The organism is Polycladidibacter stylochi, assembly GCF_001562055.1.
In the GTDB taxonomy this organism is placed as follows: domain Bacteria; phylum Pseudomonadota; class Alphaproteobacteria; order Rhizobiales; family Stappiaceae; genus Pseudovibrio; species Pseudovibrio stylochi.
Genome location: NZ_LLWE01000029.1, coordinates 54,872 through 112,542 on the forward strand (window position 1 = coordinate 54,872; position 57,671 = coordinate 112,542).

General features: G+C 45.5%; 42 protein-coding genes (2 of these 42 running past the window's edge). 19 read left to right on the forward strand and 23 right to left on the reverse strand.

Going from position 1 to position 57,671, the window contains the following annotated elements; translation table 11 throughout:
- Positions 1–616: the 3' portion of a saccharopine dehydrogenase family protein gene (locus AYK67_RS12980; protein ID WP_068087541.1), read on the forward strand. It extends 500 nt beyond the left edge of the window; only the last 616 of its 1,116 coding nucleotides appear in the window; the start codon falls outside the window, past its left edge; the stop codon is at positions 614–616.
- Between the two features lie 83 nt (positions 617–699).
- Here the strand turns inward: AYK67_RS12980 and cydC are convergent, their stop codons facing one another.
- From cydC to AYK67_RS12995, 3 genes are all read right to left on the reverse strand, one after another.
- On the reverse strand, positions 700–2,424 hold the full coding sequence (gene cydC / locus AYK67_RS12985) for a thiol reductant ABC exporter subunit CydC (RefSeq protein ID WP_068087543.1): 1,725 nt from the start codon (positions 2,422–2,424) through the stop codon (positions 700–702).
- Positions 2,421–4,247 (reverse strand): thiol reductant ABC exporter subunit CydD, encoded by a 1,827-nt coding sequence (cydD, locus tag AYK67_RS12990; protein ID WP_068087545.1) that lies wholly within the window; start codon positions 4,245–4,247, stop codon positions 2,421–2,423. Before cydD ends, cydC begins: the two co-directional genes overlap by 4 nt.
- 353 nt (positions 4,248–4,600) lie before the next feature.
- Complete coding sequence (locus AYK67_RS12995) at positions 4,601–6,097, reverse strand: CoA-acylating methylmalonate-semialdehyde dehydrogenase (protein WP_068087548.1); 1,497 nt, start codon at positions 6,095–6,097, stop codon at positions 4,601–4,603.
- Positions 6,098–6,227: 130 nt separating this feature from the next.
- Here AYK67_RS12995 and AYK67_RS13000 point away from each other — a divergent pair, with 130 nt between their 5' ends.
- Positions 6,228–7,121, forward strand: a complete 894-nt coding sequence (locus tag AYK67_RS13000) for a LysR family transcriptional regulator (protein WP_068087550.1) — start codon at positions 6,228–6,230, stop codon at positions 7,119–7,121.
- Positions 7,122–7,152: 31 nt separating this feature from the next.
- On the opposite strand, the gene AYK67_RS13005 is transcribed toward AYK67_RS13000, so the two are convergent.
- From AYK67_RS13005 to AYK67_RS13015, 3 genes are all read right to left on the reverse strand, one after another.
- Positions 7,153–7,752, reverse strand: coding sequence for an NUDIX domain-containing protein (locus AYK67_RS13005; protein ID WP_208976298.1), 600 nt, complete (start codon positions 7,750–7,752; stop codon positions 7,153–7,155).
- Between the two features lie 125 nt (positions 7,753–7,877).
- The gene (locus AYK67_RS13010; RefSeq protein WP_068087556.1) at positions 7,878–9,377 is read right to left on the reverse strand and encodes a phosphomannomutase/phosphoglucomutase; all 1,500 of its coding nucleotides are present in this window, start codon (positions 9,375–9,377) and stop codon (positions 7,878–7,880) included.
- A gap of 43 nt (positions 9,378–9,420) precedes the next feature.
- Complete coding sequence (locus AYK67_RS13015; RefSeq protein WP_244266921.1) at positions 9,421–10,740, reverse strand: mannose-1-phosphate guanylyltransferase/mannose-6-phosphate isomerase; 1,320 nt, start codon at positions 10,738–10,740, stop codon at positions 9,421–9,423.
- On the opposite strand from AYK67_RS13015, the gene AYK67_RS17615 reads away from it, so the two are divergent.
- The 7 genes from AYK67_RS17615 to AYK67_RS13045 all read left to right on the forward strand — a co-directional run bounded on the left by AYK67_RS17615 (position 10,683) and on the right by AYK67_RS13045 (position 19,973).
- The gene (locus AYK67_RS17615) at positions 10,683–10,826 is read left to right on the forward strand and encodes a hypothetical protein (RefSeq protein WP_244266926.1); all 144 of its coding nucleotides are present in this window, start codon (positions 10,683–10,685) and stop codon (positions 10,824–10,826) included. The genes AYK67_RS13015 and AYK67_RS17615 overlap by 58 nt on opposite strands.
- A 394-nt stretch (positions 10,827–11,220) precedes the next feature.
- Positions 11,221–12,681, forward strand: a complete 1,461-nt coding sequence (locus tag AYK67_RS13020) for an ABC transporter substrate-binding protein (RefSeq protein WP_244266922.1) — start codon at positions 11,221–11,223, stop codon at positions 12,679–12,681.
- A 183-nt stretch (positions 12,682–12,864) separates the two neighbouring features.
- Positions 12,865–13,809: an ABC transporter permease gene (locus AYK67_RS13025; RefSeq protein ID WP_068087564.1), complete on the forward strand. Its 945-nt coding sequence runs from the start codon at positions 12,865–12,867 to the stop codon at positions 13,807–13,809.
- A complete protein-coding gene (locus AYK67_RS13030; RefSeq protein ID WP_082735810.1) occupies positions 13,809–14,720 on the forward strand; it encodes an ABC transporter permease in 912 nt (303 codons plus the stop codon). The genes AYK67_RS13025 and AYK67_RS13030 overlap by 1 nt, the downstream gene beginning before the upstream one ends.
- A complete protein-coding gene (locus tag AYK67_RS13035) occupies positions 14,721–16,361 on the forward strand; it encodes an ABC transporter ATP-binding protein (RefSeq protein WP_068087567.1) in 1,641 nt (546 codons plus the stop codon). It begins immediately after the preceding gene.
- A 41-nt stretch (positions 16,362–16,402) separates the two neighbouring features.
- Positions 16,403–17,569, forward strand: coding sequence for an acetylornithine deacetylase (gene argE, locus AYK67_RS13040; protein WP_068087569.1), 1,167 nt, complete (start codon positions 16,403–16,405; stop codon positions 17,567–17,569).
- Between the two features lie 235 nt (positions 17,570–17,804).
- The gene (locus AYK67_RS13045; RefSeq protein ID WP_068087572.1) at positions 17,805–19,973 is read left to right on the forward strand and encodes an anthranilate synthase component I; all 2,169 of its coding nucleotides are present in this window, start codon (positions 17,805–17,807) and stop codon (positions 19,971–19,973) included.
- Between the two features lie 175 nt (positions 19,974–20,148).
- On the opposite strand, the gene AYK67_RS13050 is transcribed toward AYK67_RS13045, so the two are convergent.
- The gene (locus AYK67_RS13050; RefSeq protein WP_068087574.1) at positions 20,149–21,408 is read right to left on the reverse strand and encodes an FAD-dependent oxidoreductase; all 1,260 of its coding nucleotides are present in this window, start codon (positions 21,406–21,408) and stop codon (positions 20,149–20,151) included.
- A 362-nt stretch (positions 21,409–21,770) separates the two neighbouring features.
- On the opposite strand from AYK67_RS13050, the gene AYK67_RS13055 reads away from it, so the two are divergent.
- The 3 genes from AYK67_RS13055 to AYK67_RS13065 all read left to right on the forward strand — a co-directional run bounded on the left by AYK67_RS13055 (position 21,771) and on the right by AYK67_RS13065 (position 24,505).
- A complete protein-coding gene (locus tag AYK67_RS13055) occupies positions 21,771–22,808 on the forward strand; it encodes an ABC transporter substrate-binding protein (RefSeq protein ID WP_068087577.1) in 1,038 nt (345 codons plus the stop codon).
- Between the two features lie 73 nt (positions 22,809–22,881).
- Positions 22,882–23,652, forward strand: a complete 771-nt coding sequence (locus AYK67_RS13060; protein WP_068087579.1) for an ABC transporter ATP-binding protein — start codon at positions 22,882–22,884, stop codon at positions 23,650–23,652.
- Complete coding sequence (locus AYK67_RS13065; RefSeq protein WP_082735811.1) at positions 23,642–24,505, forward strand: ABC transporter permease; 864 nt, start codon at positions 23,642–23,644, stop codon at positions 24,503–24,505. Before AYK67_RS13060 ends, AYK67_RS13065 begins: the two co-directional genes overlap by 11 nt.
- A 12-nt stretch (positions 24,506–24,517) precedes the next feature.
- Here AYK67_RS13065 and AYK67_RS13070 read toward each other — a convergent pair whose 3' ends face one another.
- From AYK67_RS13070 to AYK67_RS13110, 9 genes are all read right to left on the reverse strand, one after another.
- Entirely contained in the window at positions 24,518–25,345 is an 828-nt protein-coding gene (locus tag AYK67_RS13070) for a hypothetical protein (RefSeq protein ID WP_068087582.1), read from the reverse strand.
- 114 nt (positions 25,346–25,459) lie between these two features.
- Positions 25,460–25,645, reverse strand: a complete 186-nt coding sequence (locus tag AYK67_RS13075; protein WP_068087585.1) for a hypothetical protein — start codon at positions 25,643–25,645, stop codon at positions 25,460–25,462.
- A gap of 188 nt (positions 25,646–25,833) precedes the next feature.
- Positions 25,834–27,681, reverse strand: coding sequence for a dihydroxy-acid dehydratase (gene ilvD, locus AYK67_RS13080; protein WP_068087588.1), 1,848 nt, complete (start codon positions 27,679–27,681; stop codon positions 25,834–25,836).
- 362 nt (positions 27,682–28,043) lie between these two features.
- The gene (thiC, locus tag AYK67_RS13085; RefSeq protein ID WP_068087591.1) at positions 28,044–29,843 is read right to left on the reverse strand and encodes a phosphomethylpyrimidine synthase ThiC; all 1,800 of its coding nucleotides are present in this window, start codon (positions 29,841–29,843) and stop codon (positions 28,044–28,046) included.
- A gap of 331 nt (positions 29,844–30,174) precedes the next feature.
- Entirely contained in the window at positions 30,175–30,942 is a 768-nt protein-coding gene (locus AYK67_RS13090) for a 3-hydroxyacyl-CoA dehydrogenase (protein ID WP_068087594.1), read from the reverse strand.
- Between the two features lie 42 nt (positions 30,943–30,984).
- Positions 30,985–32,340, reverse strand: coding sequence for an adenylate/guanylate cyclase domain-containing protein (locus tag AYK67_RS13095; protein ID WP_068087597.1), 1,356 nt, complete (start codon positions 32,338–32,340; stop codon positions 30,985–30,987).
- A gap of 307 nt (positions 32,341–32,647) precedes the next feature.
- Positions 32,648–33,469, reverse strand: coding sequence for an MBL fold metallo-hydrolase (locus AYK67_RS13100; protein WP_068087601.1), 822 nt, complete (start codon positions 33,467–33,469; stop codon positions 32,648–32,650).
- A gap of 59 nt (positions 33,470–33,528) precedes the next feature.
- Positions 33,529–33,972 carry a cyclic nucleotide-binding domain-containing protein gene (locus AYK67_RS13105; protein WP_173645120.1) on the reverse strand — a complete coding sequence of 148 codons (444 nt, stop codon included), beginning with the start codon at positions 33,970–33,972 and terminating at the stop codon, positions 33,529–33,531.
- Complete coding sequence (locus tag AYK67_RS13110; protein ID WP_068087603.1) at positions 33,962–36,592, reverse strand: ABC transporter transmembrane domain-containing protein; 2,631 nt, start codon at positions 36,590–36,592, stop codon at positions 33,962–33,964. The genes AYK67_RS13105 and AYK67_RS13110 overlap by 11 nt, the downstream gene beginning before the upstream one ends.
- A gap of 283 nt (positions 36,593–36,875) precedes the next feature.
- Here AYK67_RS13110 and AYK67_RS13115 point away from each other — a divergent pair, with 283 nt between their 5' ends.
- Genes AYK67_RS13115 through AYK67_RS13135 form a run of 5 tightly spaced genes read left to right on the forward strand, consistent with a single transcriptional unit; the run spans position 36,876 to position 42,616 of the window.
- On the forward strand, positions 36,876–38,156 hold the full coding sequence (locus AYK67_RS13115) for a glycosyltransferase family protein (RefSeq protein ID WP_338012338.1): 1,281 nt from the start codon (positions 36,876–36,878) through the stop codon (positions 38,154–38,156).
- Between the two features lie 11 nt (positions 38,157–38,167).
- The gene (locus tag AYK67_RS13120; RefSeq protein ID WP_068087606.1) at positions 38,168–39,421 is read left to right on the forward strand and encodes a glycosyltransferase family 4 protein; all 1,254 of its coding nucleotides are present in this window, start codon (positions 38,168–38,170) and stop codon (positions 39,419–39,421) included.
- Positions 39,418–40,545, forward strand: a complete 1,128-nt coding sequence (locus tag AYK67_RS13125) for a glycosyltransferase family 4 protein (protein ID WP_068087609.1) — start codon at positions 39,418–39,420, stop codon at positions 40,543–40,545. Before AYK67_RS13120 ends, AYK67_RS13125 begins: the two co-directional genes overlap by 4 nt.
- Before the next feature lie 54 nt (positions 40,546–40,599).
- A complete protein-coding gene (locus tag AYK67_RS13130) occupies positions 40,600–41,760 on the forward strand; it encodes a glycosyltransferase family protein (protein ID WP_068087611.1) in 1,161 nt (386 codons plus the stop codon).
- Positions 41,761–41,782: 22 nt separating this feature from the next.
- Positions 41,783–42,616, forward strand: coding sequence for a DUF2334 domain-containing protein (locus AYK67_RS13135; RefSeq protein ID WP_068087614.1), 834 nt, complete (start codon positions 41,783–41,785; stop codon positions 42,614–42,616).
- Here the strand turns inward: AYK67_RS13135 and AYK67_RS13140 are convergent.
- The 6 genes from AYK67_RS13140 to AYK67_RS13165 all read right to left on the reverse strand — a co-directional run bounded on the left by AYK67_RS13140 (position 42,613) and on the right by AYK67_RS13165 (position 52,130).
- Positions 42,613–43,812: an ABC transporter permease gene (locus AYK67_RS13140; protein ID WP_068087617.1), complete on the reverse strand. Its 1,200-nt coding sequence runs from the start codon at positions 43,810–43,812 to the stop codon at positions 42,613–42,615. The two genes, AYK67_RS13135 and AYK67_RS13140, sit on opposite strands and share 4 nt — an antisense overlap.
- Positions 43,793–44,875: an ABC transporter permease gene (locus AYK67_RS13145; RefSeq protein ID WP_082735813.1), complete on the reverse strand. Its 1,083-nt coding sequence runs from the start codon at positions 44,873–44,875 to the stop codon at positions 43,793–43,795. The genes AYK67_RS13140 and AYK67_RS13145 overlap by 20 nt, the downstream gene beginning before the upstream one ends.
- 175 nt (positions 44,876–45,050) lie before the next feature.
- The gene (locus tag AYK67_RS13150) at positions 45,051–46,970 is read right to left on the reverse strand and encodes an ABC transporter substrate-binding protein (protein WP_208976299.1); all 1,920 of its coding nucleotides are present in this window, start codon (positions 46,968–46,970) and stop codon (positions 45,051–45,053) included.
- Positions 46,963–48,801, reverse strand: a complete 1,839-nt coding sequence (locus tag AYK67_RS13155; protein ID WP_082735814.1) for a dipeptide ABC transporter ATP-binding protein — start codon at positions 48,799–48,801, stop codon at positions 46,963–46,965. The genes AYK67_RS13150 and AYK67_RS13155 overlap by 8 nt, the downstream gene beginning before the upstream one ends.
- A 107-nt stretch (positions 48,802–48,908) precedes the next feature.
- Positions 48,909–50,777, reverse strand: a complete 1,869-nt coding sequence (locus tag AYK67_RS13160) for an adenylate/guanylate cyclase domain-containing protein (RefSeq protein WP_156453160.1) — start codon at positions 50,775–50,777, stop codon at positions 48,909–48,911.
- Positions 50,778–50,939: 162 nt separating this feature from the next.
- Complete coding sequence (locus AYK67_RS13165) at positions 50,940–52,130, reverse strand: CaiB/BaiF CoA transferase family protein (RefSeq protein ID WP_156453161.1); 1,191 nt, start codon at positions 52,128–52,130, stop codon at positions 50,940–50,942.
- A gap of 224 nt (positions 52,131–52,354) precedes the next feature.
- Here AYK67_RS13165 and pepN point away from each other — a divergent pair, with 224 nt between their 5' ends.
- Both pepN and AYK67_RS13175 read left to right on the forward strand, forming a co-directional pair.
- The gene (pepN, locus tag AYK67_RS13170; protein WP_068087628.1) at positions 52,355–54,988 is read left to right on the forward strand and encodes an aminopeptidase N; all 2,634 of its coding nucleotides are present in this window, start codon (positions 52,355–52,357) and stop codon (positions 54,986–54,988) included.
- Between the two features lie 172 nt (positions 54,989–55,160).
- On the forward strand, positions 55,161–57,536 hold the full coding sequence (locus AYK67_RS13175; protein ID WP_068087631.1) for a PAS domain-containing sensor histidine kinase: 2,376 nt from the start codon (positions 55,161–55,163) through the stop codon (positions 57,534–57,536).
- Between the two features lie 73 nt (positions 57,537–57,609).
- On the opposite strand, the gene AYK67_RS13180 is transcribed toward AYK67_RS13175, so the two are convergent.
- Positions 57,610–57,671, reverse strand: partial view of a bifunctional [glutamine synthetase] adenylyltransferase/[glutamine synthetase]-adenylyl-L-tyrosine phosphorylase gene (locus AYK67_RS13180; protein WP_068087633.1) — the end only. 2,932 nt of this gene lie beyond the right edge of the window; 62 of the gene's 2,994 nt are visible here — the last part of the coding sequence; its start codon lies beyond the right edge, outside the window; its stop codon occupies positions 57,610–57,612.

Here is a 57,671-nt window from a genome sequence, read left to right on the forward strand (position 1 = left end):
AACGGACGGACTGATAAATGAATATTGCAATCCGTGCATTGCAATTGATCATGGTAGCTTGCGCCATGTGGCACCGCTTGAGGGCTACGAGAGTTTTAGCCTTGAAGGCGCGGATTATGAAGCCTTTAATACCTCTGGCGGCTTAGGCTCACTGGCAAATTCACTATCGGGTAAGGTGCAGAACCTGCGCTATTTGAGTATTCGCTACCCTGGACACCGTGATGTTATGCGTTTGCTTTTGCATGACTTAGGCCTGGAGCGGCGGCGCGATTTATTAAAGCAAGTTATGGAAGAGGCTATTCCTGCCACCATACAAGACAGGGTACTGGTATTTATAACCGCTCGCGGCGAGATTGATGGTCGCTTTGAAGAGCGCTCTTATTTGAATAACATCAATGCCAGAAAGATTAATGGTGAGGCCTGGAGCGCTATTCAGATAACAACAGCTGCTGGTATTTGCGCTTGTGTTGATCTTATGCGAACTGGCGACTTGCCGCAAAGCGGATTTATACATCAAGAAGACATCTGCTTTGAGCAGTTTTTGCAAAACCGCTATGGTGCACTTTATACACCTGACACAAGCGATATTGCCCAGTTCAACCAGCTTGCGGCATAAAGCCATCACCTTGAACAGACAATGGTTGGCAAATGGGGCAGTTGCCTCCCCATTTGCTGGTCCATCTTACTGGAGCAATGCTATCAGTCTTGGCGTAATCCCGTTTGTACTTCAGGGGTTGCAGGTTTTCCCAGATCGTTGAGTACGCCATCTTGCAAACTATAAACTTTGTTTACGTTTTCCAACTCAAGCGCCCTATGGGAGATAAGAAGTACTGTTGACCCTTGGCTTAGTTGCCAAAATGCCTGCATTATTTGCGACGCCGTTTGCGCATCCAGGCCTTCTGTCATTTCGTCAGCGATCCATATGCGCGGCTGTCGTAAAAAAGCTCGCGCCATTGCCAGTCGGCGATTTTCACCTCCCGAAAGGCCTTGCCCTCCTTCACCCATCAATGTTTCCAGCTGCTCCGGCATTGCCTTGATGCGTGTTTGCAAGCCAGCGACCGTTAAGGCCTGCCACAACTCGGCATCACTTGCCTCCGGCTTTGCTATCCGTAAGTTGTCAGCAATAGAGGCATGGAAAACCTCCGTTTTTTGGCCAATAACAATTACTTGTTGGCGCAGCTCTGCTTCGGGTATTTGTGCAAGTGGCTTTCCGAAAATACTGATCTTGCCCGTATGATCTGGGAGTAAGCGCGCAATGATTGCTGCTAGTGTGGACTTTCCAGCTCCGCTTTGACCGATGATTGCCAGTGATTGCCCGGGGGATACAGTTAAATCTATCTGTTTTAGAGGTGCATAATTGCTCCCCGGATAGCTATAGGACAAGCCAGCAATAGCGATTGCAGGTGCATTGGCAATTGCTGATTGGTCTGAGCCGGTTAGCACGGGTTCATCTGCTGTTTGTTTGGTGTAGCTTATTACACGCTCAGCAGCCTTAGCCATTTTACTCCAGCTACCAGCGCCACTGGCTGTTGAAACCAAAAGCTCCGGTAGTGCCAGCGCTACAAACGCAAACAGCGCAACATGTTTAAATTCCATAGCGCCTTGATCGTAAGCCATTGCAGCAAGTAAAAAGGTCACGGCCAACAGCACTTGAGAAAGTGTTGAGACAAGTACCAGATTGCGCTGTTCATGGTGCTGCGAGGTAATCAGATCTTCTTCCAAGCGACTGGAAGCCTTTAAAACCTTTGTTTCTTGACGTTTAAGGCCACCGTATATCGCTAAGTCGCGGCGACCACGTACAAGGTCAGAAATGCGCACTCTTAAAGCATCGCGTGAGACATCAATGTGTTTTGCCCGATTGCGCTCGGCTTTTGTGGCGCTTAATGCAAGAATTGCAAGTGTTCCCGCTTGTAAGCAAGCAATTACCATAGCTGCAAGCGGTGCATAATGTGCAAGGATAAAGACTGTTAACGCCGTTATGGTCAGTGTGGTGAATAACGGAAGTGCAAGACGCAAATACAAACCGTCTAGCTGGTCGACATCACTTACAATACGGTTCAATGCCGTAGCAGAGCGCTGCATGTGATTTGGCTGCTTCATGCGTGCAACCATACCCTTAAAAACTTGCAGGCGTAAAAGGGCAAGAAAACGGAATGTGGCATCATGAGTGACAACGCGTTCTACATAGCGCCCGAAAATGCGCAATATGGCATAGGTACGGATACGTGAAGAAAAAAGCGCGTAATTGAAGAGTAGCCCCGCTCCTCCTGCAGCGGCCAATGCAGCAGAACTGATGAAGTAACCCGACACTGCGAGCAGAGCGATACCAGATGCGGCGGGAAGTAATGCCACAAACGCACCAACCCAAAAGGCTATTGGATGTTGCTTTTGCAAGCGGTTTAAGAGAATAAGAATGGCTTTCATTGTTCTTCTCCACCGCTTTTCGAGAGAAACTTCGTCTTTTTATTGGTTTGTTTTGTTATCAATTGCCCATCGATTAACTCATATAGGCGGTCTGCCCTTTCACAAACGCTTTTATCGTGCGTTGCAACCAACACTGGCTTTCGCTTTGATAGTTTAACAAGGCTGGATAGCACTTGCTGGGCTGTGTAGCCGTCCAAATCTGCGGTTGGCTCATCCGCTAGTATTATTAGTGCATCATCACGAATTGCTGCCCTTGCGATGGCGAAGCGACGGCGTTCACCCATAGATAGCCCAAGGCCTTCCTCGCCAATACCTCCGGAAAGCCCACCTTGAATTTTCTCAATTAGCTGTCCAGCATGAGCTTCTTTTAATGCAGCAATCATCTGCTCATCACTGGCAGCGCGGTTTGCTAAATGAAGATTCGAGCGCAACGTGCCATGAAACAGTTTTGGTGATTGAGAGACAACCGCTATGCTTTTTTGCCATAATGAGTGGTCAAGATGCTTTAAATCTTTCTCCGCATATTTAATCGTGCCGCTATCAGGTGTGATAAATTTTTGCAGTACGTCAAGTAAAGTGGATTTACCTGCGCCGCTTTCACCAGTAATTACAACGAGTTCCGGCCCATCCATTTGGAAGGATACTTTATCTAGAATAGTTTTGCTATCTCGGGAAAAGCCAAGATTTTCAATGATAAGCTTTCCTTGAACTGACAGGTCAATGTTGGATGGCGGCTGTAGCGGTTGCGCTTTCACAGTTGTTTGATTGTTTGGGGTATCATCAGCCTTTGCCAGTAGCTCTGCCGCCGCAATTGCAGCTGCTCTGTCATGATAGGCTTGGGCAAACAAGCGTAAGGGTGCAAAAAACTCTGGCACAAGCAGAAGAATAAACAGGCTCGTTCCCAAATTAAGTTCAACACCATAGCTGCCAAAACTCCAATAGCCCAGTAGCGAAAAACCGGCATATATTGCTGCAAGGGCCAAGCCCAAAGCACTGAACAATTCTAATGAAGTGCTTGAAAGGAATGCAATGCGCAGGACTTTCATTGTTGAAGCTCTGAACTGGTTCGCAAAACGGTCCATATCTGCTTCTGTGGTCTTTATGGCCCCAAAAATTTGCAGTGTTTCCAAACCACGCAGCCGATCAAGTAAGAAAGCGCTCATATCTGCCAGTATGCCCAATTGCTGCTCGCTTGCCCGTTTTGCTTTAATGCCAACAAGCGCCATAGCAAGTGGCACTAAAGGTGCTAATACAATCAGTAGCAGGGCTACGAACCAGCTAACACTTGCAATGGCGATTAGGAACCCCAGAGGCACCAAAATTAAACGACGCTCAATTGGTAGATACTTTGCAATGTAAGGCCCAATAGCCTGAATATGCTCCACTGCTAAGCTTGCAAACTTACCACTTGCTGGCAGTGGTGTTGCAGGAGAAACACCAGATATTCGAGAGAGTAGTTTTTCTTGCAGTGTTTGTCGTGTTCTGGCAGCAGCCACGATTGCAATGTGATCAGCCTTTAAGCGCAAGTACGCGCGTATCCCACTTATAACGATAATAACAAGCGTTGCCAGTATTGCGACCTTAAGCCCTTGGTGCTCGCTCATAAGCCAATTTATGGCATAGGCAAGAGCCGCAGCCTGAGCTACCCATAGTAACTCCGAGGCAGCATGTAGATAGGACGAATGAGAAATTGCTGTTTTTTCTGGGGCGATTGCAGTTTGCAGCCAGCTACTTCCAACGGATTGTTTTCGCTTCCTCTTTTTCTTTTTCGGCATGTTTTGATTATCGACAATTGTTTGTTGTTGTTTATTAATTGTAGTCATATGTCTGCATGCCTCGCTCCACCTTTTGGCAATCCATTCCTTAATAGAATTTTTTGCTTATCGGGATAATTGATAGGCAGCTTTCCCCTCATCAGCTCCAAATCAGTACCCACAATATTATGGGAATACTGCTAATGCGTGGCTATTCGCAAGTTATTCTTATTCGAAACCACGTAGGAGTACTGAGACAAAAGAGCGCATCTCTAATTATAAGCAGGATAAGGCTGTTTGCATTTTGAGTGAAACAAATTCACGAATAACCCATTGCAAGGCATTTAACAGGTTAAATTCAATTATTGGACATAAAACGCCACCCTAAAAAGTAGAGTGGCGCTTACCTTGTTTCCCAGGTATTAACCCATTGTAGGAATTGTCATTTCTGCACCTTCTTTAACACCCGACGGCCAGCGGGCTGTTACTGTTTTGGTGCGGGTGTAGAATTTAAAACCGTCTGGACCATGCTGGTTCAAATCGCCAAAGCCTGAACGCTTCCAGCCACCAAAACTGTGATAAGCCAGCGGCACAGGAATTGGCACATTAATCCCCACCATACCGATATTAATTCTTGCAGCAAAATCTCTTGCTGTATCACCATCACGGGTAAAAATGGCAGTTCCATTGCCGTATTCGTGGCTCATTGGCAGGTCGAGGGCTTCCTCATAGGATTCGGCCCTTACAACTGAGAGAACAGGTCCAAAGATTTCCTCTTTGTAGATTCGCATATCTTTCGTGACATTGTCAAAAAGGCAGCCCCCCATGAAGTTGCCATTCTCATAGCCTTGAAGTGTGAAGTCGCGACCATCGACAACCAGATTGGCACCTTCTTCAACACCACTGCTCACAAGGCCCTTGATACGTTCCATCGCCTCTTTGGAGATAAGCGGACCGAAGTCAACATCATTCCCTGCCGAGTATGGAGCGATTTTCAAAGCCTCAACCCTCGGTGCCAATTTAGCAATCAGTTTATCCGCGGTTTCTTTACCGACTGGAACAGCAACCGAAATAGCCATACAACGCTCACCAGCGGCACCATAACCAGCGCCCACCAAGGCGTCGACGGCCTGATCCATATCAGCATCCGGCATGATGATCATATGGTTTTTGGCTCCACCAAAACACTGAACCCGCTTACCACTTGCTGTTCCGCGGCTGTACACATATTCGGCAATTGGCGTTGAACCAACAAAACCGACAGCCTGAATGGTTTCATCGTCAAGTATAGCATCAACCACTTGCTTATCGCCATTAACGACGTTCAAAATACCAGCTGGTAAGCCCGCTTCAATCATCAGCTCTGCCAACATAATCGGCACAGTCGGGTTGCGCTCGGATGGCTTTAAGATAAACGCGTTGCCCGCAGCTATGGCAGTACAAAACTTCCACATGGGAATCATTGCGGGAAAGTTAAATGGGGTAATGCCTGCGACAACACCCAATGGCTGTCGCATAGAGTACATATCTATATCTGGTCCCGCGCCATCGGTATATTCTCCCTTCAACATTTGCGGTGCACCGATACAAAACTCGGCGACTTCCAGACCACGAATTACATCTCCTTTGGCATCAGGGATTGTTTTGCCATGCTCTTTGGAAAGCGCTTCAGCCAGTTTATCCATGTCGCGATTGAGTAGGTCAACGAACCGCATCATGACACGCGCACGGCGCTGTGGATTTGTCGCTGCCCATGCCGGTTGCGCGTGTGCGCTATTGGCTACGGCTGCCTTTAGCTCTTCTTCGTTTGCCATAGCAACATGGCCGATGACCTCACCGGTTGCCGGATTAAACACTTCTTTTGTACGCCCCGACGTTCCTGCAACACGCTTTGCGCCAATAAAGTGACCAAGTTCCATTTGTCCCTCCCGTTCTATCTTTTACACTCGCCTCACAGTTGATCATCAAATTTTTAAAGTTACAATGCTATATAAAGCGCATCTATTGTGCGTAAAATATAGATCAAAAAGTTAAGGTGATGGACTATCTATGAATTGGGATGATACACGGATTTTTTTAGCAATAGCCCGCAATGGGCAGATTTTGGCCGCTGCAAACAGGCTTGGCCTTAACCATGCAACCGTTGCACGTCGCTTAAATAACCTGGAAGACGCTTTGGGCGTTAAACTATTTAAGCGCCTACCCAGCGGAAGCAACCTCAGCGAGGCTGGAGAACGTTTTTTTGAATATGCAGAACGTATTGAAGCTGAAATGGAGCAAGCACAAAGTCACATTGGTTCTGGTAATTTAACCCTTGAAGGAACGGTACGCATTAGTGCCCCCGATGGCTTCGCGGTTGCTTTTTTAGCCAAACATCTTGGTTTCTTGAGCCAACAGCATGAACAATTGAATGTTCAGCTGGTTCCTATGCACCGCAGCTTATCCTTATCCAAACGTGAGGCAGATATTGCCATTACCGTTGGTGCTCCGGAGCAAGGGCGTGTGGTCGCCCGCCGTTTGGTAGATTATCACTTGGGTCTTTTTGCCAGTACACATTACCTTGACCGTTATGGCCCCCCCCTAACTGCACAGTCTTTAGCCAATCACCAACTGGTTGGCTATGTTGAAGACCTTGTTGTGTCCCCTGCCCTTGATTATGCGCAGGAATTTTGGCGGGGTTGGCGTGCCAGCTTTGAATGTGCCAGTGCGATGGCGCAATATGAAGCGGTACGCGCGGGGGCCGGCATAGGTATTTTACATGGGTTTATTGCAGCGGATGACCGTAACCTAACACCTGTTTTGCCAGAACTGGGCATAAATCGCAGCTACCACCTTGTTTACCACGAGAGTAGCCGCGAACAACGGCGCGTGCGTGTTGTTGCCGACTACATTATCGAGCTCGTGGATACGCACCGCGATCTGTTCAGACAGTATGAGCGATAAACGTAATTCTGTTGTGTTTTTCTTTTTACACTTAGGATGAGAGACGCAGCTGTAGGGCCTGATAAAGCATCATCAACCGCGGGCATTGAATTTCACCATTTTTATATATTTGTTGCAGCTGCTTTAATGGCAATTCGATAATTTCGATGTTTTCATCTTCATCTTGTTGGCGGATTTCTGCCCTTGCTGAGCCTTGAGTATAGCCCGCTAAAAACAAGTGAGCCCGCTCCTTCATACGAGCAGGGTTAATATAGACCGTTGCTATTTTGACAAGGCTATTTAACTTGCAACCCATTTCTTCCATTGCCTCACGGTGGACTGCTGCCTCGATATCATCGTCGCTATCTTCAATTCCCCCGGCGCAAGCTTCTAAAATTACAGCGTTATCAGCCAATAATGGCGCAGCACGGGCTTGGCGTACCAATAAAACGGTCTCGCGCTTGCTGTCATAGGGAAGTACCGAGATTGAATCGCAAGAAGCCCAGATTATTTCTGTTGCTTGATGTACGAGAGCCGACTTTCTGGTTTCAACGCTAACGGCCAGTATTTCTCCATTTGCCTTTAACAGACTTTCCCTTTTGGTAATCAGCGGCTGCAACTTTGAAGGTGGAAGAAACATGTTATCGGGCAATGTTCTGCAATCCTTAAATGAAGATCGGTTAGAAAGTACTTAGAGGCATTTTCATATTTAATAGTAATCTGATTGAAAAAAGGGCAGGAAATCCCCTGCCCTTTTGTTTTTATTTGCCTAGAGACCTAGATCGTTTGGTTGTACTCGCCAACCTCAGGATTTTCACGCAAAACAGCATCTACCGCTTTGAACATTTCGTGAAGGCGCTCGTTTGAAACCGGGCTTTCAACAACCACAACCAGCTCTGGCTTATTTGAGGAAGCCCGTACAAGACCCCATGTGCCATCTTCGCTCACAACGCGAATACCGTTCACGGTTATCAAGTCAACAATTTTTTGACCACCAACTTTTTCACCAGCTTGTTGCATGGCTTTAAAGCGAGCCACAACTTTGTCCACCACTGCGTATTTCTCTTCATCGGCGCAATGTGGTGACATGGTGGGCGAACCCCATGTTTTTGGCAGTTCCCGGCGCAAATCTGCCATTGTTTTACCCGGATTGCGGTCAAGCATATCCAGCGCAGCAATCGCAGAGACAAGGCCATCATCATAGCCACGACCAATTGGTGCATTAAAGAAGTAGTGACCGGATTTTTCAAAACCTGCCAGAGCGTTTAGGTCAGATACGCGGCGTTTGATGTAGGAATGGCCTGTTTTGTAGTAGTCGGTTTTGGCTCCGAGTTCTTTTAGAACTGGATCGCTGTGATATAGCCCCGTTGATTTAACATCCACCACAAACTGGGCATCTTTATAGATTGCACTTAAATCACGCGCCAGCATTACACCGACTTTATCGGCGAAGATTTCTTCCCCTTCATTATCAACGACACCACAGCGATCGCCGTCACCATCGAATCCCAAACCAATTTCAGCACCGGTTTCCAGCACTTTATCCCGAATGGCATGCAACATTTTCATGTCTTCCGGATTTGGGTTGTAGTTCGGGAACGTATGATCGAGCTCGCAATCCAGCTCAATCACCTCAGCACCCAAAGCCCTTAGGATTTTCGGCGCAAAAGCACCGGCTGTGCCATTACCGCAGGCAACAACTGCTTTAATTGGCCGCTTGAACTTATCCCGGTTCGTTAAATCAGAAATATATTCTTGAGCAAAATCATCGTGATAAATGTAAGCACCGCCTGAGGAAAGCTCAAACTTAGCTTCTAATACGAGTTCTTTTAACCGCGACATTTCATCGGGACCAAAAGTGAGCGGGCGATTTACACCCATCTTGACCCCTGTCCAGCCATTATCGTTATGGGATGCGGTGACCATGGCAACGCAAGCGACATCCAGCTCGAACTGGGCAAAGTATGCCATAGGGGACATGGCCATGCCAATATCATGCACCTTGATGCCTGTTGCCATCAAGCCGTTAATAAGTGCCATTTTGATAGAGGAGGAATAACCTCTAAAGTCATGCCCGGTGACAATTTCCTGACGTACGCCCATTTCCTTAATGAGCGTACCGAGCCCCATTCCTAAAGCTTGAATACCCATGAGGTTGATTTCTTTTTCAAACAACCAACGAGCATCATATTCACGAAATCCGGTAGGCTTTACGAGAGGCTTACATTCATAGGCCAATGTGTTGGGCTGTAAGGCAGCCTCTGGTTTGCTAAACATTATAACTCCTAATTATTCCGCAGCATCGTCAAACGCAATTCGATTAGTGCCTGAAAATATCATCTTCAGCAATGTAGCTGCCAGATTGTATTTCTATCATTCTAACAGGAATTTTACCGGGGTTTGATAGTTTGTGGCTTGCGCCTAACGGCACATATACGGATTGGTTCTCAGTTATTAGTGTTATTTTATCATTGATAATTATTTCTAGTGTCCCGTTGACGACGACCCAATGCTCGGCTCTATGCATATGTCGCTGCAAAGACATTTCTTGTCCTGACTTTATCATCAGTGAATGCACCTTAAAGCGATCACCGTGAGCAATTTCCTCGCTCCAACCCCAAGGGCGGTATTTACGCACGTGGTGAATGGTTTCTTGGCGATTGTTTCCATCAAGGTGCTCAACTACTTTTTTAACATCCTGAGCCCTATCTTTAGCTGCTACCAAAAGTGCATCAGGTGTATTCACCACCATGATGTTATCTAGCCCAATGATAGAAACGACTGCATCCTCTGAATAAACAAGATTGTTACTGGCATCTTGATAGATCGCTTCACCCATAGAAACATTTTTGTTTTCGTCTTTGAACTGCGATTCCCATATGGCAGGCCAAGCTCCTAAATCACTCCAGTTTGGATCCATAGGTACACACGCAATATTTTGCGCTTTCTCCATGATTGCATAGTCAAATGAAATTGAAGGACATGCTGTAAACGCATCTAAATCTAAACGCTGGAAATCCAAATCAACTTTTGATTTAACATAGGCTTCACCAACACTTTGCCAAATTTCTGGTTTATGGCGCGTAAAAGCATCCCTCATTGCTTTGGCTGAATATAAGAAAATGCCAGCATTCCATAAATAGCACCCTTCTTGAAGAAACTCCTTTGCTTTCATTAAGTCGGGTTTTTCCACAAAGCGCTCAACAGTTTTAACTGCACCTTCGCCATTATTAACTTTTATATAGCCATAACCCGTGTTGGGTTCATTGGGCTTGATACCAAATGTAACAATGGTGCCTGCTTGAGCTACAGGTATTGCGGCTTGAAGTGCGCGATTAAACTCTTCTTCGTCAGATATCAAATGATCGGAAGGAGCGAGTAGAATTAGAGCGTCAGGATCTTTTTCCAGCGCAATATAAGCTGCCAAAGCTGCAGGAGCGGCTGTGTTTCGGCCTACTGGTTCTAAAAGAATGCCAGAATTCTCAAGTCCCATCTCCTCAAGCTGCTCACCAATTAAAAAACGGTGATCAACATTAGATATTATTAATGGTGGTGCAAACATGCCGTTTGATGTTCGCTTGCATGTCTTTTGAAATAGACTTTCGCCATCAAAGATTGGAAGGAATTGCTTTGGCCGCATGCGCCGAGAAAGAGGCCATAGCCTTGAACCAAAACCGCCGGAAAGTACAACCGGTAATACAAGAGCCATTTACATTACCTTTTTAAACTGTAGTTTTTTGCTCCCACATTTTAAAGATGGAGACAATTCCTTTTTTTTAGAGCCACGCTATTTATAACGGGAAAACTTGAGTTCTTACCCAAAGGTAATAGTCGTAAAGTAAGAAAGATTGGTTCTGTTTGTTACTCCTCGAACCTAAGGTACCTTGCTATAGCAACCCGAACATAACGTTGAATTATTCTAAATAAAAATCGCTTATATACCTAGTCATCGTGAAATTTATTTGCTAATAAGCCCTCAATAAAAATATTAATAGAAATACTTATTATCTAGGTATCTCATCGCTGTGCTAGTGTATTTCGTGATCTACATGATAGATACTAAGGCTTAAGGAAGTAAATAATGGGGCAATTATATAAGTATATGCTGATAGCATTGTTCATGACTAGCTATCTTATACTCCCAGTTAAATTGGCAATGGCTAATGCATCAACAAACTCCCTCAATATTGGTATAGCTCTCGAACCACCGCATTTGGACCCAACTGCCAGTGCCGCGGGAGCCATTGATTCCATTAGTTATGTAAATATATACGAAGGTTTGACCCGTATCGACGAGCATGGCGAGGTTCAACCTTTACTTGCGAAGTTCTGGAATGTTTCGAAGGACGGCCTTACCTACACATTTCATTTACATGAAAATGTAGCATTTCATGACGGGTCAGCAATGAATTGTGAGGCTGTCAAATTCTCGCTGGATAGAGCGCGTGCAAGCGATAGCGTCAACGCCCAAAAGCAACTTTTTAAGTCTATCGAATCTGTCAATTGTCCTGGGCCATATGAAGTCGTTGTGCGATTAAACCATCGTTCAGGTAGCCTGCTTTACAATTTGGGCTGGGGGGACGCTGTTATAGTTTCGCCCAAATCCGCAAATGATAACAAGTCTAACCCAGTGGGCACTGGTCCCTTTCGTTTTCAAAAATGGCAAAAAGGGCAGCAAGTTACTATCATACGTAATGATCAATACTGGGGTCCTAAACCTTCCTTAGACAAGGTTGCCTTTAAATTTATTTCTAATCCGAACGCGGCACTTGCTGCTATTCTATCTGGTGATCTTGATGCGTTTTCTGGTTTCCCAGCGCCTGAAGCATTGATGCAGCTGATGACAAATGATCAGTTTCAGGTGGATATAGGTACATCAGAAGGTGAGACTATACTTGCCATGAATAATAAAAAGGGGCCACTTGCAAATTTAAAAGTACGCCAGGCGATTGCACATGCCATTAAACGCCAGTTCCTTATTGAAGGGGCTATGTTTGGTTTCGGTAAGCCGATTGGTTCTCACTTTGCACCGCATCACCCTGCTTATGTCGACTTAACAGGGCTGTACCCTTATGATCCTCAAAAAGCCAAGGAACTCTTGAAAGAAGCTGGTTATGAAGGTGGCTTTGACTTAACCTTAAAACTACCTCCCCCCTCCTATGCGCGTCGTAGTGGAGAGTTGATCGCCTCTGAACTTAGTCAAGTCGGTATTAATGTCACCATCATCCCAGTTGAGTGGGCCCAATGGCTTTCTGATGTCTTTAAAAATAAAGATTACGATCTAACCATTGTCTCTCACACTGAGCCAATGGATATCGGTATTTATGCGCGTGATGATTACTACTTCAATTATGAAAGTGACGCGTTTAAAGCTGTTATGGAACAGCTTGAACGGACTGAAGAAACAAGTGCACGCTTTGAGTTGATGAAAAAGGCGCAAGTCATGATCGCAAAGGACTGTGTGAATGCCTTTTTGTTCCAGTTGCCGCACACAACAGTGCGTAATGCCAAGCTGCAGGGCTTGTGGGTTAATGCCCCAATACAGGCAATTGACTTAACAACAGTTCAATGGAGCCAATAAGCTTGAGAAGCATTCATTTTTGATGACTGTTTACAAGTGAATAATAAATCACCTAGAGGTGCCTAGTTTTTGTAGGTGCCTCTAGACTACTCACCTTGATTTGATTTAAAAGCACGACAATACGAATAGCCGATCGCCTGAAACTAGTATCGGTAACGGTCAGTTCGACAAGGTGAGTACAAAATGTTACGCTATGTACTTTTAAGGCTATCGAGCCTTGTGGTAACCCTTTTTATCGCGAGCATACTCCTCTTTCTGTTTATTGAAGTTTTGCCGGGCGATCCTGCTCAACTTATGCTGGGAATGAATGCTGATCCGCAATCGATACTTGCGTTGCGTCACAATCTTGGTTTAGATCAGCCTCTTTTTTGGCGATATATCCATTGGATTACCCAAATGTTGCAGGGCGATTTTGGCATCAGCTATACTTATGATGTATCGGTTGGCGAACTAATCCGTGAGCGTTTAGCTGTCAGTATTCCGCTTGCTTTGTTCGCACTCTTTCTTTCAATTGGTATCGGCTTACCACTTGGTGTGATCGCCGCAAGAAACAGAGGACGCTGGCTGGACCGTGTCTTGATGAGTACATTGCAAATCGGGATGGCCATTCCCAATTTCTGGCTGGGCCTTGTTCTGATTTTTGTTTGTGCCGTGAGTTTGGGGCTGCTGCCCTCGGGTGGTTTTACCGCTTGGAATGAAGATTTTTTTGCCGCTTTTCGTGCTCTGATTTTACCGAGCCTTGCCTTAGCTTTACCACAAAGTGCGATCATCGCCCGCGTTATGCGCTCGTCTCTCATCGATAAGCTCGGGGAAGACTATGTACGAACCGCCCGTGCAAAGGGGCTTAGTAAAAATCGTTGCCTTTGGCATCATGGCGTTCGCAATGCATTGATACCGGTTCTTACTATTCTTGGTTTGCAGTTCTCTTTTCTCATTGCGGGTACAGTCATTATTGAAAGCGTTTTCTATCTACCAGGGTTGGGCCGCCTTGTGTTTCAGGCCATAAGCCAGCGCGACTTAATCGTTGTTAAGGGCGTCGTCATGTTGTTGGTTACGATGACAATTACCATCAGCTTCATTATTGACATTGCATACGCTCTTGTCGATCCGCGTTTAAGGTCTGCATAATGGTAAAGAAAACAGTTTCTTCCGATAAGCGTAAAGACACAAGATTTAGTGAGCTTGAAGATCGAGCGCGTTCTTGGCAGTTTTTTAAAGTTGCCTTGCACTCAAAAAGCTTCATTTTGGGCGCTGCTTTATCCTTCCTCATCATTACCTTGGGAGTTATAGCGATATTCTGGCTGCCCCATGATATTTCCAAGCTTAGTGTTATGAACCGTTTTAAAGCACCAAGCTTTGTGTATTTGCTTGGTACCGACCAGTATGGAAGGGACATCTTTTCCATGCTCATGAGCGGGGCGCGTACATCTTTAATTGTCAGTCTATTTGCTGTTGGAATCGGCATGGTTATTGGGGTACCACTTGGGCTATTGGCAGCCGGGCGGCGCGGTATATATGATATTATTTTTATGCGCTTCAATGACCTTATTTTTGCCTTTCCTTCTGTTTTGATCGCAATTTTGATCACAAGTGTTTATGGGCAGGCTTTAATAAATGCCGTTATTGCAATTGGTATATTTAATATTCCCGTATTTGTACGGGTGGCACGCGGCGGCGCTTTGAGTTTGCTTGGCAAAGAGTATCTGTTGGCCGCAAGGTTGGCTGGTAAAGGGCGGCTTCGGATTACTTTAGAGCACGTCCTGCCCAATATTGCCAATTTACTTATTGTGCAGGCAAGTATTCAACTGTCTATGGCCATACTTGCCGAGGCCGGCCTTTCTTATTTAGGTTTAGGTGCTCAACCACCGCTGACAAGCTGGGGTAAAATGTTGAATGAATCGCAAACGATGATTTCATTCGCTCCGCAACTTGCCATTCTCCCCGGCCTTGCCATAGTCATTTCAGTACTTGGCTTCAATCTAATGGGTGACGGCCTGCGCGATTTGCTTGACCCGAAACTTCGCCGGAGGGTTAGCTAAGTGGCCTTTTTTAAAATTAGCAATCTTAATGTGCATATCGGGAAGCAGCCGATTATTAGTGGGCTGGATTTATCAATAGCACGCGGGGAAACTCTTGGTCTGGTGGGTGAGAGTGGCTCTGGTAAATCCATGTGCGCTTTGGCAGCGATGCAACTGTTACCGGAGGGGAGCAGAACAACCGGCTCTATCAGCTATCAAAACCAGGAGTTATTGGAGGGGGACGAAGAGTTACTCAACCGTATTCGTGGACGACATATCTCTATGGTTTTCCAAGAACCAATGACCGCCCTAAACCCTGTCATGAATATTGGACAGCAAATCGCCGAAAGCCTGATTTGCCATGGTAAACGTGATAAAGAGGAAATCACCGCAAAGACGCATAAACTTCTGGAGCGTGTTGGACTTCTACCAGCTCAAGACTTCAGTAAACGCTACCCCCATCAATTATCGGGGGGACAGCGACAAAGAGTGGTGATTGCCATTGCAATTGCATGCAAACCACGGCTTTTGATTGCGGACGAACCAACAACTGCGCTTGACGTTACAATACAAGCGCAAATTTTGGCTCTTTTGAAAGACATTGTGCGTAAAGAGAAAATGGGGTTGTTGCTTATCAGCCATGACCTTGCTGTTGTGGCCGATATGGCTGATAAAGTCGCCATCATGAAAAATGGCCGTATTCTAGAACACGGGCCTACTGCACAGTTGTTTGCCAATTTGCAGCACCCTTATTCTCGTGATTTATTAACCGCTTCACAAGCTATTGCACCATTACGTAAGAAAGCGGTACCGACAAATGTTCCGCCGCTATTATACGCAAAAGACATCGAAAAAAACTACCGTCATGATAAAGCTGCTTTTTGGCGCCCCATGCGTTCTACGAGGGCGGTTGATGATGTTACCTTAGCAATTGCTCCTCACCAAAGTGTCGGCCTGGTTGGAGAAAGTGGCTGCGGGAAGTCCACACTAGCAAGATCCCTTTTAGGGCTCGACCATCCTGATGAGGGTATCATCACTTTTATGGGGCGTAATCCTTATGGCGTGAAAAAAGCAGAGCGCCGTTTATTACAACGCAATATGCAAGCTGTTTTTCAAGACCCTTATTCCAGCTTCAATCCGCGTCATCGCGTTGCCCGTATAGTGGGCGAGCCGTTGTATTTGCAAGGCAAAGAGCTAACCAGCTTCGACAAGGTGAAGCGTGTTGTTGAAGCCATCAAGGCAGTTGGGCTCTCTGAAACTGATCTGGATAAGTTTCCCCATGAGTTTTCTGGGGGACAACGGCAACGCATTGCCATTGCCCGTGCATTAGTGACGGAGCCTAAGTTAATTATTGCCGATGAACCCGTTTCTGCACTTGATGTTTCTATCCGCGCACAAATTTTGAACCTATTCGCTGATTTGCGTGATCGTTTGGGTATTGCATATTTGTTTATTAGCCACGACCTTTCGGTTGTACGGGCGATAACAGATTATGTTTATGTAATGAATGCAGGACAAATTGTTGAACACGGCCCAACACGGCGAGTCTTTGAGCAACCCAAACACCCTTATACGCGATTGCTTTTGGCCGCTGCTCCTTCTCTTACTGCAGCTTTACAACGGCGTGCAAAAATCGAACAAAAGCAAACTAACCGTTTATAATTATAAATCATCACTCTCAATAGCATATAAAAGGCTCAGTTATGGAACGCCCCCAACAGAAAAATGCTCAGTACTTTCTTGAAAAACTGATTGGCTACAATAGTGTAAGCGCAAATAGTAATTTAGATCTTATTGATTTTACTGAGGACTATTTGACTGAGCTGGGGTTTAGATGTGAGCGCATTTCCAATCCGGAAGGCACAAAAGCTAACCTTTGGGCTTCCATTGGGCCTTTGGATACAGAAGGTTATATTTTATCAGGTCATACAGATGTTGTGCCTGTTGATGGGCAGGACTGGCAAACCGACCCATTTCAGATGGTTGAAAAAGACGGTAAACTATTTGGACGTGGCAGCTGCGATATGAAAGGCTTTTTAGCCTGTGTGCTGGCAAAGGCTCCAGCCATAGCGAAAGCAAATCTACAAGTTCCGTTTCATCTCGCTTTTTCTTTTGACGAAGAAGTTGGATGCCTAGGTGTACGCTATCTATTAGAGGCTCTGCAAGCAAAGCAATTTAAAGCCAAAGCGTGCTTTATTGGTGAGCCGACAGAAATGCAAGTTGTTGTTGCTCATAAGTCCAAAGCATCTTACAGAGCCGTTTTTAGCGGCGTTTCTTGCCATTCCTCATTAGCACCACAAGGTTTGAATGCGGTGAGTTACGCTGCCAAACTGGTGGCGAAGCTTGATAGTATGGCCGCACAAATGGCCGCAGGACGTCAAGATACGTTATACGATCTTCCTTTCTCTACTGCTCATGTGGGCGTATTTAATGGCGGCACCGCTCTAAACATCGTACCTGACCAAGCCGAAGTAGTTTTTGAATTTCGCGTACTGCCTGAAGAAAACCTTCATGCCTATGTGGAGGAAATAAAGAAATATGCTTTTGATGTTTTACTGCCCGAGATGAAACAAAAACATCAAGATGCTGGAATTGAAATAATACCTTACTCAGAAATTCCAGGCCTTAATACTAGAGGAGACGCAGAAGTCGTAACCCTGGCAAAACAGCTGTGCGGCCGCAATGACCATGCAAAAGTGGCCTACGGCACCGAAGGGGGGCTGTTTCAGTCCATGTTAGATATTCCAGTTGTGGTTGTTGGTCCCGGTGCCATTGAACAAGCCCATAAACCCGACGAATTTATCAAGATTTCAGAGCTCGAAAAATGTGAGGCCTTTCTGGACCGGTTACTTGCAAAAGCATGTGCCTAATTTTTGTTTAGGAGACACGGCTTTCTAGCATTGCACTTCTTGCAATGCTGGGCTATTGGTGTTGCATGATGAACTTGAGCACACAAAACATGCATTGGTGGTGGCGCGCTTAACGGCGGCCCTACAACGCTATGTCTTGTTAAAGCTTAGAAGTTGACCAAGCCGCCGCGACAATCGCAGGCGGCTTTTTTGTGTCTGCGGTCGTTCGTTGCCTGCTGAAACAGGAGGAGTAAACATGCCTATACCGGCAGCTGTGAAATATGAAAGCCAGGGTGGAATTGTTATTACACGCCATAGCGTGGAAGCTGACTACGAAACCGGTACCAGTGAATATATGCAACGACTCGATTATGAGCGCGGCGCTGTTTTGTCATCCTCCTACGAGTATCCGGGACGGTATACCCGTTGGGATATGGCACTGGCAAACCCGCCTGTTATGCTTGAGGCAACTGGCCGTAGGGTAAAAATTACTGCCCTAAATGCACGCGGCGAGATTTTATTACCTGCGATATTTGGTGTCCTGCGTGATCATAGCGACATAAAAGAAATCAACGGAAATAGTAAGCTTATTAGCTTAGAGGTGAAGACACCTGAGCGAGAGTTCAGTGAAGAAGAGCGTTCACGTCAACCCTCCACATTCTCAGTTGTGCGGGCAATAACCGGGCTATTTTCCTGCGAAGATGACCAGCTCGGCCTCTATGGCTCATTCGGTTACGATTTGGCTTTCCAGTTTGAGCCGATTGAGCAAAAACTCAAGCGTCCTGCAGACCAACGGGATATGGTTTTATACCTTCCCGACGAAATATTAATCGTTGACCATTACGGAAAAAAAGCACAGTTCTTGCGATACGATTTTGAAGTAAGCGGGCAAAGCACTGAAGGGTTAGAGCGTTGCGGCTCACGAGACGATTATCAAGCAGGACAGCCACCCAACTTAAGCGGCGATCATAAAAAAGGCGAATATGCCGACTTGGTTCGCAAAGCTAAGGATTACTTTAAACGTGGCGATTTGTTCGAGGTCGTACCTGGACAAATTTTTTATGAGCCTTGCCCTAATCCACCTTCTGCCGTTTCAAAGCGGCTGCAGCAAATAAACCCCTCCCCCTATTCATTTCTCATCAATTTAGGCAATCAGGAATATCTTGTTGGCGCTTCACCTGAAATGTATGTGCGCGTCACCGGTGGCAAGCGCGTGGAAACTTGTCCAATTTCCGGCACCATTCAGCGTGGTAAAAATGCCATTGAAGATGAAGCTCAAATCCGTAAGCTATTGAATTCGTCCAAGGATGAGTCTGAGCTCACCATGTGTTCTGACGTGGACCGGAATGACAAAAGCAGGGTTTGCGAACCCGGTTCTGTGCGCGTTATTGGACGCCGACAAGTGGAAATGTACTCACGGTTAATTCATACCGTAGATCACATTGAGGGAACATTGTTGGATGGCAAAGACGCACTTGATGCATTCTTATCCCACACATGGGCCGTTACGGTGACAGGGGCTCCCAAGCGTTGGGCTATGCAGTTTATCGAGGAAACAGAAAAAAGCCCACGCGCCTGGTATGGCGGTGCAATTGGTGCAATCTTGTTTAATGGTGATATGAATACAGGCCTTACCTTGCGGACTGTGCGTATTAAAGATGGTGTTGCGCAAATACGCGCCGGTGCTACATTGCTTTACGATAGTGACCCTGAAGCCGAAGAAGCTGAAACCGAGCTCAAAGCCTCTGCCATGCGCGCTGCTGTTCGTGAAGCCGGGCAGGTATATGAAACCCAATCACAGCTGGAAAACAACAAGGTTGGGTCGGGCATTAAAATTTTGCTCGTCGATCATGAGGACAGCTTTGTTCATACACTTGCCAACTATTTCCGGCAAACGGGAGCAGACGTGGTAACTTACCGCAGCCCTATTAGTGACGAAATTCTAGAAAGAGAGAAACCCGAGTTGCTTGTGCTCTCTCCTGGTCCAGGCTCTCCTCAAGATTTCGGGTGCGCAGATACCATTGCCAAAGCACGTGGTAAGGGCTTACCAATTTTCGGTGTTTGTCTTGGGCTCCAAGCGCTTGGCGAAAGTTTTGGTGCCACCCTGGCCCAACTCGACGTACCGGTTCATGGAAAGCCTTCGCAAATTGATTTCAGCCAAGATACTAAATTGTTCCAGGGATTGAGCTCACCCGTTAGTGTTGGGCGTTACCATTCCCTGTATATTCAAGGTGATAGTTTACCCCCCTGCGTTCAAATTACTGCCCAAACCCAAGATGGCATCGTAATGGCTATTGAACATCGCGAAGAGCCAATTGCAGCTGTCCAGTTTCACCCTGAATCAATAATGTCGCTTGATCAGGATATGGGGCATAAATTAATCGAGAATACAATTGAGCAGCTTGTAAAGAAGCGTAAAGGTTAAGCCTATTGCTGTTCCCCTAATGTTAATAGGTCTCGACTTATTTAGATACCGTCCCCTTTTCGTTAAAACAGAAGGGAACGGTATCTGGTTAAGTTGAGACTTATACATCTCAATGGAACAGAGCCGTTTTCGTTAACCCTTAAAGTGTGCCTAAAGAACAAAATACGAATAGTAGCTAAACAAACGCTCCTTGACGTTTAAGTTCATCTTGAATGCTTTTAATCGTACTGCGCTTTTCGCTTGAAGATAAAGCAGCGGCAACGCCAGCTGCGTGCCCCGTAACGAAACATGTTCCCATGACACGAATTGAAGAATAGGCAACTTTGTCGACCGAGATTGTTCGACCTGCACTCCACATATTGCTTATGGTTTCGTTTTCCAGAACTCCAATTGGAATGTGGTAGTAATCGCCTTCTTTCACGAAAATGTAATCTGCCAAACCACTTTCGCTATTATGTGCCTCGGATGGCCAAGCACCACGACCGATTGCATTATCGCTTTTTTGTGCTTCTATTATTTGTGACCCCGTTAAAACTTCTTTGCCAATAATCCTTCTTGATTCTCGAATTCCTAGGCGCGGACCAGAGAGCACCATAACACAGTCTTTCATCTGCGGAATATAGGTTCTAAATGCTTCAATATAGGCTCTTGCCTGTTTGCGCGTATTCTGCTCTGCCTTTGTCAGTTCTGATGCGGCGAGACTATTTAGCTTGTAGGAGGGCAATATAGCGATACCGCTTGTTTTGCCTGTCTTTTTGAGAATGAGACCCGTTTGCTTTGAGAAGCCTTGCATACCACCAGCAATAGCTTTTTCAATGGCATCTTGAATAATTGCAGGGGTCAGCTTGAAGTGCTCGGGTATATTTTCTATTCGCATCATTAACGTGGCAAATTGAGCTGATTGATCCTCTCCACCCCACCTTATTGGTGCTCCGGCAAAACGGGCTAGATTGGCATCTCCCGAGGCATCAACAAAACATTTCGCGCTAACCCAGTAATCCCCTTCATCGTCCATTAGGTGCAACCGCCCTATCTTACCATTTTCAGTAAAACAGCCAATAAGGTGCGTATGGAGGAGTATGTCAACACCTTCATCTTGAAGCATGGTATCAAGTAGATATTTCAAATCCTCAGATTCAAACTGGATGATCTGATTGCCAATTGAGGTTTTGTATATTTCGATATCTGCCTGTTCACGACGAAGATAATCTAAAACTATATTGCCTACACCGCCGGTGATTTGCTGCGGGCTCTCACCTCTTGTATAAAAACCGCAAAAAGACGATACACCCGCGTGGGTTGCGCTTCCCCCCAAATATGGATTTCTTTCTACAAGCAAGGTTTTCGCACCTGCCCTTGCTGCGCCGACAGACGCAGCAACCCCGGCTGCCCCTCCTCCGACGACAACAACATCATACTTATTAATCGATCGCAACGGCTACTCCTGCACGTCCTTAGCGGACATACTTAAAATTGTATTATTAATATGTTTACCCGTACATATGCGGAAACCAAACCATATTGAATACATCTATAAAAAAATCCAGATTATTTTTTAGTGAATGAAATAATCAAAATACTTTCCCCAATTTTATATCTGGCAATTGTAACAATAATGCATGCAAACATAGTCACTTAAACTATAATGTATGCATTCTTCATTTAAAGTTACCCTATAATTCACTTTTGTACTACCTTTATTACACAGTTCAGATATTGATATAGCAACAAGTTATCTATGAACACTAGATAATTTGTTTCTTTCATTTATTGGGTGTCTATTCTTTTGGGGGCGATATGTTTGGGTTATATCGAAAAATGCGTTTTTCCATTCAAAAAGTAGTTGTGCTACTGATTGTTGCGTTAGGCTTTAGTGCTACAGCGCAAGCTGCAGAAAAAATCACTGTTGGTGCGTTACGTTTTACTTCACACTCACCAAGTTTTATTGCCAAGGAACGTGGTTACTTTGCTGATCAGGGCATTGAAGTCGAGTTCAAGTTTTTCCAAGCAGCGCAACCTATGGCAATGGCAATTGCATCAGGAGATGTTGATTTTGGCATTACTGCCATAACTGGCGGACTTATTAGCCTTGCCGAAAAAGGAGCGGTTAAAGTTGTTGGCGGAGCTCTACAAGAGGAGCCCGGCGTTGACGGCATGCTTATACTGGCATCGAAGAAAGCGTTTGAGGAAGGTCTCGTTTCCCCTGCAAACCTTAAAGGGCGCAGCTATGGTGTCACAACAATTGGTTCTTCATTCCACTACACTGCACACAATATTGCCGACAAGGAAGGCTTTGCACGCAGTGATATAAAAATCCGGCCTATGCAGAAGGTTGGTGCCATGATTGCCGGTATTAAATCTGGACAACTTGATGCCATTTCTATGGTTCCTCATATTGCCAAAGCGCTTGCTGCAAGTTCGCAAGTTTTTGTAATTGGCGAAGTTGTTGATTATATACCAGATTATCAAGTGACTACTGTGTTCACCTCCCCAACAGTTATTCGTGAGAAAAGCGAATTGGTGAAAAAGTTTCTAGTTGCTTTCTCTAGGGGAGCGCACGATTTCAACCAAACTTTGGTTGAAAAGAAAGCAAGTGCAGAAGAGCAAGAAGCTATGATTAAGCTAATACATAAATATGTTTACGCTGATCGTCCCTTTAAAAAAGCTGCACCAGCTATTCGCAATGGTGCAATGCGAATAAATGAGAATGCATCGCTCAATCTCAAGAGCATTGAAGACCAGCTTAACTGGTTTAAGAGTGAGAACCTTGTTTCAAAAGATATTACTATTGAAACACTGGTTGATACCCAATTTGTTGAGATGTCTCATCATTAAATTGAAGCACTCATAAACAGGGTGATGGCAGTGATTTGCCATCACTTTCCTGCCCTCACACAAAGTTTTGAAAATGGAACTTCACTTAAATAACATCGGGCATAAATATAATAATCTGGATGTATTAAAAGAAATTTCTTTTAGTATTCGGCAAGGTGAAATTGCATGTATTATTGGACCCTCAGGTTGTGGTAAGTCCACCCTACTTCGTATTATGGGTGGATTGGAAACTGCGACTTGTGGCGATGTTTATATTTCCGGCGAAATACCTAGTAATACAATAAATCCCCTGACCTTTGTTTTTCAAGATTTTGCCTTATTACCTTGGCGCAGTGTAGAAGCTAATATCTCTTTGGTACTTGAAGACCATCCAATACCAACAGTGCAGAGAAAAGAGATTATCGACAGCGTGCTTGCGCGTACCAAGTTGAGTGACTTTAAAAAGGCTCTTCCCAAGCAACTATCCGGCGGCATGAAGCAACGTGTTGCCATTGCACGTGCTTTGGCTGTTAATCCAGCTTTTATGTTACTTGATGAGCCACTTTCAGCACTGGATAGCCAAACGCGTGAACTGCTCATGAGTGATCTCATCGATTTGTGGCAAAGGGAAAACTTTACGGCCTGTTATGTCACTCACAATTTAAACGAAGCTGTACGGCTCGGCCATAAAATCATCGTTCTTTCACGGCGGCCTGGCACTATTCGCAGAATCGTTGAAATACCGATACCTTTGGAAGAGCGGCACAATCACCTTGCTGAGTTGGAATATAGTCAACAGGTGTTGTGGAACCTGATGCGAGATGAGGCACTTGCAGCCGACAGGGAGCTGTCCAATGCAGACTAAAAAAAGCAAGCAGCTAAAGCTATTTGAAAATCTTGCCAAAAAAAGCCTTCGAGAGCCAGAGGTTCAGGTTAAAAGGCCAATTCGATTTCGCGGTGGCGGTTTTGTTATCAAGCCAATGCCGTGGGTTCCTCCCCTTGTATTCACCGCTTTAATCGCCTTTTGGGAAGTTGGATCTCGATCCGGTTTTATCAGTAATCTTGTTTTACCTGCCCCAAGTGAGGCGGCCCAAGCTTTTATCGATCTAGCTCACTCAGGCTTACTCATTAAGCATGTCAAAGCAAGCCTCTATAGACTTGTTGTAGGGTGGACTATTGGCAGTTTGCTGGGCGTAACGTTTGGAATGTTGATCGGCCTATTCTCTATAGCCCGTGCCAGCTTGTTTCCCCTTGTATCCGCCATTTTTCCAATACCCAAGATTGCCCTACTGCCATTATTTGTAATCTGGTTTGGTATTGGTGAAGGTTCTAAAATTGCCACCATTTTATTTGGTAGTTTTTTCCCAGTTGTTATCGCAAGTTATGGCGGCGTGCAAAATGTTGATAGAAACCTCATTCGAATGGGGCAATCCTTCAACTTAAGCTGGTTTTCGATTGTTCGAAAAATAATCCTTCCAGGGGCATTGCCAGCTATTCTTTCGGGCTTTCGGATTTCTGCCAGTATAGCCATCATATTATTAGTTGCTGCAGAAATGATCGGCGCAGAATATGGTATCGGAGCTTATGTACTCACAGCAGGTTCACTGTTTGCCACTGATCAGCTCATTGCCGGCGTCGCTATGTTATCTATCCTTGGGTTAATTGTGAGCTGGTTGATTGGAAAAGCTGAAAAGGCGCTGTTAAGATGGCGTAGCTAGGGCTGGTTCCGGCTATTGCCGGAAAGAGATAAACTCGATATTTAACGAACTAATATCTTGATATTTAAGCATTAAGCGATCACCCTTTATTTGATAGAAGCGGTGATCGTGAGAAGATTCAATATCTTGTTGAACTTCACTTTCATCCAAGTCTTCCAAGTTTAGGCACAGCTCATCGCTTTCAAACGGTCCAGTTGGCTTGGTTTGATCCAGTAATATATTGCCTGAACTGATAGAAACAGGTTCGCCATCTGCCACCAACGGGCGCCGCATCGCTTCTTCCAGCACTATTCTGTCTAGCTCACCTTGCGGGGTTAAATAGAAGGCATCCAGGAACCCATAGTAGATATAAGTTTGATCCCCTGCCTGCACCGTGCAGGCAACCTTGATTATATCTGCCTTTTTTATTGCGCTTATTTTACCGCGCAGCTCATAGTACCACGGTAGATTATAGGCATAGCGGCTTTCCTTATAAGGATTGGTTTTAAACCTTACAAACTGACAGACTTTCCCAAGTCCGTAACCAAGGCTAGAAACACCAACATGATAAATGCCAAGCTGTTGGAACTGCCCTTTAAGTAAAGTTAGATCACTATTTATAAGTTCCATGCCCGTTAGGATTTTCAGCAGAACCGTATAATCAATTTTGTAACCAAGCACATAAATACCGGTTAATACCCCCAAATGGAGCAGAGCAGCATAAATCAGCGCTTGGGCGGAAAACACATCGAAAGGCTTTGGTGATAGTGTTGTGCTTTCTTTGCGGTTAAACGAAGATAGAAATAGATAACCCGGCGCTATTGCGATTATTAATAGAAATGCTGGTAATGCGATATTCACTTAAAATCTCCTTAGAATTTAAGGAGCTCGCTTTATAAACAAGCATCAAGTTTACCGGCGAAATGGCTTAAGTCGCTGTCGAGTAAACACAGCGATTGACAACACTAATTAATATTAGGCTGAATGCTCGTTTGAGTTATTTTGTGCGTACATCCGGCTAGGAAAAACTTGAATGCTCTCACCTGTTGAAAGCTTAATGGTTGCCGTTTCAACGCCTCTAGCTATGTATTGGCGAAGCTGCTTTCGGCCTAAAGGATCGTTCAATACCCTGTCGGCCATTTTGGAGCGTAAAGCGCGCATTGAATCACCCTTTCCCATTGGTTATTTAGGATAAGTGAAAATAGTTAGGAATTCAACAACGCCCCACATTATGCACAGAGCCGTGTTCCATAGATTATCTCACCCATTTTAATAGGGGTTGATAATTATGGGTCAATTTTGAGTGCTGAGGTTGCATTACTAACAACCTCAACACTTTCCTGATTTGGTTAGTCGACTTTACGTACAGCGCCCATAGAGGCACTGGTTGTCAATTTGGCATAGGCTTTAAGCGCTGATGAAACTTTACGTTTGCGCTGTTCTACAGGCCTCCATGCATTGTCGCCTTTGGCTTCCATATCTTTGCGTCGCTGCGCCAAAACTTCGTCGGAAACCGCAATATCAATTTTGCGGTTTGGAATGTCAATGTGAATAATATCGCCTTCTTCAATCAAGCCGATATTGCCTCCTTCGGCAGCTTCTGGTGAAACGTGCCCAATGGACAGACCAGAAGATCCCCCAGAAAAACGGCCATCGGTAATCAAAGCGCATGTCTTACCAAGCCCTTTAGATTTTAAATAGCTTGTTGGGTAAAGCATTTCTTGCATGCCGGGGCCTCCGCGAGGGCCTTCATAACGGATCAGAACGATATCGCCTTCTTTCACCTTGCCTGTGAGAATGGCACTGACGGAGCTGTCTTGGGATTCAAAAACCCGTGCTGGCCCTGAGAATTTAAGAATACTCTCATCCACCCCTGCGGTTTTCACAATACAACCATCTTGGGCTAAGTTGCCAAAGAGTACCGCTAAGCCACCATCTTGCGAGAAGGCATGCTCTTTTGAGCGAATGACGCCATTTTCGCGGTCGCTATCAACACCTTCAGCATAGCGAGAGGATTGCGAGAAGGCTTCTTGTGTTGGGACACCTCCTGGAGCTGCAGAAAAGAACTCATAAACTGCGCTATCATTGGTTCGTTTTACATCCCATAGGTCCAGCGCCGCTTTCATGTTTTCTGCATGAACGACATTCACTGTATTATCCACTAAACCAGCGCGATCCAACTCACCCAATATACCCATAATTCCGCCAGCGCGGTGCACATCTTCCATGTGTACCGTCTCCAAGCTCGGCGAGACCTTACATAATACAGGCACTTTTCTCGACAGACGATCAATATCTGCCATGGTGAAATCGACTTCACCTTCTTGTGCTGCTGCTAAAAGGTGCAACACAGTATTGGTAGAGCCACCCATGGCAATATCCATGGTCATGGCATTACAAAAAGCTTCTCTCGTTGCCACATTGCGTGGCAAAACGCTGACATCATCATTCTCGTAGTAACGGCGACAGAGATCGACAATCAAGCGGCCAGCTTGCAAGAATAGCTTTTTACGATCTGAATGGGTCGCCAAAGTGGAGCCATTGCCAGGTAACGAGAGGCCCAGCGCCTCAGTCAGACAGTTCATTGAATTTGCTGTAAACATGCCAGAGCAAGAACCACATGTGGGGCATGCGCTACGTTCAATAGACTGCACGTCTTCATCCGAATAGCTGTCATCTGCTGCTGCTACCATAGCATCCACAAGGTCAAGCTTACGCGCTTCGCCATTGGCAAGTACCACCTTGCCCGCTTCCATTGGTCCACCCGAGACAAATACTGCCGGTATATTCAGGCGAAGGGCCGCCATAAGCATACCTGGGGTAATTTTATCGCAGTTAGAAATGCAGACCAATGCATCGGCGCAATGGGCATTGGCCATATACTCAACACTATCGGCGATCAATTCGCGTGATGGCAATGAATAGAGCATGCCATCATGCCCCATGGCAATGCCGTCATCGACAGCGATGGTGTTGAATTCCTTTGCAATACCACCTGCTGCTTCAATTTCACGAGCCACAAGTTGGCCGAGATCTTTTAAATGAACATGGCCTGGGACGAACTGGGTAAATGAGTTAACAACAGCAATAATCGGTTTGCCGAAGTCACCCTCTTTAACACCGGTTGCGCGCCAAAGGCCGCGGGCACCAGCCATATTGCGACCATGTGTGGATGTTCGCGAGCGATAGTTTGGCATTGCATTCCTCAAGGATTGGCGAAGTTTAAATTCTTGGTTTTAACAGCTCTATACGCCATAGCGTACCAAGCAGTACGCTTATAAAACATAACATAGCCATTTGGCAAGAAAATTACGCAAAGCCTTTATTTTCAGTAATGAAGATATTAAATGCCTGCATTCCACCTAATAATTGCACAGTATACTGACGTATTGAATACGTTATAAGCGCTGTTGAATTTGAAAAAACTATTGAGGGGCGTATCAGCTCAGATTTGATTAATAATAGCCGACTGAAGCATGGTTTCGCCCCTAAGCAATGAGCATTCGTTATTTAATCTTAAAAGCGGGAAGCCCGTCGTAGACCGGCCTCCCCGCAGTTCTCACTGATCAAGTTTCTCTAATGGTAGATATAACTCACCACTTTCGCGGAATCTTGCCGCCATCGCATCCATTCCCTCTTTCTGAGCTTCTGCACGTATGTCATGAGAAATCCGCATAGAGCAGAATTTAGGTCCACACATTGAACAAAAGTGAGCCACTTTATGGGCATCCTTCGGTAATGTTTTATCGTGAAACTCACGCGCTGTTTCAGGGTCGAGAGACAGGTTGAACTGGTCTTCCCAGCGAAACTCAAAGCGAGCACGTGAAAGTGCATCATCACGACGTTGTGCCCCCGGCAAACCCTTGGCCAAATCCGCTGCATGAGCGGCAATTTTGTATGTTATCACGCCCGTTTTAACGTCATCGCGATCAGGTAAACCCAAATGTTCCTTAGGAGTTACATAACAAAGCATTGCACAACCAAACCAACCAATCATTGCAGCGCCAATACCAGATGTTATGTGGTCATATCCTGGTGCTATGTCGGTTGTGAGTGGGCCAAGTGTATAGAATGGAGCTTCGTGGCAGCATTCCAGCTGCTTATCCATATTTTCCTTAATCTTATTCATTGCAACATGACCCGGCCCCTCGATCATCACCTGACAATCTTTGGCCCATGCCACCTTTGTCAGTTCACCCAAGGTTTCCAGCTCGGCAAATTGGGCTTCGTCATTTGCATCCGCAATCGAGCCAGGTCGCAGGCCATCACCAAGTGAGAAAGCAACATCATATTGGCGGCAGATATCACAAATCTCAGCAAAATGCTCATAAAGAAAACTTTCCTTATGATGGTGTAAACACCACTTTGCCATTATGGAACCACCACGGGAGACAATGCCTGTAACTCGGTTAACAGTCATTGGCACCATATGCAGACGCACACCTGCATGGATGGTAAAGTAATCTACACCCTGCTCGGCTTGCTCAACGAGTGTATCGCGAAACACCTCCCAGCTAAGGTCTTCAGCAATACCATTTACTTTTTCTAAGGCTTGATAAAGCGGCACTGTACCAATTGGTACCGGACTGTTGCGAATTATCCACTCACGCGTATTGTGAATATTACGCCCCGTTGATAAATCCATGACGGTATCAGCACCCCATCGGATTGCCCATACCATCTTGTCCACCTCCTCTTGCATTGAAGATGTTACAGCGGAGGTGCCCATATTGGCGTTGATCTTTACAAGAAAGTTACGCCCAATAATCATAGGCTCGCTCTCTGGGTGATTAATGTTTGCAGGAATTATTGCGCGCCCTGCTGCAATCTCATCACGAACAAACTCGGGCGTTACATAGTCTGGTATATTCGCCCCCCAATTATTACCGGAACTCTCCTCGTATGCGCTTGATCTCATCTGGTTTTCGCGGATTGCTACGAACTCCATCTCAGGCGTAATCACACCAGCTCGGGCATAAGCGAGCTGCGTCACCGCTTTATTTCCCTTACTTCTAAGCGGAGATTGTTTGACAGGAAACTCGGCGACCAAATGTTCTCCCTTAGCAAAACCGTTGTCTGCCGGCTTAATTTGCCGCGCTTCATAAGTCTCCGTATCACCACGCGCTTCAATCCACTTGCGCCGTAATGCCGGTAACCCCTCCGCTATATTTGTTTTGATATTAGGGTCTGTGTAAGGGCCGGAACTGTCATAAACTGGTAAAGGCGGTTCTCCTGCAGTTGGATGAACGCTGATTTCTCGCATAGGCACCCGTATATCTTCATAGAGATTGCCTTTAACATAAATTTTATGGGACGCTGGCAAAGAGCCTGTGGTGATGCATGGCTTTTGGCTAGTCAATGTATTGCTCCTTAATTATTTATCGATAAAAGGCACCAAGTGAATATTGGCGGAAAGCAACAGAAAGGTATTCCGGTGATATGAAACTGGAGATGCTGATAACTATTAATAAATTATGCCCTTTGCTTCCTACACCCGTATCAACTGGGCCAGGTTCGAAGGGTCGCGTTACCAAGCAAATGCTTCGTCGGCCTCTCAGTCTCCTCGGCGAGACTCCCCTGCATAGGTAATTTCACTATATCTAATATATTAGCTTGTCAAGATGTAGATGATAAAGCCAGCAGCCTTGACTATAAAATCAACTTACGGCTGCATTTAAGCGCCAAGAAACTCAACGCACTGGCAAACGAATGCCACCGTCAAGCCGGATGGTTTCGCCGTTCAACATTTCGTTTTCACATATACTTTGTACCAAATGAGCATAGTCTTCCCCCTGCCCCAATCGTTTAGGAAACAGCGCTTGGGCTTCTAGTGCGTCCTGTACTTCCTGAGGCATTGAGGTCAACATCTGTGTCACAAACAAACCCGGTGCTATGGTGTTAACGCGAATGCCATTACGCGCTAAGTCTCGCGCAACGGGCAAGGTCAGGCCAACAATACCATTCTTTGAAGCTGCATAAGCTGCTTGGCCCATTTGCCCCTCGAATGCTGCAATGGATGCGGTATTGATAATTACCCCACGTTCGCCCGTGGCATTGAGTGGGCTTTGCGCGCTCATGCGTGTCGCCACCAGCGCGATCATTCGAAATGTGCCCACCAGATTTATGTCGATGACCTTTTCAAAAAGCTCAAGTGAATGGGGTTCACCACGACTGGTGGTTTTAGCTGCTGGGGCAATACCCGCACAGTTGACCAAAATGTGTATGTCGCCATAGTGAGCTTGTACTTGGTCAAGTGCTTTGGCGATGCTGTCTTTGCTGGTTACATCAACCCGATAAAATTTTGTATTTAGTTCTTCTGCCAGCTTGCTTCCGGCTTCTTCATTTAGATCGAAGATAACAGGATTTGCTCCTAATGATGCCAGGTGCCTGACTGTTGCAGCACCAAGGCCCGAAGCTCCTCCCGTAACGATTGAATTAAGGTTACGATTAATATGCATTTACACCTCCCCACGTATACACTCGCAGTGTTATTTACCGACTTAATGGTGCGAGCTTGTAATGGATATAAGGTCTACATATTCCTCGATTCCTGCAATATGACGAAGGTTTGAGTTTTGGAGTTTTATCTTTAGGCCTTGGGCTTGAGCCCTATGGTAAGTTGTCGTGTCCGTGAGGCCGGAAGCTCTACTAAATTTGGTTGCCGCCTCGTATTTTGCCGCCCGATTGACAGCATCTCCGATCACCGTGAATTCACGACGCTCATCAACACCTATTACACCTAATGCGACCGTTCCCACTGAGACGCCAACACCGATTTGAAAGGCACCCGGCCAACCTGCAGCTTGCAGCTCTTGTTGATTGCTATCTATTTTATTGATTAGATTTTGTGCCGCTAATAGGGCATCGGCACAACAGCTGTTTGATGGTGCTAGCGCACCGAATGTTGCCATAATTCCATCACCTAAAAATTTGTCAACGGCGCCATTATGCGCTTTGATCACATCTAGGGACAACTGCTGGTAACAAGCGAGAACCCTCAAGATTTCCGTGGGAGACATATTTTTAGCAACTTTTGTAAAGCCCCTTATATCAACAAACATAACAGTAGCTTGGCGCTCTTGGGCATCGCCTGCTTGTAACTCTTGATCTGCTGATACAATGGATTTGGCAACTTCTTGAGGAAAGTAACGGCTCAAGTCATCAACTGCACTGTGCTCCTTAATTGCAAGTAGCATTATTCTACGGCTTCTTTGAAGTGCCAATGCCAAAATGAGTGAAACAGCAATGATGATGATGAACTTATCCAGTTCAGCACCAACGAGGATTTTGTTGCTTGTTAAATACTCTATGTAGTTGCGGGTTATACGGTTCATACCGTCTTGGGTATACAGCACGTAAGCGACCAGAAAAGCCCAGGCACTTGCTGCAATACCACCAATAAACAGAAGAATCCTGGGGTCATATCGTAATGCCCTTAAGCTGATGAATAAGAACACATAGGCCAATGTTGGTGCCTTTAAATAAAAGGCCGGATGCTGATTGTATTGCAGGTGAAACGAAAACAACAATCCCATAACCAAAGCAATGTCTACCACTGCTGAAAGCAATACCATTACGAGTGAAAGGTGGCTTGTAAAGGAGTAGTAAAAACGAATTGATGTAAAAATAGCATAAAATCCCAGCGCAATAGGCACGTAATTAAAGCCCATTTCGCCTTCTGCTCTTGGTGCTATAAAATAGAGACTTGAGAAAAAAATTAGAACAAGCAACTGAACTAGGCTAATGAGTTTTTCTGCTTGATTTTCTTCTGCGCGAACCTTCTCCTGTAATCTGATTGGTAACTGCTCTATGGTGCAAGCAGGCCCTGTGAAGAGCTCTTTAAGCCCTGCTCGCATATGGCCCTCCCGCCAAATATTCGTGATTATTTTTTGCGGTGCGCACTTACTATCTTTTTTAGAGAACAAAGCAATGACCCGTACACATAAGATGCTGTTCTTTTCAGCTCGTTGCGGCAGTTTGAGTGCAACTCAGTTTTGCATCTGGTTGAGTTATCAGAACTTTTTGGTGCTTGTTTTAGCTTTGGCTTGTAATACCCTTAGATAGACAAATTACTCGTATCAGCTAAAAAAGCCACTATTGTCTAAGTCTACATGTGTTAGGTGAAAGTTCTTTCGGTCATTTAAGTGTGTATTTAATCAAATTTTATAAATATATAATCTGACCGTCGTAGGCCATCAGCGCTCCACCATGCAAGTTACGTGCTTGATGTGCAATTGCATCCAGTTCATCATCAGTTCTTTTAGGGTCATGATGAAACAAAACCGGTGTTGCGACTTTTGCTTTTAAAGCCAAGTCGATTGACTGTTGCCATGATGAATGGCCATAGCCTTTAAACCTTGGCAGTTCTTCGTCACAATACATGGCATCATGTAACATGATGTCTACACCCGAGACGAATTTCTCAATAGCCCTATCAATATGGGCTACGCCCATTTCGTGGTCGGTGATAACAGCGATGCTTTTAGCGTTATAAGTAATTCGATAGCCACAAGCTCCATCTGGATGATTAAGAGCTTGAGTTTCAATCGTCAGACCACTGTCTTTCACCCATTTGTGCCCTGGCTCAAAATGCTTAAAAGATACACCTGTTAGCTTATTAGCTGTAACAGGAAAAATAGGCGGTGACATAATCCGGCAAATTGTAGCTCGCAACTCTTCGTCTGAGGAGAGATTACCAGCGTAAAAGTCGACTTGGCAATCAGGCGCGTAAGCTGGAGCAAAAAACGGTAGCCCACAGATATGATCGAGATGTGTATGCGTTAAAAAGTAATCATAGTGTTTTTGATCAAGTTTAGACAGGCTAAGGCCGAGCTTTCGTGCACCAGAGCCACAGTCAATGAGTATACGTTCATTTGCAGCAACTATTTCAAGCGCGATTGTCTCCCCGCCGTATCTCGCCATCTGCGGACCCGATACAGGTGTTGAGCCTCTCGTACCCCATAGTTTTACATAGAAATCACTCACGCTTCCCCCCTGAGTGCATTGATGTGCATGGGAGCAAAGCTATTGATACAAGGCTCATTTCACACCTTTGTTTCCGCCTTTAACGCTGCAAGTTCTCGTGTTGTCTGCTCAAGCCTGAATGCGATTTCTCGCATAATCTTGAAAGAAACGCCTGGAAATTCTTCTAATAGCTTTAAGAAATTGTCTTTAGATATTGCAAGGACTTTTGCCTCATTTGCAGCAACGAGCGTGGCAGTTCTTGGAATTTCACATAGGATGGCTATTTCCCCAAGTATATCGCCAGTGGTTGCCGTTATAACCCGTGTATCATCAACGTTCACGTCAATTTCACCTTGCAATATAACGAAAGCGCAGTCCCCTTCATCCCCTTGCAAGCAAAGCGTCTCACCTTTTGAAAGCTCTATACACTCAGAAATATAGGCCAATAGCTTAAGTTTTTTCTCGTCCAGGCTCTTAAAAAAACTCACCTTTTTCAAAGCGGCCATTTCATATTCAATTGTCATCATGGCCTCCATTTTGATCTGTTTCCTGTTGTTCTATTCCCTGGCTATTGGCCAGTTGGCCGGACTTCAATTGCATTTGCCTTGGAAATTGCGAAGCAATTTCTGGGTCCGTTGTACCGACAATAAGTGTTTTATTTCGCAAATACTTTTGAAGAGCTTCTCGCCTTTGTTGTCCTTCAAGGGTTTTACTCGCAAGTGCCTCATCCAGTATGACAATATCGGCTTGTTTCATGAGTGCTCGCACCAAACCAAGCTGCCTCTTTTGATTGTCATTCAGGCGTGCACCAGCTATGCCTACATGGTACTCTAGTCCAGCCAACCTAATGGGCTTTACTAGGGAGTTGTCCTCGACCATTTCACGTATTACAGTTTCTATTCTTTGACGTGCGTCACGTTTTGTCAGTTTAACGGTACCGAATATGATGTTTGCTTCTACGCTTAAGTTTTGCATATAGGTCTTTTCATCAAAAAGTTCCAGTTGAGCTGGATATTGCGATGTTTCATCAATAAATTTATTACGCATCGTCACTATTTGAGCTTGAAAATCCTCAGTAACTACACCAAGGCGGTGTTTGGTTGGTACAAGTCGCAACGCTATTGAAACCAGCTTCTTCTTATCTTTGTCAGATGGGGGGCGCTTTGACATCCCGGGGCCACATTGCTGCAACAATGATTGATAATGGGGCAAGTCGTCGTAGCTTATAAAGGCGTACGTAGAAAACAACTCACTATCAGGGCTGATATCTGCAAAGAGCTCAACCATTAGACTAATGGTTTGATAGCCCATTGTAACAAGTGGTTCATACAGCCCCGATTTTTCTATAAATGTCTTTATTCGTTTGTCTGCTAATAAATCTTCTAGTTTAAAGCCTGTTGTTCGCGGCACTGCATAAAACAGATTTTGCACCAATGTTGCTGACTTGTTGAAGCGATCACGCTCCCATGGCTCTATTAGCTTTGCGAGTGAGCTGTCATTTTTACAGGCTTTAGCAAATTCTTCTCTAAGTTTGAGAATGTCGATTTGCAGCTCATGGTGATCGTCCTTATTGAGGATAGCTTGCAGGCCAAGTCGATATAAATCTTGTGAAAGCCCTGTCTCTTCACATATTTCCAAGATATTATTATCAAGCTGTTGTGGTTGTGTGACGTTGGCAGTAGCCAAGTCATCCCAATTGGCGATTGAAAGGAGTTGAGGGTTGGATGTCATTTTAGCTTCGTATAGCCAGCGTTGCATTTCTCTTTGGCTTTGTTTGTCGAGAAGTGGAAGCGATTGCGGGCGGTGGCGCAAACCATAACAAATGTTGTCACGAAGTGTTCCGGTCCAAATGTGTGGCTTGGGACCCGCATATGCAATTTTTCGCCCCAATGTTGCTTCGCTCATCATTGAAAGACAATGTCCGGCCGCTTTTACCACCCCTTTATCGGGGTCAAGCAGGCCCGCCATTATCATGAGGAGGTCTTTGCGGCCGTCCGCTTCGCTCCCTAGAATTGAACAGTGTTCTGCATACGGGATTTGACAGTTTATATTATCAAGCTCGCTGGCACCGACCTCGGCTTGGTAGACAACGTCCTCTAACACAAGGGGACCTTTTAGGGATTGGACTTCATCACTCGTGAGCTTTTGTATGCTCTTTAAGTTTGCGGGATCGAAATTCTCAATCACTGTCTGGTATTTAATGTTTACATCTGCGGTAAGCTGATAATATGCAAGCAACTCTTTCCATGGGCCTGCCAGGTCTTTATAGGCAGCAATAACCGCCAATAATGCCCCAATGCTCAGCTCGCCTTTAATAGCCAGATAGCCACCAATTAAATAGAAAAAGAAAGGGGTTAGCTGGTTCATAAAGTTATTGATGAACTTTATGAGGTATTTTCGGTTATATATATCAAAACGAATTTTAAAGTTCTTGTAGAGGCGATCAGCAAAATCGGCGCTGTGATACGCACTGGTATCGTTGGCGTGAATATCGGTAACACCTTGTATTGTTTCACCAAGACGATCGGCCATTACCCTTACATTTTGAACCCGCTGACGTGACAGCCTTAAAACACGTTTTTGTAGCTTAGGGATAATATAGCCTTGGATGGGGTATAGACTAATTGCTGCTAGCCCCAAGTAAGCGTCTTGCATGAAAATGAAGCCAATTTGCACAGCCAGCATACCACCTTGATAAGCCGGTAGAGCTAACGCTTCGCCTATGAAGCCGCCCACGGCCTCTACTTCTGCTGTTACCATCGGGATTATCTGACCCGAGCTGACTTTTTTAAAGTGAGATAGCGGGAAGCGCAGCACGCGCTGATACAAGTCAAAACGCAAGCGCCTGAGCATACGCTCTCCCAAACGGCCCTTATAGATATTCAAGAATAATTTGAAGCCATTGCTAACAATAACTAAAAATAGAAAAAGCAAACAAAGAACTAGTAAATACTCAATTTGCCCCAGACTATAACCTGCAATATTTTTTGGAAAGTCTGTACCACTTATCGCTTCATTCGTGATTTGTTTTGGCAATTCAAGCAGTATATAACTAACGGGATAGGAAAGACATGTGGCAAACAATATGACAAGTTGGTAACGGGAGGAGTAACTCCAGATAAACTTGATAAGGCTCTTTTCCATTATCTTTCCATCTTTTTATTATTTTTTAAACGTTGTTCGAGCGATGTCTTCCAATTCCCTGAGCTTCCAACTATCACCTTTGAATGAATTTATTATTTATAAAAAACTATGAAATGTCGTGTATTTATAATTCATATATTCGATTTAACTATATGATAATATCAATATACTGATTTTATACTGCGATAACTCAGTAATAATAACCAGTATATTGAACCGGTAGGAATGAATACCCTATGTTCGATGAATAAGTGAACTCATTAGAGCCGTTGAGGGAATAAACTTGAGTGCTGCGCGTATCCTCATTTATAGCCACGATACATTCGGGCTAGGTCATTTGCGCCGGTGCAGAACCATCGCGCATGCGCTTGTGGCTTCTCGCGAGGATCTTTCGGTTTTAATCATCTCCGGCTCTCCAATCATTGGCCGGTTCGAGTTTCGCTCACGCGTTGACTTTGTACGCATACCAGGGGTTATTAAACTTCGCGGGGGGGATTATACCTCCATGTCATTACCACTTGGTATTGATGAAACCGTGAAGATACGTGCTTCAATTATCGAGCATACCGCTAAGATATTTACCCCTGATATGATGATTGTTGACAAAGAACCCCTAGGGCTTCGCGGCGAAATTCAGCCAAGCTTAAGCTACCTTAAACAAAGAGGAACCAAGCTTGTTTTGGGCCTAAGGGATGTTATGGATGATCCCAATATATTGCGTGAGGAGTGGCAACGGAAAAACGCTTTGCCTGCCTTAGAAGAATACTATGATCAACTTTGGGTTTATGGGCCGAGTTACATGACAAACCCTTTACAGGGTATAGAAATGCCCAAATCTGTTCGCGAGAAAATACGCTATACCGGCTACCTGCGACGTTCACGTATTAAGCTGGCCCAAAATATTGAAAAGCCGTTTGGGGAAACACCGTTCATTCTGGTAAGCCCTGGGGGTGGCGGAGATGGAGCTGAGCTGGTTGACTGGGTTATCCGTGCTTACGAGTCGCAAAGCGCCCCCTTATTTCCAGCTCTCATTGTTTTAGGACCATTCTTACCGCAGGCGCAAGCGGAGGCATTTAAAGAGCGGGCAGCGCGGTTACGTGATGTGGAGATTATTCGCTTCACCTCCAACCTAGAGCAGTACATGCAAGCCTCTACAGCTGTTGTTGGCATGGGGGGCTATAACACTTTTTGCGAGATTTTATCCTACGACAAGCCAGCGCTATTAGTACCACGTATTCAGCCGAGACGAGAGCAGGCCATTCGAGCAGAGCAAGCCAAAACCTTAGGCTTGGTGCAGGTGTTACCAATCGATTCTTATCCCGAAGTGTCCCCCATGGTTGCAGCGCTTCGGCAACTCCCTGCTGCGCCGCACCCCTCCCGCTTTAACAGTTCTATGATGCTGACTGGCTTAGAGCGTGTTCAAGAGTTAAGCAAGGAGCTGCTTGATACAAAGGTCCATGATAAAGGTATTGTAGAGCCGCAAAAACCACATCGCGCAAAAGCAAGCAGCGAACAACTCATCCATTTTCCGCCTAGCAGCTTACCACCACGTGCAAAAGAATAGGGTTCGATCTTATGAAACGTCTTGCAGTGGTGTTGAAAGGATATCCGCGTTTATCTGAAAGTTTCATAGCGCAGGAAATCTATGGTTTGGAACAACGTGGCTTCAAGATTCTCATCATCGCACTTCGTGCTCCTCACGACCCATTTTTGCACGAAGTTCATAGGATGATACGCGCTGAAGTACATTACCTACCCGAATATCCTGATGAAAAGGACGCGCGGGTGAGTAAGGCGGTTTCTTGGGCACAAAAAAACGCAAATTATGATAGGCTATTGGAGTTGCAAGAGCACCGCAAAACCGCTTTACGATGCTCGAATTCATATGATGACAGAGAGGAGCAGCAACGCTTTTTGCAGGCGTGTGTGCTAGCCCATGAGCTGCCAGAGGATGTCGGCTGGTTGCACGTGCACTATTTGCATAGCCCTTGTACTGTACTTGCCTACAGTGCTTGCCTGCTCGGCCGCCCCTGGTCATTTTCGGCCCATGCCAAAGATATTTGGACCAGTAGGCCTGAAGAGCTACGTTTAAAGCTTCGTCATGCCAGCTGGGGGGTCAGTTGCACGCGCTATAACGTCAAGTATCTCCAAGAATTGAGTGATACCCCACAGAAGGTTTCACTCGTATATCATGGTTTAAAGTCGCAGGACTTTCCTGTTGTGAATGTGCAGCGTAGTTTCCAGCAAAAAGCATTTAATCCGCCCTTTGAAATCGTTAGTGTCGGGCGGCTTGTGGCGAAGAAAGGTTATGAAGACCTTTTAACAGCGCTTGGCAATCTCCCTACAGAGTTTGAGTGGCAACTAACGCATATTGGTGCCGGTGAACTGAATGATGAGCTCCAACAACTGGCTGGTGAGCTTGGTATAGATCAGCGTGTGCGATTTTTAGGAGCCCTGCCACGCGATCAAGTCATTTGCCACCTACGCAAAGCCGACTTGTTCGTTTTGGCATGTAAAATTGCAAAGGATGGAGATAGGGACGGCCTACCCAATGTTATTATGGAGGCCATGTTGCTTGGCGTTCCTTGCCTCTCAACATCTATTTCGGCCATTCCCGAGATCATTGATGATGGTGAAACTGGATATCTGGTTCCACCCGATATGCCAAATGCATTAAAAGAAGCGATTTTGGACCTGGCACATAACGATGGGTTGCGGTTGCAATTGGCACTAAACGGGCAGCGACGTGTCCTACAGAATTTTAATAGTGAGAGTTTACTGGACCAGCTGGCTACCCGCTTTGAAAGAAGCATTGGGGCTAGCCAATGAAAATTGCCTGTACGTTTCCCTTAGGCGCTCCTGAGGATACTGCCATTTCCGGGGACCGACAAATGGCGCGGCAGATCGTAAGAGGTTTGCAAAAACTGGGACATTGCGTGGTTCCCATGACACCATTTTGTAGCTGGCAACGGCATGCAGGCCGACGGCGCGCCAAACTCTTGCAAAGTCAAGGCGTTCAAATTGCTCAAAGTGATATTCGGGCATGGGTCAATTGTCACTCTCCCCTTCCCCAAGCTGTCGTTTGTTATCACCTTTATCACCGCGCACCCGATTATCAAGGAGCATATATCGCCCGGTATTTTAAAATACCCTATGTGATCATTGAGGGTAGTTATGCGCCAAAGCGTGCGCTTGGGCCATGGTCCTACGGGTTTTATCAATCACGCGGTATGTTACGACAAGCCGATGCTGTGGCCGCCATGACACAAGCTGATTTACAGTGCTTGAAACGAGTTGTGGCACCACATAGGCTATTGAACTTTCGCCCCTTTTGGGATGGAAAAGTATCTAGCAGCGTAAAGCGCGAAAGTGATGAAGCAGCAACTAACTGTTGTCGTTTGCTTTGCGTTGCCATGATGCGTTATGGGGATAAATACAAATCCTATGTTGCGTTGGCCCAAGCCTTATCATTGCTCAAAAACCGCCGTTGGCAGTTGACGATTGTTGGCGATGGCCCCGCCCGCCGTGATATTGAACAACTGTTTGTTCACTTTTCTCCGCAAACTGTAAACTTTGTTGGTCGCATTTCTCCCAGCAAAATGAGCAGATATTACCAAAGGGCTGATATCTTTATTTGGCCGGCAATTCGCGAAGCTTTCGGAATGGTTTTTCTGGAGGCTCAATTTCACGGTCTTCCTGTTGTTGCAGGGCATTCTCTTGGTGTTGGTGATGTGGTTTACGATCAACAAAGCGGGCTGTTATTACCTGAAGGAGATGTCAAAAAACTGGCTGAAAACCTGGCAAAACTTATGGACCAGCCACCACTTCGCTTCACCATGGGGCAAACAGCCCAAAGGCTTATGAACGAACGGCATAGTGCTCAAGTGGGTAAACAGCTTATTGCCACAACATTGGAGACTGCCTGCCAAAATTTTGCTGCTAAGGTTCGCTAGTGGAAGGGTCGAGAAATTGAGTTAAAAACGGCAATTGCAAGTTATGAGGCTTTAATGGAAGTTTTTATTCATGTGCAACATTTACTTGGCAGCGGCCATGTTGTACGCGCTTGCGCCTTAGGGCAAGCTCTTGCAGCGCGTGGAGCTCGCATTCGCATTGCCCATGGCAATAGACTGCCGCCAACGCTTAGTTGCGATAATCTGGAGATGGTGGCGCTTCCATTTGCAAAAACGCGTGATGTTTTTTTTAAAGAAATCCTCGACCAACAAGAAAAACCGCTTGATGAAGTGTGGTGGCTCAAACGCCTCAAAGCAACCAGAGAGGCACTAGTTGCCAAACCCTGTGATATTTTTATAACTGAAACGTTTCCTTTTGGACGGCGGAGTTTTGCGCAAGAGTACCTCTACCTCATTTCGCTTGCCCGCAACATGGAAAGAAGACCGCTTGTTGTCAGTTCGATCCGAGATATTCTGGTTAGAAAAAAACAGGCTTATAAAGAACAATGGATGGCAGCGCAGGCGAGCGAACTCTATGACTTGGTGCTGGTACATAGCGACCCCAGCCTCATTCAGCTTCGTGATAGTTTCCCTTATACCAGTCTGATTGAGGATAAAATCCACTATACCGGTTTTATCAGCAGTGCCAAAAGCAACACAATAGGTGGTTCAGCAAACGAAAAAGACGGCTTTGATGAAATCATCATTTCCTGTGGCGGTGGCGCGGTTGGCTTAAAACTGCTCGAAACCGCTATTGCTTGTCATCGTCTGGCAAGCATGGCCCAAAGTGGTACATGGCGTATTTTGGTGGGTAATGATATTCATGAGCAGGATTTTTCAAGGTTACAACAGTATCAAAGCGACCGTTTGATCGTAGAGCGGGCACGCAGCGACTTTACTCGCTTACTCAAGCGAGCCCGGTTATCGGTGTCACAAGCGGGATATAACAGCACACTAGATGTGTTAGGTGCCCAAATTCGTTCTGTGATGATACCTTTTAGTCAAGGTCATGAAAGTGAGCAGCTGCAACGCGCGCAAGTCCTACAGGAAAAGTCGCGTGTACAGGTGGTTGAAGAGCACCAACTTACACCGCAGAGTTTGGCTTGTGCCATTCAAAAGGCCCTAGCGGCTCCTTTGCCTGAGCTTTCGGTTGATATGAATGGTGCCGAAAACTCAGCGCGTATCTTGATAGATGCACTTGCCAAGCATCGTAGGTAAGTAAGGCTTAAGAGTAAGCTTCATGACGCAAATACAATTCAAAGATTTTTTGTATGCTGAGTTGGATTGGTTCAAGGCACGGGGCCGGTGTATTTCTTTTTGGTGGCGTGATGATGATTGTATCCGTGTGACTACAGCGTTGCGCAGGCTGCTTCATATCCAAGAGAGGCATTCCACGCCTCTGGCGCTTGCTGTTGTTCCATATGCATTTCATCAAGAGACTATAGAACAACAAAGCAAGCTGATTGATTGTTTGCGCCAGCACAAGGGCGTTAACGTATTTGGGCATGGCTTTTCTCATCGCCCTACAGTGATGGAGCAAACTAGCCTTACTCAAATCAACCGATTGGGCCGTGTTGTGGAGCCAGTTAAGGCTGAATTTGGCAGCCTATGCGAATTGGCAACAGGTTTGCAGATGATCGCTCAGGGCTTTGAAATAATGCGCGGTAGCTTCAACGGGCTTTTTATGCCTGTTTTCGTACCACCTTGGAATCGACTGGATCCCAAGTTTTGGCGTTCAATGTCAAAGTGTGGCTACAAAGCTCTAAGCAGTTATGCGTTTACAAAAAAATTCAGCCCAGAGCAGGTACAAACTCACTTAGACATCATTCATTGGAGAGGGGACAAAGAGTTCTGTGGTTACGATGCGCTCATACACCAACTGGGTTTGCAGTTTGCGCGGCGGCGCGCTGGTAGCGATGAACCGATTGGCATCCTCTCACACCACTTGGTGCAAGATGATCGCGGTTTTGAGTTTCTAGACTTTTTTATTGAGTGCTGTCACCACCACTGTGCTGCTAATTTTCCGCAGCTAGATGTTCTGTTTCAGCTTAACCCCACTGCCCCTGCTAATTAGTGGTGGTACGGGTCTGCCGCATCACGTAAGCCATCTCCCAAAAAGTTAAAGGCCAGAACTACGATTATGACAACCAGCATGGGTGCCATGAGCCAAGGATAAAGTACAACAACTGAAATGCTCTGGGCCTCATTGAGCAGCACCCCCCACGAGACCGCAGGGCGGCGCAGGCCAAGGTCTAAAAACGAAAGTGCCGTTTCTCCAAGGATCATAGCGGGGATCGACAGTGTAGCCGACGCGATTAAGTGACTTGTGAAACCGGGGAGTAGATGACGAAAGATAATTCGGCTTGGAGACGCCCCCATATAGAGCGCCGCTTTGGCGTAATCCTCTTGCTTTAACGCCATTATTTTAGCCCTCACAGCTCTGGCAAGTCCTGGCCAATCCAGCAAGCCCAGTATGACCGTTAGGCCCAAATAGACAGCAATTGGAGACCATGTAACCGGCATGGCAGCTGAAAGCGCCATCCACAATGGAAGCTCGGGCAATGAGCGTAGTATTTCGATGAGCCTTTGGATTGCACCATCAACCAGCCCTCCCAAGTAACCGGCCAATCCGCCCAGTACAACGCCCAGCACCATTGATATGGCCACCCCGACCAAACCCAACGTTAATGAAAGTCTGGCTCCGTGGATCAGGCCGGATAATAAATCCCGCCCTAGTCTGTCTGTTCCCAAAGGATAAAAAACACCATTCTCTGGTGGGCAAACGAGATGAAAGTCGAGTTTGAAAGTACCTAAATATTTATAGGGTTCGCCCCTACAAAAAAAGCGTAGATGCATGGGTTTTTGGGTTTCAATCTCGTAGTCCCAGCGCATAAACTCAAGATTAACAGATGCTTTCATCGGGTACACGAAAGGCCCTTGCCACTTACCTTCATGGAAAAGGTGTATAGATTGCGGCGGCGCATATAAGTAATCAGAGTTGCGTGTATTTGCAGAGTATGGGGCAATTTGCTCAGCAAAGGGTACGCATAAGTAGAATAATAAAAGCGTGTATAGTGCAAATACTGCAAGCCGATGCTTTTTAAAACGATAGTACACAAGCTTCCAACGGGAGGCGCTTGCCAACGCCACTTGCTCTCGCGCTAACGAGGTCTTCGCTTGAGGTTGATAGGGATGCTTGGAGAGATAGTAGTCATCCTCGTTTTCATGGGGGCTGCTATTAGGCCTTTCATTATTTGGGGGAGACACCATTGTTATCCTCCCTATGACTTGAGAGCTGGTTGTTGGACCGTTTAAATTTAAAGCCAACTTTGCGTATTCTCGGGTCGAGCAAGCCAAGTAATAAATCGGAAATGAGCATACCAATCAATGTCAGCGACGAAATGAACATTAAAATGAATGCTGACAAAAACTGATCCTGCGACTTTAATGCGCTAAGTAATACGGGCCCGACCGTTGGCAGGTTCAGCACCACGGAAACAATAACCGAACCTGAAACCATTGAAGGAATTAAATTACCTATATCTGCAATGAACGGATTAACTGCGACCCTTAAGGGGTATTTTATTAATAGCGCAGTTTCGCCCATGCCTTTTGCTCTAGCAGTGATGACATAGTGGCGGCGCAACTCGCCAAGCATATTGGCTCTTAAACGACGTATCATTGCCGCAGTACCTGAGGTACCAATCACGATCGTTGGAATTATCAAGTGAGAGAGAATGGAGCCCACCTTCTCCAAGGATAGAGGTGCTCCAATAAATTGCGGAGCCATCAGGCCGCCAATGGAAAGGCCAAACCAGCGGTTGGCAAAATACATCATTAATAGTGCAAGTAGAAAGTTGGGCGTGGCAAGGCCAATATACCCTAATAGAGTAAAACCGTGATCGCCCCATGAGTATTGCCGGGCAGCAGAATAAATGCCTATGGGAAAAGCTACTGCATATATGAAAATCATACTTGAGAAATTAAGAAGTATGGTCAATGGCAGTGTACTGCCCAAAACCTCTATGACAGGCCGTTGATGTTCAAAAGACCATCCCCAATACCCCTGCAGCAAGCCATTAAAGCCACTAGGACCCGGCATAGCGCCAAGCCAAATAAGATAACGTTGCCAAAAGGGCCGGTCCAATGCAAATTCGCTGCGCAAATATAGCAGTTTTTCAATGGAAGACTGTTCACCCGTAGAACGTAAGTAAGCAATCTGGTTGGAGATGTAATCACCCTCTGGCAATTCAATAATAATAAAAATGAGGATGCTGGCAGCAAGTAATGTGGGCACCATGGTCAATATCCGCTTAAGCGTATAGGCCAGCACAATTTTCTACCTTATTTACTCTGGAGCTCCAACTGTTCTTTAGAGACCATTTTTTAGTGTTGTTGTTTCGATCCCAACTTAAATATAAAAAACTATCAAACAATTATTATTGTTAGTAGACCTAGGTTCTTTGTTAGTTTTGGGTAGTTAATTCAATCTATTACAGAATAATTGATTATTGTTTTGGAAAGAAAAAAGCATCCATACGATGAATGCCAAAATGTGCACCAGGATCCCAACCATAAAAAGCATCCCCAGGAACATTTTGGAGATCTTTGACTGCAACGGGCTGACGTACTTGAGAAATCAGACCAATGTGTATGGTGTTATTTGCATGTATTTCCAAGATATCGCGCCATATACTCTCACGTTGGCCATTCCCCTGTGTCCTTAGAAAATCTTTGTAGAGATCAATCAGCCTTTTAGCCGGAAGCCATTGCGGCAACTGGCCAGCATTACCACTGCTTTCATAATACAAGCCCCATTGCGGCCATGACAGAAAATCGCTGCGCGTTGGCGCATAATCATCGGGCAGCATGTGAGCGGTGGGAATGCCATTTTCAAAGCCCGTCCATACCGACATCATGAGCTCACCAGATAGAGCGCGTGCCCTTATAACATCGCGCTGGCTTGGTTTAACAAACACCTCGATACCAATATCTCGCCAATCTGCTGCCACCAATTCCATGGCATCAATCTGTTCCTGACGCTCACCACTTAACTCGACAATAATCCGTAGCGGGGTCCCGTCGGGCAAGTGCCGCATGGCATTAATTCCTTGCCGTTTTAAACCAATTTCATCAAGAAGCTTATTGGCAACCTCGGGGGCATGGTTTGTCCATGCGGTTTGATAGTGCGGCATAAATAGAGGTGATTTTGGAAGTACTGTATCGTTGGCAGGTACCGCAAGCCCAAAATACAGCACTTTATTAATGAGCTTACGATTAATAGCCAAGGACAGCGCATGACGAAAATGTTTATTTTGAAACAGCTTTCGCAACCTTTTGTCTGCAACATTTAAATTTGGCAGAATGGATATTTGTGAACCTTTGGAGATCCTCCAAAGCTTTAAAGATAGAACACCGCGCCTTTGAGCTTGCTTTAAGAGAGAGATATCGGCGAATTTTAATCCTCGTGCCTGTAAATGTGTTTCGCCAGCTTGGGTCTTGGTCGCTACAATTTTGTTATCAACGACTGTCATAATAACACGGTCGATATAGGGGAGTTGTTTTCCCTTGCTATCAACTCGATGAAAAAACGGATTTCTGGCAAACACAATTCGCCGGGCACTTTCGCCAAACAATCTGTGCCATGGTTGTAGTGTGGGCAAATCTGCGTTTCTTGCTCCGTACATATCATCAAGGCGATTAAAAAGCGGTGCCCAACCGCGTAGTCGGCGTTGTTCTGCCCATATCGACAACTGTTTTATATCCGCATATTTAGCATGAAACTGTTTCAAGTAGTGGTAAGGACGGTAAATAAAGGGCGGGCGCGCTTTTGCCAGCTCCGGTAAAAATTGAGGATTAGGTTTATGCCACGCATAAACAAACTTTGTTTTGCTTAGAACTTTAAATCGTGGCGGTTTACCTTCCACCAATAAAAATGATGGCAATCCCCCTGGTCTTAACCTGTCATTATTGGCAATATCTTCATACCAAAAACGAAAGTCTTGACTTGTGAATGGTGCACCATCTGACCAGCGATGATTGCTTCGAAGCTCGAAAGTAAAAATGCGCCCTTCTTCCACTGAATAGCTGCGTAAAATATCCGGCTTTAGATGCAGTTCAGGCGTATAACCCAGAAGGCGTGCATACCCCCAAGCATTCATTAGTCTGCTGTCTTTTTCACGGGTTACAAGTGTTTTCAGCGTTCCGCCGTATTCACCCTCTTGGCGATTGATTGCCTGCATATCGGTAACGTGGTGTGGCGTCGGAACCCGTTGTTGCACCGGAGGCAGCCCTGCCTTAACAGCATTGACGAAAAAAGGTGGTTCGATTAACCGAAGTTGAGGTGTTGCCAATGCCTGTGACACTCCCACAAACAGTAACCACCCCCATAAGCACATCAATGTTGAGGCTACTCCTTTTTTACTCATGGGGTCTCACCGGCAACGAAATGTGTACGTTTTTCATATGTGCTTCGTTTAATGCAACATAGTGCCCGTTACCTAGTGGCTGCATTCTTGTTTTCTCATGGCCCATCAGCTTATAGGGTAAAGGCCACATAGACGGTGACGACACGTTCTTACCGGCCAAATGTGCAAAGTCCATTTTATGATCTGGCTCAATGGTCGGCACCGCTTGAAGAAGAGCCTTTGTGTAAGGGTGTGCCGGTTGATTGATAACGGCTGCTGTTGGTCCTACTTCTACCAATCTTCCTTGGCACATGACTGCAATACGATCTGCAAGTTGTTGGATGACAGCCAAGTCATGGCTCACAATAAGGTAAGTGAGTGCGAATTGCTTTCTTATTGTTTTTAGGAGGCAAACAATCCTTTGTTGCACTGTAACATCTAAAGCCGATGTGGGTTCATCACATATTAATACTCGTGGTTGGCAAGCCAATGCCCTTGCAATTCCGATACGCTGCTTTTGCCCCCCCGAAAAGGCATGGGGATACCGGTTCTTACTGGATAATGGCAGGCCAATAAGATTTAACAGTTCATCTAGCCTTTGTTGCCGCTGCTTTGGTGTGCCAATTTTATGTATTAGCAGTGGCTCACTTATTATTTCGGCGACGCTCATGTGCGGGGGCAATGACGCATGTGGGTCTTGAAAAACCAGTTGCACGTTTTTGCGAAATTCTCGCAATTGCTCCTTTGTCAGTTCAGCCAGTACTGAGGCTGCCTTGCCATTATTTACGATTATCTGCCCTGCTTGTACCGGGAGTGCTGCCATCAAACTATGGGCCAAAGTGGTTTTACCCGAACCTGATTCACCCACTAAACCCAAGCATTCCCCGTTATAGAGTGTTAAATCCACATCACGTAATGCCAATTGTTTTTCGGCTTTATTATCTTCGTAACTCACCGATACATTTTTTAGCTGAAAAAAAGGCGTTCCATGTTCTTGGCTCTCAAGGTTCAATGGCTCACTATCAAAGTGAAGCTTGGGAACTGCTGCAATCAAATTCTTCAAATAAGGATGGCGGGGTGTATATAAAAGCTTGTTAACACGGCCTGCTTCCATAAGCTTGCCCTGATAGATAACCAAAGCACGATCTGCCATATTGGCTACTATTCCAAAGTCATGCGTTATCAGAAGTAAAGACATATTCATATCATGCTGAGTTGTTTTCAGTAGTTTTAAAATTCTTGCCTGCGTCGTAACATCCAGGGCTGTTGTCGGCTCATCTGCGATTAACAGTGCAGGTTTACACAATAGTGCCATGGCGATCATAGCCCGTTGACGTAGCCCGCCAGATAGCTGGAACGTATATGTATTCAATGCCTGCTCCGGATTTGGAAAGCTAACGGCCCTTAGCATTTCAAGCGTTAATTGCCGCGCTTGTTTGCGTGAGGCATTACAGTGGATACGGGCCACCTCACCTATTTGGTCGGCTAAGGTATGCAAAGGAGATAATGAGGTCATCGGCTCTTGAAAAATCATTGAGATTGATCTTCCACGATACGCGCGCAACTCACCCGCTCTGGCTAAGTGAACCAGATCGACAGGTGCCTCTCTTGAATTTGCATAATAAAGAATTTGCCCGCTGGTGATATGTGCGTTCTTAGGTAGCAGCCCAAGAATAGCATAGCTGAGAACCGTTTTACCTGATCCAGATTCCCCTGTAATAGCAAGACATTGCTGACGATTTAATTTAAAGGAGATATTATCGAGTACCTTATTGGCACCATAGGAACTTTCGAATTCTACGCTTAAGTTTTTAAATTCTAATAGGATTTGATCTTTTTGTAAGTGTTGCATCACAAGATATCACCTTTAAAATCTTGATGAAGTTGTAATGCAAAAAAGCTACCCCTTAGTTAGATGGAAAGTATCAAGCTTAGAGATTTCATGAAACACTTCTTATTTTACTCGCCACCGTCTTTATAGTCTTTACCCCACACTTCTACAGGAACACGGCGCCCGCGTAATTGCCTTTTCCCTACGACTTTCAAGCTATGGCAGTTTTGTGCAGCCTTCGCAGCATTTACACTTGCAATTATAGCAACGCGTGCATCAGGGTATAACTCCTTACCCAGAACCTGTAGGCGATTGGCAACATTAACAGTATCTCCAATTACGCTGTAGTTGCTTAATGTCTGCGTTCCAATATTACCAACAATTGCCCGGCCAGTATGTATGCCAATGCGTGTTCGAATGGGCCAACTCCCATTAGCTTCAGCTTGCTCGGCAAGTTTTCTTGCAATGTTATCAGCAGCTCTCAATGCGGCTTGTGCATGGTTCTCCATTGCATTTGGTGCATTCCAGAAGGCGAGAATACCATCACCTAAATACTTATCGAGAGTTCCCCCTTCTGCTTCCACTGCCTGGATTAGTAGCTCGAAATGATCGTTCAACAATTTTGAAAGCTCATTTACAGGTAGCTTTTCAGATAGAGATGTAAAGTCTACTATATCGGTAAACATTACTGTTACTTCGGCTTCTTTTGCCGTTATGGCTTGCTCAAAACCAGCTTCCATGAGCTTTAAAAGCAAATTACGTGGCACGTAGCGTGCCAACGCCCACAGCCCCTGAGCGGAAGCGTTCATGGCATTGGCCACCTGGTTCATTTCCTTGATGTTGCTGCCGGGCATTGGTTTAACTTTACCTGGCTGAAAATCGGCTAAATAACCCGCACTTTTAGCAACCTCTTGCAATGGCGTTGATATTTTTCGAGCTAAAAGCACCGCAAGTAATACGGTTAGAAATACGACCATTAATGAAATAATTGACGTATATTTAATTGTATCATAAGTAGATAAGGCTATAGAAGCTGGCAAATAGTAACCTATAGTCCATTTTGATAATGCAAATCCCTTAACATGAGACGAAATAACAAAAAAATCTTTTGAACCGCTACTAACTAATGAAGCAGATATATCTTTTTTGACTGGCGAATAAATAATTTTACTATTCGGTGTCTTTATGTACTCTAGTAAAACTGGATCCCCAAAACTCTTTGCCGGTGTTAGCAGTTCTTGTGTTGGCAACGTACTATTTTGTGCAGCAACATATGCAACAACCCTGCCCTCATCATTTAGAGCAAACAATGTTGTATTGAGGCTGCTTTGTAGGCGCTTCAGGTGCTCACTCAACTTCTGCATCGAGATGACAGCAGTTAGATAACCACTTAAGCCTGCTTTTGTTTCAACCCTCACAGTTACGTTGGCAAACTGACCACCCTTCACTTCCTTTAAAGCCCCCCATGTGGGCTTTCCATTGACAGAGGGCACCGGAGCATTACGCAACCATAGTGGCAAATCATGGGGGTGTGTTTTGGCTTTGCGAGAAAAAAAGGCAAGATCATTACTATTCTGCTTCACCCCCCATATTAAACCTGTATCTTCAACAAATACCAACCGGCTTATATTGGAGGCACCCAACATACTTCCCATTAGAAGCGTCAGCATTTCCTGCCTGTCATGAGCTGTGTAGTTCTCGTTTTGAAATTGCCATCTCAAATCAGAAATAACCAATTCTGAGGGTTGTAAATGGTTGAGCATGGAATTTCGAATAGCTTCAATTGCCAATGAGCCGGTGGCCCAACCTAACACCTCAATGTTTTTAATATTCGCTTTTGAGGAGAGAAGTAAAACACTGCTGCCACTAATTGCAACCAAGAGCCCAAAGAATACCGACATAAGTACAGCAAGTGACCATTGGAATTTTTGAAAGTACTTTTTAACTGAGATCAAGGCATTCAAACCAGCTTTATTGGTTGCCCATTTAATTCCCACCAATGATCCCCAGACTAAAAGGTTAATAACACGCTCAATGCTAACTTTTGAAAGTTGAATACGCCAACGGCAGAACCCAAAGTTGCAATCAAGCAATCAATATTCCGATTGAGTAGTTCCATTTTGGAAGATATCAGCAGAATATTCTATATGCATGTATTCTCATAATGGTTCGTTATTTGTTTGCCAAGTAACTGACGCTAAGTTATCACCATCTTCACGAGTTATACATCTCGTCCCATTCATTATTTTTTGTGATGAGTCTACGTATTTTATCGGTGTCCCCACATACATTTGCTGTTGCTGGTGATGTGAATCTACTTGTGTCGTTTTCGTAAAAACTAGATCTCTTTGCAGTATTTGAGGGTCTTGAAGCGCTTGTTGCACGGTATTGACCGGAGCGGCCGGAACTCCTGCTTTTTCCAGCTTGGCCAGTAACTCAACCAAAGAGTAGGCTATTATTTTTCCCTTTAGTATTTCAGTCAGTTCATGGCGATTTTTAACGCGACTTGCATTTGTTTCAAATCGCGGCTCCAGCTTTAAGGAGGCAATTTGCAAAACGTCACAGAGTTTTTGAAATTGGCTATCATTTCCCACGGCGATTATCAGGTGACCATCTTTCACCGCGAATGTTTGATAGGGGGCAATGTTAGGATGCGCATTTCCTAATCGTTTTGGAGTTTTACCGGTACTAAGCGCATTCATTGCCTGATTTGCAAGAACAGCAAGCTGGCAGTCAAACAACGCCATGTCTATCCACTTGCCAACCCCTGTTTGCTGTCGCTCTATCAACGCAGCCTGAATAGCAATTGTGCTATAAAGACCTGTAAAAATATCTGCTGTCGCAATACCTACCTTTTGCGGTTCACCATTAGGGTCACCAGTAACATCCATTAGGCCACTCATGGCTTGTATGATAAAGTCATAGCCGGCCCGCTTTGCGTAAGGGCCGGTTTGACCGAAACCAGTAATAGAACAGTAAACCAAGCGCGGGTTCAACTCTTTCAAAACGGCATAGTCCAAGCCATATTTTTGTAAAGTGCCCACTTTAAAATTTTCAATAAGCACATCAGCTCGTTTTACCAATTCATAAATGGCTTTTATATGTGCTGGCTTTATAAAATTTGCCGTGACCGAGCGTTTGCCTCTATTGCACGCGTGGAAGTACGCGGCAGCCCCTCCTTGATCAGGGTCGCCGATAAATGGAGGCCCCCATTTTCTCGTATCATCACCATCAGGACTTTCAACTTTAATAACATCGGCCCCAAGGTCTGCCAGTGTTTGCCCTGCCCATGGCCCTGCCAGTATCCGCGCAAGCTCAAGTACTTTTATACCTTTTAATGGTGCGCTCACATATACACTCCTTGTTATTTGTCGATTTAAACGCATAAGTTGAGAACAATAGCTGTTTGTTGCAAGTGTGTCGCACTAGCTTTTGTCATGGGTTTATGCCTTACAATCACCGCGAAACCTATTCACAGTAGCTCGGGCAAAGGCACCGCTCTTTTGCAACTTTACTGTGAGACAAGAGTGACAATCGACTTTGTCGTTAACATAGCCTTGCTAGTGGAGGATAAATGAAAACCGACCTGTCCAACTATGTATACTTAAAAGATTACCAAAAAACAGAGTATGTGATCAGCGAGGTTGATCTCGTTTTCAAGTTGGACCCGGAAAAAACGATCGTCCAGAATAAAATGAGGATTGAGCGTCGGCATCAAACTGATGCTGGCACCACATTGGTACTTGATGGAGATGAACTCACGTTTATCAGCGCCCAAGTAAATGGCCAGAGTTTAAATGAAGGGCAATTTGAGGCGAGCGCGAACAGCTTTCGCTTGCTCACGCCACCTGCTGATGAATTTGAGCTCACGATTACCACGCAAGTAAACCCAAGTGCCAATACACAACTCTCGGGTCTTTACTTGTCATCGGGAAATTACTGTACGCAATGTGAAGCGGAAGGTTTTCGCCGTATAACCTATTTTTATGACCGCCCTGACAGTTTGGCCATTTATAAAACACGCATTGAAGCCTTGAAAGCAAAATACCCGGTTTTACTTGCCAATGGTAACCCGCTGACAAGTGGTGATATGGATGCAGGCTATCATTTTGCCGAGTGGTTGGACCCGCACCCCAAACCCTCTTATCTTTTTGCTCTGGTCGCCGGTGATCTTGGCAGGGTCAGCGCACCATATACAACGGCCTCAGGGCGCAATGTTGCACTTAATATTTATGTTGAACATGGCAATGAGCCACGCAGTACCTATGCAATGGACTGCCTCATTCGCTCAATGAAGTGGGATGAAGAACGATTTGGCCGTGAGTACGATCTTGATGTTTTCAATATTGTAGCTGTTTCAGATTTCAATATGGGAGCGATGGAAAACAAAGGCCTCAATATCTTTAATGATAAATATATTCTTGCAGACCCCAAAGTTGCAACGGATGCTGATTATGAAGGCATTGAAACCGTTGTTGCACACGAGTATTTCCATAACTGGACCGGAAATAGGATAACTTGTCGTGACTGGTTCCAGCTCTGTCTTAAAGAAGGGCTGACAGTCTTTAGAGACCAAGAATTCTCTAGTGATGAACGTTCGCGCTCAGTGCAGCGCATTCAAAACGTACGTTCATTAAAATCCCGCCAGTTTCCTGAGGATAGCGGCCCGCTTGCGCATCCGGTTCGTCCTGATACCTATAAGGAAATCAATAATTTTTATACTGCAACAGTCTACCAAAAGGGCTCTGAACTTTGCGGTATGCTGCAAACGTTACTGGGTATCGACGGCTTTCGCAAAGGAATGGACCTCTACTTTGAACGCCATGACGGAGACGCAGCGACTATTGAGGATTTCCTAGCTTGTTTTGCTGAAAGTTCCCAAATTAATTTGGATCAATTCGCACTTTGGTACCATCAATCCGGAACACCATTACTAAAAGTAACCCGCTTATATAATCGTGATAGGCAAGAACTTAGCCTCACCATAAGCCAAGAATTGGCACCGACCCCAGGCCAAGAGAAAAAAGAGCCCATGTTGATCCCGATCCGCTTTGGTCTACTGGCTAAAACCGGTGATGAGCAGGCGTTTTCGGCTATTCGTGGAGCCAAGGTCAAAGACGATGTAATTTGGTTAGAGAACGCGACACAAACCATTGTGTTCGAGGGCGTTAGCGAGGGTTGTGTCCCCTCCCTGCTACGTGGTTTTTCCGCACCTGTTAACATCGAGAGCGATTTAAACAGCTTCGAAAAGTTACTGCTCATGCAACATGATTGTGATGGTTTTTCGAAGTGGCAGGCCCTGCAAGATGTCGCGGGGGACATACTTGTGAAACTGTCTGTGGGTCAGGAAGCCCCTGAACTAGATGCCTTTACAGAAGCCCTTGCCGCAATTATTGGCGATGATAGCCTTGAGTATGCTTTCAGAGCTTTGTGTCTACAAATGCCCAGCCACGATGATTTAGTTCCGCATTTATCGGGTAAATATGACCCTGAGGCCGTTTATCAAGCAAAACTAAAATTACGAAAACAAATTACCAAGCGTCTTTTGCCTTTATTTGAAACTATTTACAGTGAGGTAAAACCGGCTTCACCATTCAATCCTGACGCAACGTCAGCAGGTGCGAGAAGCTTGCGCAATACGATCGTTTCCTACCTTGGAATTTCAAGTGACCAACGGCATCATGAACTGGTTGTAAAGCATTTTGAAAACGCGGATAATATGAGCGACCAGATAAGTGCACTCATCACATTGGTTCATGACCAGATCACTGGTTACGAGGTTGCACTGCAACAATTCTATGAGATGCATAAGAATACACCGTTGGCGTTGGATAAATGGTTCGCTGCCCAAGCATCATCCCCAACTTCTTCAGGTGTTGAAATGTTGGAGTGTTTAGCACAAGACCCTGCTTTTTCATGGGGCACACCCAACCGTGTACGCGCTCTCCTGGACCCCTTCACAATTGGCAACCCTAGGCTGTTTAACAAAGCAGATGGTAGCTCCTATAAATACCTTGCGCAAAAAGTGCTCGAAATAGATACCAAAAACCCGCAGTTGGCTGCGCGTGTTCTCAATGCGTTCCGCTCTTGGCAGCACCTGGAACCAACGCGGCGTCAACTTGCTAGACAAGCGCTTGCATCAATCCTCGACGCAAAACAAGCCATTTCCATCGATATTCGCGACATAACGGAGAGATGCCTACAATAACCTGTCAACAATAAAAAACACTAGTAGATTCAACGGCGACCACTGAGTCGCCGTTCGTCGTTTTTTTGAAACTGACTCTAGACAATCCGATTCGGATCGATTCAAATGGGGATGATTCGGAAGGGTGTTCTTCTGGGTTATGCGGCGAATTCTTTAAAATTAGGGGGCACTGATGGCACGAGCCTTTGCGGGAGGCACGTCCACACGTCGTCTGTCAAACCTGTCAAAAGCAGGGGGGGCACGGCTTGTCGGGGCAGAAGCATTAACGGGGCACATTAAGCTTTTGGCTGAGCCTACGTACCAACGGCTGGTACGGCACGAACCGCTATTGCGCAAACTAATTCCAGCTTTATCTCTCTTGTTCTTAATTGCCATGGCTGCGTTTCGCGGGCTGGAGTTGAGTTATGGCTATAGCCGCGTAGCCAAGCAAGCGAGTGACGAGCTCACCCTCATTGCAACTGCCTTACAAGCGCAGCTTTTATTGCAAGAAAAGCAGCTTCCGGATACGGGCTTTCAAAACAGTCTGCATAGCTTACTCACTGATAACCTGCCCCCGCGTGCGACCAATGATGGCCGCAAGGTTTATATCAGTGACGCTCAAGGCACAATTGTTGCCACTTCTCCTTCTCAACCCGCCTTAGAAGGTGTTGCACTTACACAAATTCTTGGTGCGACACAGCCAATGACTTACTTTGGCAAACAGGCTGGGGTATTAACAATACACGAGGGCACACCACAAGCGGCTCAAGCCACTGTGCACCACTTGAATGGCAAGCTTGGCATGGTTGCTGTGGTGCAAAGCGATGTCGACATCTACAAAAGCTGGCAAAGCAAAGCAATTGCAAGCGCTACGATATTTGCAGGCACTGTGTTTATCCTGGTGTTCTTGATTTATGCCTTTTTTGCCCAAGCAACTCGTGCTGCAAAAGCAGATACCATATATGCGGCAACGCGCACACGTATTGATGCGGCGTTAAACCGTGGCCGCTGTGGTTTGTTTGACTGGGATTTATCTCGTGGCCGGGTTTTCTGGTCTTCCTCACTCTATGAAATGCTCGGTTTACCTGCCCGAAATGATATTATGGGCTTTGCTGAAATCTCCAGCCTTACCCACCCGGATGATATTAACCTTTACGATATGGCTGAGGAACTGCTGGAGAGCGAAGAGAAGGTTCTCGATACCCAATTCCGCATGCGCCATGTAAACGGCAACTGGGTTTGGCTTCGCGCACGCGCTGAAGTACAAATAGATGCTTTGACGCAAGAGCCGCATCTCATTGGTATCTGCATTGATGTTACCGAACAAAAGCAATTGGCAGAAAAGTCGAGAACAGCTGATTTGCGCTTGCGCGATGCTATCGAGTCTATTGGGGAAGCTTTTGTTCTTTGGGACTCTGAAAACCGCTTGGTTATGTGCAACAGTAATTACCGACAATTACACTGCTTGCCTGAAGATGTCATTAAAGTTGGCACGCCCTACGAAACTGTCATGGCTGTTGCACGCCAGCCCATTATTACCACTCAACCTGTCAGCGATGATACTCAAAACGAGTGCGAAAGCAGCTACGAAGCTGAGCTGGACGACGGGCGCTGGTTACAAATTTCTGAGAGACGGACAAAAGACGGTGGCTTTGTCTCTGTTGGCACCAACATTACACCACTTAAGAGACACGAAGAGAAGCTTTTGGATTCTGAGCGCCGCCTAACCGCTACTGTTCTGGATCTGCGTCAGTCACGCCAAAAACTGGAATTACAGGCACAGCAACTTGTTGAACTGGCTGAAAAGTACGCAACTGAGAAAAACAATGCGGAAGAAGCCAACCAAGCCAAATCTGAATTCCTTGCCAACATTTCCCATGAGCTGCGCACACCGCTTAATGCGATCATTGGTTTTTCCGAAATCATGAACGACGAGCTGTTTGGCTCGCTCGGCTCAGACAAGTACCGCGAATATTGCCGGGATATTCACTCGAGTGGCAATTATCTACTCAATGTTATCAATGATATTCTCGATATGTCACGCATTGAAGCTGGTCGCTTAGAGCTGGCGGTTGAGACGCTACATATCAATGAGCTGGTTCAAGAAACCACCCGTATCATTGCTGGCACTGTAAAAGAAAAGAATATTGTCTTTTCAAGCGATAATGTACCGGCATTAACCATTGAGGCCGATAAACGCGCTGTTAAGCAAATTCTTATGAACTTGCTGGCGAATGCAGTAAAATTCACGCCGAAAAATGGTCAGGTTTGGCTGAAATGCGAGCAAAACAGTGCACATATAGAGTTATCTATCAGCGATAACGGTATTGGTATTCCGCGCAAGGATATTGAACGTCTCGCCAAGCCGTTTGTGCAAGTGGAGAACCAGCTCACTAAAAGCCATGAAGGTTCCGGCCTTGGCCTAGCCATTGCACGCTCTTTATGCGAGCTGCACGGCGGCCGGATGGAACTCCATTCGGAAGTTGGGAAAGGCACAACAGTTACTGTCAAATTGCCTGTTAAACCTGGTATTCCAGTTCTAGAGGACCTTGGCAAAATCGCTTGTTAAAGGTGATATAAATCGACACAAAAAAGCCGCGGATAACACCCGCGGCTTTTTCGTTTGTTTAACATGAAAACAATTACTTATCATCGGGTAATTGGACAGGTGCAATGACGCGCTCAAAGATAGCACGTACCTCAC

Coding starts and splice junctions, on each gene's coding strand:
- cydC (WP_068087543.1), bottom strand. CDS start 2,424: ATGAAAGCCATTCTTATTCTCTTAAACCGCTTGCAAAAGCAACATCCA.
- cydD (WP_068087545.1), bottom strand. CDS start 4,247: ATGACTACAATTAATAAACAACAACAAACAATTGTCGATAATCAAAAC.
- AYK67_RS12995 (WP_068087548.1), bottom strand. CDS start 6,097: ATGGAACTTGGTCACTTTATTGGCGCAAAGCGTGTTGCAGGAACGTCG.
- AYK67_RS13000 (WP_068087550.1), top strand. CDS start 6,228: ATGAATTGGGATGATACACGGATTTTTTTAGCAATAGCCCGCAATGGG.
- AYK67_RS13010 (WP_068087556.1), bottom strand. CDS start 9,377: ATGTTTAGCAAACCAGAGGCTGCCTTACAGCCCAACACATTGGCCTAT.
- AYK67_RS17615 (WP_244266926.1), top strand. CDS start 10,683: ATGTCTTTTGAAATAGACTTTCGCCATCAAAGATTGGAAGGAATTGCT.
- AYK67_RS13015 (WP_244266921.1), bottom strand. CDS start 10,740: ATGCGGCCAAAGCAATTCCTTCCAATCTTTGATGGCGAAAGTCTATTT.
- AYK67_RS13020 (WP_244266922.1), top strand. CDS start 11,221: ATGACTAGCTATCTTATACTCCCAGTTAAATTGGCAATGGCTAATGCA.
- AYK67_RS13025 (WP_068087564.1), top strand. CDS start 12,865: ATGTTACGCTATGTACTTTTAAGGCTATCGAGCCTTGTGGTAACCCTT.
- AYK67_RS13030 (WP_082735810.1), top strand. CDS start 13,809: ATGGTAAAGAAAACAGTTTCTTCCGATAAGCGTAAAGACACAAGATTT.
- argE (WP_068087569.1), top strand. CDS start 16,403: ATGGAACGCCCCCAACAGAAAAATGCTCAGTACTTTCTTGAAAAACTG.
- AYK67_RS13045 (WP_068087572.1), top strand. CDS start 17,805: ATGCCTATACCGGCAGCTGTGAAATATGAAAGCCAGGGTGGAATTGTT.
- AYK67_RS13055 (WP_068087577.1), top strand. CDS start 21,771: ATGTTTGGGTTATATCGAAAAATGCGTTTTTCCATTCAAAAAGTAGTT.
- AYK67_RS13060 (WP_068087579.1), top strand. CDS start 22,882: ATGGAACTTCACTTAAATAACATCGGGCATAAATATAATAATCTGGAT.
- AYK67_RS13065 (WP_082735811.1), top strand. CDS start 23,642: ATGCAGACTAAAAAAAGCAAGCAGCTAAAGCTATTTGAAAATCTTGCC.
- AYK67_RS13075 (WP_068087585.1), bottom strand. CDS start 25,645: ATGCGCGCTTTACGCTCCAAAATGGCCGACAGGGTATTGAACGATCCT.
- ilvD (WP_068087588.1), bottom strand. CDS start 27,681: ATGCCAAACTATCGCTCGCGAACATCCACACATGGTCGCAATATGGCT.
- AYK67_RS13090 (WP_068087594.1), bottom strand. CDS start 30,942: ATGCATATTAATCGTAACCTTAATTCAATCGTTACGGGAGGAGCTTCG.
- AYK67_RS13095 (WP_068087597.1), bottom strand. CDS start 32,340: ATGCGAGCAGGGCTTAAAGAGCTCTTCACAGGGCCTGCTTGCACCATA.
- AYK67_RS13105 (WP_173645120.1), bottom strand. CDS start 33,972: ATGACAATTGAATATGAAATGGCCGCTTTGAAAAAGGTGAGTTTTTTT.
- AYK67_RS13110 (WP_068087603.1), bottom strand. CDS start 36,592: ATGGAAAAGAGCCTTATCAAGTTTATCTGGAGTTACTCCTCCCGTTAC.
- AYK67_RS13120 (WP_068087606.1), top strand. CDS start 38,168: ATGAAACGTCTTGCAGTGGTGTTGAAAGGATATCCGCGTTTATCTGAA.
- AYK67_RS13125 (WP_068087609.1), top strand. CDS start 39,418: ATGAAAATTGCCTGTACGTTTCCCTTAGGCGCTCCTGAGGATACTGCC.
- AYK67_RS13130 (WP_068087611.1), top strand. CDS start 40,600: ATGGAAGTTTTTATTCATGTGCAACATTTACTTGGCAGCGGCCATGTT.
- AYK67_RS13135 (WP_068087614.1), top strand. CDS start 41,783: ATGACGCAAATACAATTCAAAGATTTTTTGTATGCTGAGTTGGATTGG.
- AYK67_RS13140 (WP_068087617.1), bottom strand. CDS start 43,812: ATGGTGTCTCCCCCAAATAATGAAAGGCCTAATAGCAGCCCCCATGAA.
- AYK67_RS13150 (WP_208976299.1), bottom strand. CDS start 46,970: ATGAGTAAAAAAGGAGTAGCCTCAACATTGATGTGCTTATGGGGGTGG.
- AYK67_RS13155 (WP_082735814.1), bottom strand. CDS start 48,801: ATGCAACACTTACAAAAAGATCAAATCCTATTAGAATTTAAAAACTTA.
- pepN (WP_068087628.1), top strand. CDS start 52,355: ATGAAAACCGACCTGTCCAACTATGTATACTTAAAAGATTACCAAAAA.
- AYK67_RS13175 (WP_068087631.1), top strand. CDS start 55,161: ATGGCACGAGCCTTTGCGGGAGGCACGTCCACACGTCGTCTGTCAAAC.